This window comes from Enterococcus sp. DIV0546 (assembly GCF_051712785.1).
In the GTDB taxonomy this organism is placed as follows: Bacteria; Bacillota; Bacilli; order Lactobacillales; family Enterococcaceae; genus Enterococcus; species Enterococcus faecalis.
Genome location: NZ_JBIOPO010000001.1, coordinates 1,990,930 through 2,048,600, shown reverse-complemented (window position 1 = coordinate 2,048,600; position 57,671 = coordinate 1,990,930). Strand labels below are relative to the sequence as shown.

Here is a 57,671-nt window from a genome sequence, read left to right as displayed (position 1 = left end):
GCATCCTAATTATCTTTCATTACGAGCTACAAAAGAAATTTATTTTTATTACAAGTTAGGAACGGATTATACAGTAACGCCAACGTCAGATGGTTCAGTTATTAAGTTCACTACGCCAATAACCAACGAAATCCAAATTCCAATAGGTTTTAATTACGTGCCAGATAGTTTGCCAAAAGATAAAAGTATCCCAGTCGATACGATACCGATAACAATGAGTGCTGAAGGTTTAACTCCAGTTGATACGACAGTAACTACTAATAGTAAGCGTGGTTCTGAACGAACACTTCAAAGTAGTAAAAATCAATTCCTTGTCAATGCACGAAATGATTCTTTTGACTCACTAAGCGTCCGTACAAAAATTCCAGCTGGCGCCGATGTTCTTTTTGACATTTATGATGTTTCAAACGATCAGGTAGATTCAATTTATCCACAATACTGGGATCGTGGCTATTATTTTGATAAACCAATGTCACCAGACAGTCCTGGATACCCAACGATTACTTTTGACGAAAATACCAATAGTTACACGTTTGATTTTGGAAAAACCAACAAACGTTACATTATTGAGTATAAAAACGCCAATGGCTGGATCGACGTGCCAACTCTTTATATAACAGGGACAGCGAAAGAACCACAATCGAATAATAATGAAGGGTCTGCTTCGGTTTCTGTTCAAAATGAAGCGTTAGACATTTTGAGTGCAACACAAGCGGCGAATCCAACATTAAAAAATGTAACAAAAACAACAGTAACAACAAAAAATATTGATAATAAAACACATCGTGTGAAAAATCCAACGATTGAATTAACACCAAAAGGCACAACCAATGCTCAAATCGATTTGAATTCTATTACCGTGAAAGGCGTGCCAGAAGATGCTTATTCATTAGAGAAGACTACAAACGGTGCGAAAATTATTTTTAAAGACTATACATTGACAGAAAACATTACGATTGAATACAATACTGTCTCTGCAAACGCTGGCCAAATCTATACAGAAACAACAATCGACTCTGAAACATTGAATCAGATGTCTGCTAGCAAGAAAAAAGTCGCCACTGCGCCAATCACATTGAAATTCTCAGAAGGCGATGCAGAAGGTATTGTTTATTTAGCAACTGCCACATTCTATACGCATAACATAGAGGATGAAAACCAAGCAATTGCGAAGGTTTCTTTTGAACTAATTGATAATGTCACGCATACAGCAACCGAATTTACAACAGATGAAAAAGGTCAATACTCCTTTGATGCTATCATGACAGGTGATTATACTTTGCGAGTAACGAATGTACCGCAGGAATATTCCGTGGATGAAGAGTATTTGACAGGAAAAGCCATTAAGCTGGTCAAAGGAGACAATCAACTAAAAATTCCATTAACGAAAACAATTGATCACAGTCGTTTACAAGTCAAAGATACAACGATTTATGTCGGTGATTCATGGAAACCAGAAGAGAACTTTGTTTCAGCGACAGATAAAACAGGTCAAGACGTTCCCTTCGAAAAAATCACTGTTTCAGGTCAAGTTGATAACACCAAAGCAGGCGTTTATCCAATCGTATACAGTTACGAAGGTAAAGAAGAAACAGCCCATGTGACCGTCAAACCCGACCAATCTAAGTTAAAGGTCAAAGATTCAACGATTTATGTCGGCGATAAATGGAAACCTGAAGATAATTTCGTTTCAGCAACAGAAAAAACAGGTCAAGATGTCCCGTTTGAAAAAATTGACGTTCAGGGAACAGTGAATGTTGATAAAATAGGCGATTATGAAATTGTCTATAAAAATGGCACAAAAGAAGCGAAAGCAATCGTTCATGTCCGTGATGATAGTCGTTTACAAGTCAAAGATTCAACGATTTATGTCGGCGATTCATGGAAACCAGAAGAGAACTTTGTTTCAGCGACAGATAAAACAGGTCAAGATGTCCCATTCGAAAAAATCACTGTTTCAGGTCAAGTTGATACTAGCAAAGCAGGCGTTTATCCAATCGTATACAGTTACGAAGGTAAAGAAGAAACAGCTAATGTGACTGTCAAACCCGACCAATCTAAGTTAGAGGTCAGAGATACAACGATTTATGTCGGCGATAAATGGAAACCAGAAGATAATTTCGTTTCAGCGACAGATCGTGACGGTCATGCTATATCCTTTGATAAAGTTCAAGTGAAAGGGAAAGTTGATACAAAGAAAACAGGAGAGTACCAGATTTCCTATACCACTGAGCCAGTTAATGAAACCAAACCAGCTGTGCAGTCACGACTTTTCTCAATGTTTTCAAACGAGACACCTCGTCAATTGACGACAGTAGCAACTGTTCATGTGATTGATCGTAATCCTACACCACTACCAGATAAAAATGAGCACAACCAGACTAGTTCCTCAACGAATCAAACCACGATAAAACGTAGTCAGTATGTCACACACATTGTGAAACCTGACAAGCAAGGACGTTATCCAAAAACGGGAGAACAAACTAATGGTCTATATCGTGTGCTAGGACTTGTTGTGTTACTTATTGTGATTATTAGTGGTATAGTCATCAAGAAGAAACGAAAATAATTAAATGAGCGTGGGGCAAAAGTTTAAAGTGACTTTTGTTCCACGCTTAAAAGATGAATAAGTGCATGAATGAGGGTAGCTGTTTCCTTGGAAAATAGGAAGTTTTACAAGTTACTTAGTTTAAGAACACCTATTAGCAGGTTTTTCTGTTAAGATAGTTGTTTTTATGAAATAGTTTGGAGGAATAATAAACGAGATGAACCAGCGAACTATTTATTATGGTAGTATCGGCACAGCCTTATTTCTTTCTTCAGGAATGTTAATTGCTTCAGTGAATAGCTATGCAAACGAAGTGACAACACCAGGCAAATACACCGTGACTTATGAAGTGGATGGCAAAATTGAAACAGCAACCATTACGGTCAAAGAAAATCAAACGGAACTTAAATTAAAAGACACGTTTTTAGGAGTTAATCAAGCATGGTCACCCTTAGACAATGTCGTTTTTCTAAAAGATAAAGAGGGTCGCCCTTTAAATTTAGAAAATGTAATTATAGAAAATAATGTAAATACTCAAAAAGTAGGCCTTTATTTTGTAACCTTCCGTTACGAGTCATACCTTTCTATTGCGAAGGTGTATGTCAACCCTACTAATTTTGCTGCAGAGGGGAATATGCTTGCAGAGCTTCCTTATAGTCAAGCAATGATTGGCCCAGAAAGACCAATTATTGCCTCGAGACAGGACAAGGAGCAACAAACAAAACAGGAGAAAAAGAAAAATAAAATTGAACAGGAACGAGTAAATAAAAAGGTGCTGTTAAATGATGAGTTGTTGAAAAAAATAGATACGATAGCCCCAGTGGAAATTACTGGAGGAGCGGCAAGTGGGTCCTCTCAATTTGGCACCACTTTAAGCTTCCTGTCAGGCTCACTTTTGTATGGAACAAGGAGAGTTTAAATGGAATTCTTGTTATTAGATGATCGGGAAAATTTAAAATTAGCGATTATTAGAAAGTTAGAGCAACAATATTCATTTTCTGAACGAAAAGATCGTTTATGTAAGCAATTAGCTATTTCTCCTTATTTGCTAGAACGGAACATAACAGAAATCAATGCAGATTTGCAACGCTTTGGTCTGATTAATGAGATGGAAATCAGTGAAAAAAATAATGAAATTTTGTTATCTCAAAGCCTTCGTATTTCTTCAAGTATTATTGAAGAATATTATTTAAAAGACTCTTTAGAATTTAATCTATTAAAAACGATTTTCTTTCATCAGTTTACCTCAATCAAAAAATATGGTGAAAAGCACGGGATGAGTCGAACGGTTGTATACAAAATTGTTGACCATATCCGGAAAGAATTAGGTCAATACGGTATTAAGTTATCCAAAAATTTACAACTTAGCGGCAATGAAATGGCGATTAGACAATATTTTACTATGCTCTATTACCGAATTTACAAAGATTCTGAAGAATTATATAATCAAACAGATCTTCGCGCAGTGAACCAATTATTGGCTCAATTGAAAGGCTCTTATGAAAATATCACTAATTTTCATTTATTTAAACATTATGTATTGGTGGCGTTAGAACGAACGCAAAGAAAAGCTAATTATTTTTTATCCCAAGAAGAAAATCCATTCGTTTTTGACGAAGAAAGTTCGATTTATCAAGAAATTCAATGTTGGATCAACGAAGTGATGAAGGCGACTCATGCAGAGAAAAACGCAGAAATTCAAGGAATTATCGGTAATTTATCGGTCTATCAAAGTGAACTTATTTCGGAACATTTGTTGAGTTCTCACAATGAGGCAATTACGGCTACGAAAACATTATTCTTTTCTTATATGCCGTTTACAATTTCGGACGAAGAATTTTATCAAGAAATTGTTCCGATTATTTATCAACATCGTTTTATTACACCGTTCATCGATATCACCTTACGAATTATGGATTTAGAATTTTTTCAGGAACGCTACCCAATTGTTTTTAATAGCTGTCGTCAGTTTTTATTTGCGTTGGATTGCTCGGCGTTTGAGTTTAGTAAGCTTTCTTTATTTTTTGATTTGCTATTAGTGTTATCCCGTCTTTATGACCAAAGGAATGAAAAAAGCACGATCAATCTTTATGTGAATTTTACGCAAGGAGAAAAATATACTCAGTTTATCAAAGAACAAATCAAAATATTCGAATCTTTCAGCATTCACTTTCATTCAGCGATTCGACCAGATACTGATTTAGTAGTTTCGGATTATTTACCAAAAACGTTATTTTCAGTAAAATGTTTAATTTGGCTAGCGCCCCCGCGAGCTAGTGACTGGCAAAATTTTGGCAACGAAATTGTCCGAATTAATAAAGAGCTACAACAAACGAAACAAAGAAAAAGCGAATAAAAACAGTCGCAACGTGTTTTAGTTGCGACCGTTTTTTGGTACTAAATGTTTATAGTAAACTTTCTCATTATCACTGATGTGAAAAATTTTAAATAAAAGCCAAATAGGATTGAAGAAAAAGAAAAAATTGCTAGTGAAGGACCAATTCTCTAAAGTTTTTCTCAAATATAGTAGAATTCCTTTCTTTTCTTCTGTGAGAAAGATATAATAAAAAACGTATGAACAAAGGAAAAGGGATGACGAATGAATAGAAAAGAGAAAACAAATTTAGATAGTCGAATTGATTACGGCGTGATATTACCAGTTTTTCTTTTATCACTAATTGGTATGCTATCGCTTTACGTAGCGCTTTACAATGATCCAAGCAAACCTAAAATTGGTAGCTTGTTAATGAAACAAGGACTGTGGTATTTAGTCGGAGGATTAAGTATTGTCATTATTATGCATTTTAGCTCAAAATTACTCTGGCGGTTAACGCCCGTTTTTTATGCACTTGGATTAGTATTAATGGGATTACTACTGAAATTCTATGATCCCGTGCTAGCAGAGCAAACAGGTTCTAAAAACTGGATTCGCTTTGGTGGCACCACATTCCAACCATCGGAATTGATGAAGATTGCGTTTATTTTGATGTTGGCCTATATAGTGACCATGCATAATGTTAAATATGTGGACCGAACACTCAAAAGCGACTTTTGGCTAATCGCTAAAATGCTATTAGTCGCGATTCCGGTAATTGTTTTAGTACTTTTACAAAAAGACTTCGGGACGATGTTAGTTTTCTTAGCCATTTTTGGGGGAGTTTTCTTAATGTCTGGCATTACTTGGAAAATTATTGTGCCCGCCTTTATCATAGCTGCTCTAGTCGGAGCTGGAACCATCTACTTGGTAACAACAGAAACAGGAAGAGACTTATTGTCTAAAATTGGCATTAAAGCTTATCAATTTGATCGGATTGATTTATGGCTAAATCCTTTCCATACAGATCCAGATCGCTCATTCCAACCAGCGCTAGCATTAACAGCAATTGGTTCTGGGGGCCTTTTCGGAAAAGGCTTTAACGTGAGTGATGTGTATGTCCCTGTTCGTGAGTCAGATATGATTTTTACAGTTGTTGGTGAAAACTTTGGCTTTATTGGTGGCTGTTTCATTATTTTGTTGTATTTTATTTTAATCTACCGCATGATTCGCGTTTGTTTTGATACAAATAATGAATTCTATGCCTACATTGCCACAGGAATTATCATGATGATTTTGTTCCATGTTTTTGAAAACATTGGAGCGAATATTGGTTTACTACCATTAACTGGGATTCCATTACCGTTTATTAGTCAAGGTGGTTCTTCCATTTTAGGTAACATGATTGGGGTGGGCTTAATTATGTCCATGCGTTACCAACAAGAAACGGTTCGTACCAGAAGTGGTCGTTAAAGAAAGAAGAAAGAAGGGGTAGAAATGTACACACTTTATGAATATCCTAAATGCTCAACTTGTAAAAAAGCGAAAGCGTGGTTAGACCAACAAGGCGTTAAATACCAAGCAATTGATATTAAAACAACACCGCCTAGTAGTGAACAACTATCAAAATGGATGAAAGAAACCGGCTTGCCTGTTCGTCGTTTTTTTAACACAAGTGGGGTTTTATATAGAGAACAAGGCTTAAAAGATCTTGTTGACAGTTTTTCTATTGAAGAAGCAAGTCAGCGCTTAGCTGCGGATGGCATGTTGATTAAGCGTCCAATTCTCTTAAAAGACAATACATTTCTAACGAATGGTTTTAAAGAAGCAGATTACGAAGGAGTGCTTGGAAAATGAGTGAAATGAAACAAATTGATCAATTATGGATCTTACCAACAGAAGCAGGTTATAAAATTGGTTTAACCGCCGAAGCCCAAGAGGATTTAGGAAAGATTACTTTTGCAACGTTTCCAAAAGTCGGACAAACATTAGCTAAAGGTGACTCTTTAATTGAATTAGAAGCAGAAAAAGCAGTCAGTGAATTCAGTAGTCCATTATCTGGTAAGGTAGTTGCGATTAATGAAGCGGCTGATCAAGAGCCAAGTGCATTAGATGAAGAAAATGCCTGGATTGCTGTTTTAGCAGATGTTGAACCAACAGAATTTGAAAATCTTTAGTCTTACGTTGACAAGGCCAATGTTTATTGCTATAATTTTCTCAATCTAATCAAAAGAAAGCTTTGAAAAGAAGAGTACATGTTAAGGACGTTTGAAGAGAGCCCTGTTTGCTGAGAATGGGTAACAGATTTAAGATGGAAGATGGTCTTTGAGCAGAGTAAGTGAGCGAAGCAGTGAACTTACTACGGGGCGCCCGTTACAGCCAACGGTATGCGAAGAATCAAGTACCGTATGAGGTTATTATTGAGAAATAATAGCGAATTAAGGTGGTATCACGAAATGACAAACTTTCGTCCTTTTTGCTGTAATAGCAAAAGGATGGAAGTTTTTTTGTTTTTATTAAGCAAATTCGTTTCATAAAAAGTGAGAAACCTTCAAAATAAGAAAGTAGAATAGAAAGAAGAGGAGAACAAAATGGCATTAATTGAATTACGTCATGTAAAAAAAGAGTTTTCCGGTAAAGCGGGTAAAGTCACAGCTTTAAAAGATATTGATTTAACGGTTGAATCAGGTGATATTTATGGCATTATTGGCTATTCAGGTGCAGGAAAAAGTACGTTGGTTCGCCTATTGAATGGGCTTGAAACACCTACAGAAGGTGAAGTAGAAATTCAAGGACAAGATATTGCATTGCTGCCAAATAAAGAACTACGAAACTTCCGTAAAAAAATTGGGATGATCTTTCAACATTTTAATTTATTATGGTCACGGACGGTCCTAGAAAATATCATGCTCCCATTGGAAATTGCTGGTGTTCCAAAACAAAATCGGAAAAGCCGCGCAGAAGAGTTAATTAAGTTGGTTGGTTTAGAAGGACGGGAAAATGCCTACCCAAGTCAACTCTCTGGTGGGCAAAAGCAACGAGTGGGGATTGCCCGTGCCTTAGCTAACAATCCTGATATTTTGCTTTGTGATGAAGCAACGAGTGCTTTGGATCCGCAGACAACCGATGAAGTGCTAGAATTACTACTAAAAATCAACCAAGAATTAAATTTAACGGTTGTATTAATTACCCATGAAATGCACGTGATTCGTAAAATCTGTAATCGCGTAGCCGTGATGGAATATGGTGAAATTGTTGAAGAAGGTAAAGTAATCGATATTTTCAAAAAGCCTCAAACAGAAATTGCGAAACGCTTTATCCAACAAGAAGCGGATAAAAACATTGAAGAAACGGAACTGGTTGTTGAAGAAATGTTGGAACAATATCCGAATGGAAAAATTGTTCGCCTACTTTTCCACGGCGAACAAGCGAAATTGCCAATTATCTCGCATATTGTCCAAGAATATCAAGTAGAAGTCAGTATTATTCAAGGGAACATTCAGCAAACAAAGCAGGGTGCAGTGGGTTCTCTTTATATTCAATTATTAGGCGAAGAGCAAAATATTCTAGCAGCCATTGAAGGATTACGTAAACTTCGTGTAGAAACAGAGGTGATTGGAAATGAATAATCGTGGCTTAGCAAGTTTCTTTGATTTTTCGCAAATTGATATAAGTAAACTACAAGAAAAAACGATTGAAACACTCTATATGACAGGGATTTCAATCATAGTGGTCGCCATTTTAGGGCTGATTTTAGGACTACTACTTTTTGAAACGTCAGGCAGAAAAGGGATTTTGAGCCGATTACTGTATTGGCTAGTGGCCATTTTTGTAAATATTTTCCGTTCGATTCCGTTTATTATCTTAATCGTTCTGTTAATTCCTTTTACAAAAATTATTTTAGGGAGTATGTCTGGTGTCAAAGGCTCCTTACCAGCATTGATTATTTCCGCAGCACCTTTTTATGCTCGCATGGTCGAAATTGCTTTTCGTGAAGTCGATAAAGGCGTGATTGAAGCAGCCAAAGCAATGGGGGCCAATCGTTTCCAAATAATTTGGAAAGTTCTATTACCAGAAAGTCTGCCAGCGCTTGTTTCTGGCTTAACCGTTACAACCATTTCTTTAGTGGGCTATACTGCAATGGCAGCTGCTATTGGAGCGGGCGGTTTAGGAAGTTTGGCGTATCAAGATGGCTTCCAACGTGGTCAAAATACAGTTACCTTAGTAGCAACGATTTGTATCTTAATTATTGTCTTTGCGATTCAATGGCTTGGGGATACAGTCGCTAAAAAAATAGATAAACGATAAATGGAGGGAATAAGATGAAAAAACGTACATTATGGTCAGTAATTACTGTAGCAGTAGTTGTCTTAGTTTTAGGGGCTTGCGGCAATAAAAAGAGTGATGACTCGGTCTTGAAAGTTGGAGCTTCACCGGTTCCGCATGCAGAGATTTTAGAACATGTAAAACCTTTATTAGAAAAAGAAGGCGTAAAACTAGAAGTGACGACTTATACAGATTACGTGCTACCTAACAAGGCGTTGGAAAGTGGCGATATCGATGCCAACTATTTCCAACATGTGCCGTTCTTTAATGAAGCGGTTAAAGAAAATGATTATGACTTTGCGAATGCAGGTGCGATTCATTTAGAACCAGTTGGGCTTTACTCGAAAAAATACAAATCGTTACAAGAAATTCCTGATGGTTCAACGATTTACGTTAGCTCTTCCGTTTCAGATTGGCCACGCGTATTAACTATCTTAGAAGATGCTGGTTTAATCACGCTGAAAGAAGGGGTAGACCGGACAACTGCTACTTTCGATGATATTGATAAAAATACTAAAAAGTTGAAATTCAATCATGAAAGTGATCCAGCAATTATGACCACTCTTTATGACAATGAAGAAGGGGCTGCGGTTTTAATTAACTCAAACTTTGCCGTGGATCAAGGATTAAATCCGAAAAAAGATGCGATTGCCTTAGAAAAAGAAAGTTCACCTTATGCCAATATTATTGCGGTTCGTAAAGAAGACGAAAACAATGAAAATGTAAAAAAATTAGTCAAAGTGTTACGTAGCAAAGAAGTCCAAGATTGGATTACGAAAAAATGGAACGGTGCCATTGTTCCAGTCAATGAATAAAAAGAAAATGACAATAGAATAAAAACTTGAGGTCGGGACAGGCGTGTTAAGCTTCAAGAAATAAGAAGAAAGTTCTGAAAGATGCTTTTTGTCTCTCAAGGACGTTCAGCTTATTTCCGAAGAAGCTGCTCCTGTCCCGTTGTTTATTTAAAATTTTAGGGCTAGACAGATACATCATGTTGATTTACCTGCCAAGTCTAAGTTTTTTTCTTTTAAAAAAGGACCATAAATGATAAAGTTACAAGGAATTTCTTAATTATCAGGAAAATTCAGGGACTATGCATAGGCATTTGCATTAGTTATTGTTATAATAATTAAGATAGATTTTTTGGAATGGAGGGAAAAAGATGTTACGTTTTTTTCCGCAAAAAAATAAATATGTAGAAGAAGCAAGCCAGTACGCCTTTGATAAAGAAGGCCAAATTCCGCAGCACATTGCCATTATTATGGACGGAAATGGACGGTGGGCACAGAATAGAAGACTGCCGAGAATTGCTGGACATAAAGAAGGCATGGATACGGTTAAAAAAATAACGAAGCATGCTAGTCATTTAGGCGTTAAAGTTTTAACACTTTATGCATTTTCAACGGAAAATTGGAAGAGACCAACAGATGAAGTCAATTTCTTAATGCAATTGCCTGTTGATTTTTTTGATACATTCGTGCCTGAATTAATTAAGGAAAATGTTAAAGTCAATGTAATGGGCTACCAAGAGTTTCTACCAAGCCATACGCAAGATGCTGTTAAGCGGGCCATTGAGCAAACCAAGGACAATACGGGCATGGTTTTGAACTTTGCTTTAAATTATGGGGCGCGTGCGGAGCTACTAACTGCCATGAAACAGATTGCTGCAGAGGTTTCAGAAAAAACATATACGGCAGATGAGATTACAGAAGAAACGATCGCAGATCACTTAATGACTGGCTTTTTACCCACGGAACTTCGTGATCCAGAATTGTTGATTCGAACAAGTGGGGAAGAGAGAATTAGTAATTTCTTGCTATGGCAAATTGCTTATAGCGAGTTGTTTTTTACAAAAGCATTATGGCCTGATTTTTCAGGGGACACTTTAGAAACCGCGATTGCTTCTTTCCAAAATCGTAATCGTCGTTTTGGAGGTCTAAAAGAAACTACAGAAACAGAAGGGAGCGATCCGCAGTGAGACAACGTGTCATCACAGCTATCGTCGCATTAATCATCTTTATTCCAATTATCTGGTATGGTGGTTTTGCAATTGAGATTGCCGCTGTTGCTTTGGCAGTAGTCGGCGTGTACGAGTTATTCCGTATGAAAGGATTAACGTTATTAAGTTTTGAAGGTGTTTTATCAGCATTAGGGGCCGTTTTTTTAGTTATCCCGACAATTAAATGGTTAAACTTTTTGCCGGAAATGCAAACAAATTTCATTTTATTTTATGTCACTGTAATGTTGTTGTTAGGTGCTTCGGTGATTTCTAAAAATACATATACGATTGAAGAAGCTGGCTTTCCAGTTATTGTCAGTTTATATGTAGGGATGGGGTTCCAGAACTTTATTAGTGCCCGTTCCGCAGGTTTTGAAGTCTTGTTATTTGCTTTATTCATTGTCTGGGCAACGGATATTGGTGCATATCTATTTGGACGCCGATTTGGTCGTCATAAATTGATGCCAGATGTTTCACCCAACAAGACAATAGAAGGTGCATTTGGTGGTATTTTATCAGCCGTGGTTGTAGCAGCGTTGTTTTTAGTTTTCACAGCTAATAAAGGGCTATTTCCTTATCCAATGCCGGTGATGCTCGTATTGACGGTTCTATTTTCTATAGTAGGGCAATTCGGTGATTTGGTTGAATCTTCTATCAAACGTCATTATGGCGTGAAAGACTCTGGTAACATCTTGCCAGGACATGGTGGTATTTTAGATCGTTTTGATAGTTTATTATTTGTTTTCCCAATTATGCACTTATGTGGATTATTTTAAATTGATTAACAAAATTTAAAAAAGTATCGTCAAATAAGCAAAAATCCAGAAGAGAGACTCTTCTGGATTTTTGCTGTTTATTGAGATAATGCGTGAAACACTGACAGGGTATGTTTGAGATAAGTTTAATTTTAAACATACGGTGGTTTTACTCTTTAATTGACAATAGCCTTCTCTTTAAAGAGAAGGCTATCTAACGAATCAATATTATTATTTTAAAGTTGGATCAGACTATTTCTAGTATTCAAGTATTTTTCATTTAAGCGATGTATTCCCTACCTCTAATACATCCTTGTATCTCTCTAGACACGCCAGTTTTGAATAAAATCATCAAAACAATTGAATGGTTCGTTTAAAAATATTTTTCGTGTTCTAATTATTATAACATAAAACTCGTCAACTGACCACTAGCTGACGAGTTCATAATTTTTCCAGATAAATAGACAGCCGTTTTCCGCCGACTGTCTAAGATTAAGATAGATTTGTAAAGAAGTGAATAAATGCTTCCTACTATCTCTTTATAACATGAGGAAAAGAAAACTGCAAAAGATAGCTGTGTTTTTTGAAAAAAAGATCAGCTGGTTTCCGCCAGCTGATCATCCGTTGAAAAGAGATATAAAGAAGTGAATAAAGCTTGCTTTACCTCTATTTTATACCATGTTTTGATTCAAATAACTATTCAGTATTAGTTATACTTAAATAATAAATATGTATACGGATATATTGTTTTGAGGTATAGTCATAGAGAAAAGAGGGAACGTTTATGAAAAAATTTTGTTTAAGTTATAGCTCTGGTAAAGATTGTTTATTGGCGATGAATCGATTGGTACAAGCAGGAAATCAGCCAGTTGCGTTAGTGACAACATTAAGTGATGAAATTAATCGTTCTTGGTTTCACGGCATACCAATCTCCGTCTTAGAAGCAGCAGCCGAAGCGTTAGATTTACCACTTGTTATATCACATAACAATGAAACAAATTACACAGAAAAAGTGGTTGAGGCACTGCAGGAAACCAAAAAATTAGGTGCAGAAACGGTTTGTTTTGGCGATATAGATATTGAACAAAATGGTGCTTGGGATCGCCAAGTTGCATTAAGTGCTGGGCTTGAGCCACAATTACCTCTTTGGCAGGAGAATCGCGAAGCACTTGTGAAAGAATTCTTGGCAAAAGGGTACACAGCAATTATCAAAACGGTCAGCAAAGAGGCAGGTATTCCAATAAAATTTTTAGGAGAACCGTTAGATGAAACATTTATCACGTACCTTAAAGAGCATCAATTAGATATTTGCGGAGAAAACGGGGAGTACCATACGTTGGTAATTGACGGCCCGCTATTTAAAAAGAGGCTCAATTATTATGCTTCAGGAATTTATGAAAGTCCTTATGCTTATTCCTTGATTATTGATGCTTAAATGAAAGTAAAAGGACACAAGCTGCCACTTTTTCTAGGGATATGCTATAATTAACTTAAGAAAAGTAGAGAAAGTGAGTGGTTAATTATGGAAGAAACTGTCTTTTTTAATTTAGGAAATGCCCTTGCTTCAAAAAGAGATCAAAAAGAATTAATTAAAGAAGCCCAAATTGCGAAAGATACTCGAAAGATTCCAGGAAAACTGATTATCGTTGAAGATGAAGAAAATGGTACCCATATTTTATTTGAATTAGCTGATCAAACAGAACCGTCTGCTGAAACAAAAGAATTCAAAGTGAAAAAAGTAATCGATTAATATAAAAGCAACGAATTTTTCTAAATTTGTAGTGCGCCCCCAAAGTTAGACCAAAAAATCTAACTTTGGAGGCGTATTTAAATTGGCAAAATACGATTATGCATTCAAGAAAAAAGTAGTAGAAGCTTATCAAAATGGCGCAGGAGGTTATCGAACACTTGCGAATCAATTTGATATTGCTTCACTTTCGACTGTTCGTAAATGGGTTAAAACAGTCGAAAAATTTGGATTTAACGCACTTCATCGAAGAGTAAATTACCAACATTACTCTTCCAAATTCAAGCGGGATGTCATACACTATTATTTAACGAGTGGTGACTCTTATCTGACTGTCGCATTGAAATATGGTCTGCCAAACGATACCTTAGTCCTGGCTTGGCACCAGAAATTTCTAGAAACAGGCATAGAAGGGCTTTCACCAAAACAGAAAGGAAGACCTTCTATGTCAAAGAAAAAGAAACCCGTTCAGGTGAAAAAAACACGAACACGTGAACAAGAATTAGAACATGAAAATGAACTATTGCGAGCGGAACTAGCCTTCATAAAAAAGCTCCGCGCTTTAGGAATGAATATCCCGGAACGACTCAAGAACGAGATGCCCGAATCATCCACGAACTCCGAAAAAAATTCCGATTAACAATCTTACTGGAAGCAACCAAATTTCCTAAAGCGACGTATATGTATTGGCAAAAGCGATTTGAGCGAAAAAATCCCAATCAAAAATTAGAAGCCCTGATTAAGAAAATTTTTGACGAAAACAAAGGAAACTATGGCTATCGCCGTATTCAATTAGCTTTAAAAGAACAAGGATTGAACGTAAACCAGAAAAAAATTCGTCGTCTTATGCGTAAACTTGGCCTAAAAGGGACAAAATTTATTCGTAAATCAAGAAAATATAATTCCTACAAAGGAACCGTTGGCTATGGCGAAAAAAACCGTCTACATCGTCGTTTCTACACTTCAGTACCCCATCAAAAGCTAACAACAGATACCTCTGAATTTAAGTATTATGAACGTGATCAAAGTGGAAAGATTCAAATAAAAAAACTCTATTTGGATCCTTTTCTTGATTTATTTAATGGTGAAATCTTGTCTTACCGTATTTCTAAACAGCCGAATGCCAAAGCAATTCTTGAGGCACAAAAAGAAGCCATTGATAAAACGCAAGATTGTCCATATCGGCGCACTTTTCATTCTGACCAAGGTTGGGGGTACCAAATGAAGCAGTACAAAAAGCAATTAACCAGTCACCAGATCTTTCAAAGTATGTCTCGAAAAGGCAATTGTTTTGATAATTCTCCTATGGAGAATTTCTTTGGTTTACTAAAACAAGAAACCTACCATGGCATTATTTATTCTAGTTTCGAAGAACTAGAACAAGCAATTGAGGAATGGATTGATTATTATAATCATCAACGAATAAAGACAAAACTAGGGTGCAGTCCCGTTCAATTCCGTAAACGGTTCGTCGCATAAAAATACCGACCAGATTTCTCCAGTCGGTATTCGGTCTAACTTTCGGGTCTCACTACAATTCGTTGCTTTTTTATATTTTTTTACACAAATGATACAAAAAGAATATCAAAATCAAATAAATGATTAGTATACTTGAAGAAACAAATAGGAAGCAAAGCAAACGTTTTGAGGTGTTCTTTCATGGAAAATCGAGGAATTTTATTTGATAAAGATGGTACGTGTATTCGTTTTGACACTCTTTGGCAAGCAGGTTTGAAAGCTTGTTTTGAAACACTAAGTATGTTAGCCCCTCATCATTCAGCAGAAATAAAAAAGATATTAGCTATTCAGGAGCAACGTTTTTTGCAAAAACATTTACTTGATGAAGTCCTTTATCAGGAACTGTATCAGGAATTGGCGCAATTTGAGGAATTAGTCGAACAGGGAATCAGCAGTCGATGGCTGGAGCAATTTTTTTATGATTATTTACGAAAAAATCTGAAAAAGATTGAACCAATTGGCGATTTAAAACAGTTATTTCTTGAGCTGAAACGGAAGAACTATAAAATTGGATTAGCAACTTCAGATACTTTGCCAGCGACTATGTTGATTATGGAATATCTTGGTTTAACAGAAATGTTTGATTTTATTGCGACAGGAGATCGTTACTTACCGAAACCAGATGCGGACATGCTCCAAGCCTTTTGTCAGTCATGTCAATTGAAGCCGACAGAAGTAATTATGGTGGGGGATTCGCTCGTGGATGTTTTCATGGGAACTTGTCATGGCAAAGCAGGAATTGGTGTTTTAACAGGCAACTGCCAGTCAACTGATTTTGAAAAGTTTGAAGTAGCTTATTTTCGTGATATCCATGAAATACCTTATCAAGAATTATGGGAAAATACCAAGAAGAAAAAAATCCTGAAAAGATGACGAGTCTTTTCAGGATTTTTTTTATTAATCTAATTGAAGCAATTGCCGTTTCTTTTGTTGAAATTCTTCTTCTGTTAGAATTCCTTCATCAACTAACAGTTTTAAATTTCTTAACTCAGCCATTACGTCTTCAATAGCGCTAGATGAGTTTTTTTGTGAATCAAATAGCTTTGCTTCAATCGGTTGGTTTTTATCACTCTTTATAGGAGTTGGTATTTCTTTTTCTTTTATTCGACGAACAATAGTGTCTAATGATGAAAGGGCTCGTTCGGCGTTGAAACGGGCTCTATCGATCGCTAATTGACGATCAAATTCAGTAGTTTGCTCACTAAGTGTCTTTAAAAAGGAAATAGTGATGGTTGGACGTTGCAAATCATCTAGATTAATCAAAATATAGACACTACTAACGCGATCATAAGGTACGTTTTCTTCTGTGAAATGGGTATTTTTTTTCTCTAAAATTTTGTAATCAGCGATAATGCTTACGGGCAAAATTTTTGATGAACCAACCAGTCGGAATTTTTTTTCAGGTTCATCGAATTCAATCGAGCCAGCAATAGTTGTTGTAGGGTTGAACAGCCGGTTGTCTTCTTGGACATTTCTTAAATCCGTCAATGTCCAAGTTTGGGTATATCCTTGTCCCTGGACACCGAGTTGACCTGCACATTTCTTACAGATTTGGTAATTATCTGAAGTTAAATATTTTCCTTTATTATCCTGACAAAGAGCACATAGATTTCCATAAACTTCAGCATTTTTTTCATTTGCTTTTGCGATTTCAGACTGCTTGTTTATTAACTCTTGTATTTGTTGTAAATCAGCTAAACTTTTTTTATCAACGGACCAAGTGGATACTTTAAGTTTTTTTAAACAGCTTTTTCCTACGCGATAAAAATCACTCGTAAAGTACTTACCAGTTTCCTCTTCGCAAAGATAACATAAATTTCCCTTTGCTTGCATTGCTTGATCTTTTTTTATAATCTCTTCTTGACGTTTTATAATACTTTCCATTGTTCGATCTTTAATTTCTTTCGGTTTTAATTCTAAATGTTCTGCACAATGTTTACAGATACTGTGATTATCAAAGGTGATGATTTTACCAGGATTAAGATCACACAATTCGCACATACTTTTCATGGGATGACTCCTTTTTGTTAAGATAAATTAATTTTACCATTCAGAAAACATAGTAACAAGAATCCACGGTAAATAAAAAGCCCAAATTGGGCTTTAATGGAAGGGGATGTCATTCAAAATTTAGTTTAAATTTTGAATAGCGTATTCTGCTTCTTCAGGAGTAAATTTTTCACCATATTCAGATGTTAATTGATCACGAATTGCATCTGGTGACATATCCATATTTTCTTGATAATCTTTCGCTTTTTTCAAAGCATTGGCATTCCAATCGGCTTCTAAATGATCGATTGCGTATTGTCCAGCTTCAGGAGTGAATTTCTCACCATATTCAGATGTCAGCTGATCATAAATACCTGCTTTTGACATAGACATAATTTTTGCATATGATTGCGCTTTTTTTAATGCTGATTTGTATTCTCTTGGTACATCAGGAGCCGCTTCTTCAGAAGGTTTTGTTTCTGGTGTTTCTGCTTTCTTTTTATCTGCTTCGGATGCTGCTTCAGACATTTTTTCTTTTACTTTAGAGACGAAAGAATTTTCTTTACTTTGTGATGTTTTGATTTCTTTCGTAGAGGTTGAAGTTTTCACTTCTTTACTACTTGAAGAGGAGCTATTTTTAGTCGATTGACTCGTTTCTTTTGTAGGTGAAGAAGTAGCTTTTTTCTCTTCTTTTCCCATGCCACTGCCCCCAATGGCTAAAACTACAACTACAACAACCCAGAACCAAACTTTTTTATAAAACGGTTTTTTTATAGATGAATTACCAGATATGTTTTTTTTCATTCACTAACTCTCTCTTTCTTGTTATTTTTTGTAGCGCTTACTAAAAAGACAATCCCCAAAATGATAGTAAGTCTATTCATGAAAATAAGTATACCGCCATGTGTAAAAATAACACACCACAGTATACTTATTTTATCATTATTCCATAAAAATAACACCATTATTTTTATGAAATAATTAAAAAAGATAAAAAATCTAAAAACTTCGACCGCCGCCACCGAATGTACCGCCGCCAGTTGAGTGGGTGGTGCTACCACCACCACCGCCCATTCCGCCACTGCCGCCATTGTTTTTAGGAATACGACGCGTAGTGATGAAAGAGTTGGTTAACTGATCTGTGCGGGAGGTTAAGTTTAAAGTTGTTTTTTCCCTAAAGGGATATTGATAACTTGAAAATTTTAATTGATATTTAGAAATATTAATGCCTAAGAAGACCAAACTGAGTATCAGAGCAGCAGCAAAAGCAATTACCATTTCCAACGGGGTAATGGCTTTATAACGGGTGATTTTCCCTGTTTCGCTGTCCACACGATAGTGACCCCCAGGAACCCCTTTATTAACAAATGCTTGAGTTTCCTGAACAAAGGTTTGAGCAGCCGCAAAATAATTTCCTTGACTCATCCCATCCATTACTTTATCTAAGGTATCATCAATTCGTGCATCTGTCATATAATCAATCATGTTTCCAGAAGTAGAGATGTAGATTTTCCGTAAGTCCATATCAATGAGAAAAAGAATCGCATTTTGGTCCTTGCCAACTTTATTTAAAAGATAATGATCTGCATATTCTTGTTCATCGCCATAGGTATTATTATTTGTGGTCACAATAAAGACAGAGGCTTTTGTTTTTTCTTCTAAAGGTTGTATCTCTTGCTTTAGTTGGTTGATTTGATCAGGTGTCAGTAATTGTGCACCATCATCAATTGAATTTTCAGCCGCCGAAACGGGTAGGGCAAGGCCAAAGGTAAGAAGTATTAGGAAAAAAATAGGTAAAAGTCGTTTTTTCATAGGAAATAACCTCCTAATAAAAAGAGTGCTAAGAGTCCAGCGAAAATGCCTAACGTTGCTAGACCTAAACGAGTGTAACTAATTGGAAGTACACCGCTTACTTTACCTGTTTGTCCATTCATGGCATAATAATAAACTTTTTTTGATTGTTCCTGACTGCGATAGGTGACTAACCAAATTGGCAAAAGCATATAGTGATTATTTTCTTGGTTTAGAGAAATATCCGTGCGAACATTTGTCAACGTAGTATAACCAGAAGCAGAGTCCCGTAACAATGATTCCGAATAATCTTGTAATTCTTGTTGGACGTGTTTTTTGATTGCTTCATATTCAATATCGCGTTTTTCTGCTTGAAAACCTGCTAGGTATTGGCTTTTGAAAGGCACCGCTTGATCAATTAAAAATGGTTGAACGCCTTCCACCATTTTTTGTTGGACGTTTTTTGACAAGGCATTTTTAACTAATTCTTTAAACGATAATTTTCCTGAACGTCCCACATTGAAACGTTTTGTTTCGGTGTATTCAATATCACCTACGCGCCAAATGCGAATACTTGTGCCAGTAGCTTGCAGTTGTCCGTCGACTTCTGCATCAACGACCCAATAGGGGAAGTAAACCCCAGTTAATTTATCGATTTGATTTTTGCTGAAAAAATCTCGAGGAATGAACCATTTTTTCTTGGTCCAAGCGAGAAATTTTTCAATCGCTTCGTCTTTTTCAATTGTAAAGGGTAAGACGTTTTCTGGTAAAAATTCGCCACTTAATCGACCAGCCAAGACAACTGGATTATGGCAATAATAACAGTATGTGGCTGCCGTTGTTGCATCGGTGACAATTTGAGCGCCACAGCTTGGACAATTAAAAATTTCCATTGTGCCTGCATTTGCAGTTGTCTCATTCTCAGTAGTCTCTGTTTGTTGCGTAGCGGAGGATTCTTCTTCTGCTGTGAAAGTCAAATTTTCCTCGGCAGTCGTTGTTGAGGGATTCTCTAAATGCGCCTCATGTTGCTGTTGCTCATAACGAGTCACTTCTTCTTCCGTGTAAATATTTAAACAATATTCACAATGAAATTTTTGATCTTTGGGATTAAATAAGAGCGGGCCGCCACAGTTGGGGCATTTATGGGTAAATGTTGTTTCCATTGCAACCGTCCTTTCTAATAGAGTGAGTAAATAACAGGAATCTGATTCAAAGAAAAAGGGTAGACTTGTGCCTGACCCTTTTCTTTAATTGTTCACTACTTGCTTATAAAGGAACCCCTTGGAATGGTTTACCACAATGTGGACAGAACTTAGGAATACCATTACTTAAGTCAACAATTTCGCTACATTCACTACATTTCATTTCTAATTTTGGTTTTTCGTTTGTTGGTTTTGGTGTACCACAGTTTGAACAAAACTTCCCAGTGTTTTCAGTCCCACATTGTGGGCAAGTCCAAGTGTCTGTAGCCCCTTGTGCATTTTGCTGGTTTTGTTTTTCTTGCATTTGTTGTTGGTTTGTTTGAGATGCTTGCGCAAAGTAGTTGCCATTCGCATTCATGCCCATACCAACGCCCATAAAGCCGCTCATTGCGCCACCTTCATTTTTACCAGCAGCCTCCATACCACGAGCCAAGGAACCTTGAACATAGCCTTCGCGAACACCTGGATCGCTGAGCATAGCACCTTCATTTCGCATGTTGATTAATTTTGTTGAATCATCTGTATAAGAAATGCTCGCAACTGCTACAGAAGCAATTTCCATGCCGCGATTGGTGCGCCAATCCTCGTCAAGCGCAGTTTGCATATATTTGCTTAATTCGACACTTTTTGAGGGAACATAAGAAATACGTTGCCCATCAGCAGACATTTGATTGATTGCTGCTTGCAATGCTGTAATGAACTCTGCCAAATATTGTTCATTAATATCATTAATATCTACTTGCGTTTGGTTTTTAGGAATCGCATTAGTATAAAATAGCAAAGGATCTGTAATTTTAATTGAGTAATTTCCGTGTGCACGTAAGAAAAGTTCGGCATTATAAAAATTATCAAAATAGTTTAATGGCGCAGGTGTTCCAAATTTAATGCCCTTAATTTCTTGCAAATTAATATAAAAAACTTGTTGTTTTTGTGGAGTTACGCCACCAAATTTGAAACGACTGAAGGTCTCTGCAATCGCATCTTTTAAAGAACCGTTAAACATTGAAGGCGCAGAATCATTTTTGACTGTATAATAGCCTTCTTCAGCAGTGTAATCGATGATTTTGCCACCATCGACAAGAAGCATCATCATGTTGGGATAGACATGTACAACAGATCCATCTGTTAAAACATCGTCCGTTCCTTTACGATTAGAACCACGTTTATCATCTTTACGTACAAAAACACCTTTTGTCATGACGGTTGTGTCCCCCATATTATCAGGTTCAATAACCTCTAGCCATTGATCGGCCAAGCCACCGCCAACTGAACTTGTTGCTGCTTTAATAAGTCCCATGTTCATTCCTCCTAATAAAAAACTAATTGTTACAGCTAGTATACCACACAATGAATGCAGAGAAATCCAACGAAAGCCTGATGAAATGGAAAAAATTGATCAAACTTTATTAAGAAATTAAAAAAAGTATAGGTGAAACACAAGCATTTTAAAAAAAGTTACGTATAATAGAAGAAAAGACATATTATATAGTTAGGGGATTATTGAATGGAACGAAGCAATCGTAATAAAAAATCTTCAAAAAAACCACTTATTCTTGGTGTTTCTGCCTTGGTTCTAATCGCTGCTGCCGGTGGCGGGTATTATGCTTATAGTCAATGGCAAGCCAAACAAGAATTAGCCGAAGCGAAGAAAACAGCTACTACATTTTTAAACGTATTGTCAAAACAGGAATTTGATAAGTTACCGTCCGTTGTTCAAGAAGCTAGCTTAAAGAAAAATGGCTATGATACTAAATCTGTTGTTGAAAAATACCAAGCAATTTATTCAGGGATTCAAGCAGAAGGAGTCAAAGCTAGTGATGTTCAAGTCAAAAAGGCGAAAGACAATCAATACACATTTACCTATAAATTATCGATGAGCACTCCTTTAGGCGAAATGAAAGATTTGTCTTATCAATCAAGTATCGCCAAGAAAGGCGATACCTACCAAATCGCTTGGAAGCCGTCTTTAATTTTTCCAGATATGTCAGGAAATGATAAAATTTCGATTCAAGTAGATAATGCCAAACGTGGAGAAATTGTCGATCGTAATGGTAGTGGGCTAGCAATTAACAAAGTGTTTGACGAAGTGGGCGTAGTGCCTGGCAAACTTGGTTCTGGCGCAGAAAAAACAGCCAATATCAAAGCTTTTAGTGATAAGTTCGGCGTTTCTGTTGATGAAATCAATCAAAAGTTAAGCCAAGGATGGGTCCAAGCAGACTCCTTTGTACCAATCACAGTTGCTTCTGAACCAGTGACAGAATTACCAACAGGGGCTGCGACAAAAGACACAGAGTCACGTTATTATCCGCTGGGGGAAGCAGCTGCGCAATTAATCGGGTATACGGGCACCATTACTGCAGAAGATATTGAAAAAAATCCAGAGTTAAGTAGTACGGGCGTAATTGGTAAAACTGGCTTAGAACGAGCGTTTGATAAAGAATTAAGAGGGCAAGATGGTGGCTCACTAGTTATTTTAGATGACAAAGAGAATGTCAAAAAAGCTTTACAAACCAAAGAGAAAAAAGATGGTCAAACGATTAAATTAACGATTGACAGTGGCGTACAACAACAAGCCTTCGCTATATTTGACAAACGCCCTGGTAGTGCGGTCATTACCGATCCTCAAAAAGGCGATTTATTAGCAACGGTTAGTTCACCTTCGTATGATCCTAATAAAATGGCCAATGGCATTTCTCAAAAAGAATATGATGCTTACAATAACAACAAAGATTTACCATTCACAGCACGTTTTGCGACAGGCTATGCACCAGGCTCTACCTTTAAAACAATTACCGGTGCCATTGGTTTAGATGCAGGGACATTGAAGCCAGATGAAGAGCTAGAAATTAATGGTTTGAAATGGCAAAAAGATAAATCTTGGGGCGGCTATTTTGCGACACGTGTAAAAGAAGCAAGTCCAGTCAATCTGCGTACCGCTTTAGTTAATTCAGATAATATTTATTTTGCCCAACAAACATTACGGATGGGAGAAGACAAATTTAGAGCGGGTCTTAATAAATTCATTTTCGGTGAGGAACTAGATTTACCAATTGCCATGACGCCTGCTCAAATTTCAAATGAAGATAAATTTAATTCTGAAATTCTTTTAGCAGATACGGGCTACGGTCAAGGCCAATTGTTAATTTCGCCAATCCAGCAAGCTACCATGTATAGTGTTTTCCAAAATAATGGAACATTAGTCTATCCAAAATTAGTTTTAGACAAAGAAACAAAGAAAAAAGACAATGTAATCAGCGCCAACGCAGCGAATACAATTGCCACAGATCTTTTAGGTAGTGTGGAAGATCCTTCAGGTTATGTTTATAATATGTACAATCCGAACTTCTCATTGGCTGCTAAAACAGGAACAGCTGAAATAAAAGATAAACAAGATACAGATGGCAAAGAAAACAGTTTCCTTCTAACGTTAGATCGTAGTAACAATAAATTCTTAACAATGATTATGGTTGAAAATTCAGGAGAAAATGGTTCTGCAACAGATATCAGTAAACCATTAATTGATTACTTAGAAGCAACCATTAAATAAAAAGAGAAAATGAACGAAACGAGGTTTCTGTAAAAAGAAACCTCGTTTTCCCTTTTTAGAAAAAGGAAAGTGTGCTACAATGAAGCGACTAAATTGTAGAAGGAAAGGGATTCGTGTGCGAATTTTAGCAATAGATACATCTAACCAAACATTGAGTATTGCTGTGTGTGAAAATCAAAAAATTCTGGGAAGTTATACAGCAACGGTTAAAAGAAATCATAGCTTAACATTAATGCCAGCAATTGACTATTTGATGAGTCAATTGAACTTGGCGCCAACGGCAATTGATCGTTTTGTCGTAGCAGAAGGACCTGGATCATACACTGGCTTACGTTTAGGCGTGACGACTGCCAAAACATTGGCCTATACTTTAAAGAAAGAGCTAGTAGGTATTTCCAGTCTACAAACGTTAGCTGCCAATTGTGTTGGACAAACTGGTTTAATTGTGCCTCTTTTTGATGCGCGTCGTAAAAACGTCTATGCTGGTGCTTATCGGTTTGTCAATGGCGTGTGGCAAAATGAGTTACCGGACCAACATATTTCCCTGCGGGAGTTATTAGAACAACTAAAAAATGAACCAAATCTTTTTTTTGTTGGTGAAGATGTTGAAAAATTCACTGAAGAAATAGCTCAAATCATTCCTCATGGAGAAATTTGTGATGTTCCACAATGGCAAATTCCTAATGCCGCAGTTTTGGCTGCGTTAGGTAGTGTGGCTGAACCTGTTGAAAATGTTCATGGGTTCTTACCTGCGTATTTGAAAAAAGTAGAAGCGGAAGAAAATTGGTTGAAGACACACACGCCTAATGGAGAAAGCTATGTGGAAAAACTTTAATTTTGTGACAAAATACTTTACAAAAAGACGGCAACGGTATATAACTAAAACCATTGCAATGAACCAGCAAGAATTTCAATTGCGTGAAATCACCTACCAAGATATTAAGGATTTACTAGCAATTGAACGTGAAGTTTACGCTGGAGAACTTCCTTGGACGATGTCTGCTTTCATGGCAGAACTTGGCTCAAAAGCGCCGCATCTCTATTTGTTAGCGGCAATTAACGGAAAAACAGTTGGCTTTATTGGTTGTCGGATTCAAGGAACGGATGCACACATTACGAATGTCGCTGTCCATACAGCATACCAAGGCTTAGGTTTAGGTCGTTCTTTAATAGAAGAAACGCGAATTTTTGCCAAGAAAAATCGTTGTGAAACCTTATCGCTAGAAGTACGAATGAGTAATGTTAAAGCCCAACGTTTGTATCGAAAAATTGGCTTTGCCTCACAAACGGTGAAAAAAGGCTATTATGACGAAAATAATGAAGACGCACTAGAAATGATAATTGATTTAAAAGAAGAGTGAAGAAAAAATGTTAGTAACAAAAAAAGAAATATCTGTAGCAAATATTGGTGAAGAATTATGGCGTTTCAGTAATTCTTCTTATACAACTGGCTCCCCTTGGACAGAAACACAATTCGCGGAAGATTTTGCTCAGGAAAATAGCGAATATCTTTTTTTAGTTGAAAATGGCCAGTGGTTAGGCTATATTGCCTATCATTTTATTTTAGATGAAGCAGAAATTAGTCACGTTGTTGTGAATGGTCAGAGACAACACCAAGGAATTGGTTGTCAATTAATGAAAGCTTTTAAAGAATATGTTAAAAGTCGTGACATTACACAAATTTTCTTAGAGGTCAGAGAATCGAATACATTAGCTCAAAAACTTTATGAGAAAACAGGATTTCGGAAAGTAGCTGTTCGAAAAAATTATTATAAAGAACCGCAAGAAAATGCCTTTGTAATGTGTGCGAAATTAAGGAAGGAAGCCCAATGACAATTTTTACAAAAGAACGTAAATTATTATTAGCTGTGGAAAGTAGCTGTGATGAAACAAGTGTGGCTGTCATTGAAGATGGCGACAAAATTCTTTCCAATATCGTAGCTTCGCAAATTAAGAGCCATCAACGTTTTGGTGGAGTCGTTCCGGAAGTTGCGAGTCGTCATCATGTTGAACAAGTGACGATCTGTATTGAAGAAGCATTAACAGAAGCAAAAGTCACACCAGAAGAGCTTAGTGGTGTTGCTGTGACCTATGGGCCTGGGTTAGTCGGTGCTTTATTAATAGGACTTTCTGCAGCAAAAGCATTTGCTTGGGCGCACCAATTACCACTTATTCCGGTCAATCATATGGCTGGACACATTTATGCTGCCCGTTTTGTGGCACCGCTCGAATTTCCATTGATGGCCTTACTCGTTAGTGGAGGACATACGGAATTGGTCTACATGAAAGAAGATGGCTCTTTCGAAATTGTTGGTGAAACACGCGATGATGCAGCTGGTGAAGCGTATGATAAAGTCGGACGGGTGTTAGGGTTGCCTTATCCTAGTGGCAAAGAGATTGATGCTTTGGCCCATGAAGGCACAGATACCTATCAATTTCCACGGGCGATGCTAAAAGAGGATAACTATGACTTTAGCTTTAGTGGTTTGAAAAGTGCGTTTATTAACACGGTTCATAATGCAGAGCAACGTGGTGAAGCACTGTCTACAAAGGATTTAGCCGCAAGTTTTCAGGCGAGTGTGGTAGAAGTATTAGTGACTAAAACCATTCGTGCTTGTCAAGAATATCCTGTTAAGCAATTGCTAATCGCTGGGGGCGTTGCTGCGAATCAAGGATTACGAGAAGCAATGAGACATGCAATCAGTGAACAATTACCAGAAGTGACATTACTTATTCCGCCATTAAAACTTTGTGGGGATAACGCGGCGATGATTGGCGCTGCCGCCTTTATCGAAGCTGAAAAGAATCACTTTGCTTCGTATAACTTAAATGCAGAACCTGGCGTTAGTTTTATGACAATTAGTGAAGAAGGCTAGCCAGCTAGACAAAAATTTGCTATAATGAAGCCAGTTTAACAATGACATTCGATGATAAAGAGAGTACTTATTTCAACGTCAGCTTAGCGATCTTGGGAAGGTGGGAGCCAAGAGTGATCGGAATGAGGAAGCGCACTTTTAGAATTCTGCTGAAAGCAGACGGCAATCACCGTTATCGATGAAGCAGGTCTATCCAAGTAGTATAGACAATTAGAGTGGTACCGCGGGTAAATTCTCGTCTCTGACAAAACAAATCATTTTGTTTTGTCAGAGACGTTTTTGTTTTTTATACTTACAAATTAATCAGGAGGGTTCTTATGAACAACAAAGAAATCGTAGCAAAAGCGTTACATGATGTTTTAAATGAAGAATTAACGATGGATCAAATCGAACAATTATTGGAAAATCCTAAATCTGTTGATCATGGAGATGTTGCTTTTCCAGCCTTTTCATTAGCTAAGATTTATCGTAAAGCACCACAACAAATTGCAGCAGAATTAGCAGAAAAAATTGATGGCACAAATTTTGAAAAAATTGAAGTGGTGGGACCTTATTTAAACTTCTTCATGAATAAAGAAGCAGTCAGTCAAGCTGTTATTGGCGAAGTAGTCAAAGAAAAAAACAACTACGGAAACAGTACCTTTGGTAATAATGGCAATGTTCCTATTGATATGTCTTCACCAAACATTGCTAAACCAATTTCTATGGGGCACTTACGTTCTACGGTAATCGGGAATTCAATTGCCTTTATTTTAGAAAAAATTGGGTATCAGCCAATTCGGATTAACCACTTAGGTGACTGGGGTACACAGTTTGGTAAGTTAATTGTAGCTTATAAAAAATGGGGTTCTGAAGAAGCAGTCCGCCAACAACCAATTAATGAATTATTGCGCTTATATGTGCAATTTCATGAAGAAGCAGAAGAAAAACCAGAATTAGAAGACGAAGCACGTGCCTGGTTTAAAAAATTAGAAGAAGGAGACCAAGAAGCTAATGAATTATGGAAATGGTTCCGTAGCGAGTCTCTAAAAGAATTTGATAAAATCTATTCCATGTTAGAAGTTGAATTTGATTCATACAATGGCGAAGCCTTTTATAATGATAAAATGGATGAAATTGTTACTTTATTAGAAGAAAAACATTTATTAACAGAAAATCAAGGTGCAGAAATTGTTGATTTGACAGAATATAATTTAAATCCAGCACTTATTCGTAAATCAGATGGTGCGACGTTATATATCACACGAGATTTAGCTGCTGCGCTTTACCGTAAACGGACGTATGATTTTGCCAAATCACTTTATGTAGTTGGTAACGAACAAAGCAATCACTTCAAACAATTAAAAGCAGTCTTGAAAGAACTAGGGTTTGACTGGTCAGATGATATGGAACACATTCCGTTTGGTTTAATTACTCAAGGCGGTAAAAAATTATCCACACGTAAAGGGAAAATTGTTTTATTAGAAGAAGTATTGAACGAAGCCGTTACTTTAGCAGGAAATCAAATTAACGAGAAAAACCCAGACTTAGCAAATCGTGAAGAAGTGGCGAAACAAGTAGGTGTAGGTGCAGTCATTTTCCATGACCTTAAAAATGATCGTCTAAATAATTTCGATTTTGTATTAGATGAAGTTGTTCGTTTTGAAGGCGAAACTGGCCCATATGTTCAATATACGCATGCTCGTGCGATGAGTATTTTACGTAAAGCAAACTTTACACCAGACGCTACACAACGTTATGCACTAAATGACAAGGATAGCTGGGAAGTCGTGAAGTTGTTACAAAAATTCCCTGAAACTGTGATGCAAGCTGCTGAAAAATATGAACCATCTGTTATTGCGAAACATAGCATTCATTTAGCACAAGCGTTCAATAAATATTATGCCCATGTTCGGATTTTGGATGAAGATGCTCAAAAAGAGGCACGCTTAGCGTTAGTTTATGCAGTAGCTACTGTTTTAAAAGAAGATTTACGTTTACTAGGATTACATGCACCAGAAGAAATGTAGAAGTTTTTGTGAAAATTTTACTGCGTTGAACGCTAAACTTATTAAGCAAATATTAAAGTTAAGTTACAGATTGAGAAATTCATAGTAATTAAATAGCTGGGGTGCTATACTCGAGTCAAGTTATAAAAGGATTAGAAAAGGTGGCACCCAATTATATGACAGAAAAATGGCGTGAAGACGAAGAATATCTTTCTTATGTAGAAGATTTATTAGCAACCGAAGAAGTCCAAAAATTAGCAGAATACACACAACATATGCATTCAACTCGTTTAGAACATTCAATTAGTGTTTCCTATCATAGCTATAAATTAGCAAAGCGTTGGAACGGCAATGCTCGCGCAACAGCTCGTGCTGGTTTATTACATGATTTGTTTTACTATGATTGGCGCACAACAAAGTTTGACGAAGGCTCTCATGCCTATGTTCATCCACGAATTGCAGCCAAAAATGCTGAAAAAATTACAGAGTTGTCTGATTTAGAGAGAGACATTATTATTAAACATATGTGGGGCGCAACTATTGCACCACCAAAATACAAAGAAAGTTACATTGTAACCTTTGTTGACAAATATTGTGCTGTGAAAGAAGCAGCGTTGCCGATGACGACAGCCATGAAAACTAAATGGCGTCAGTATTTTGGCCAACAGTCAATCTAATAAAAAGCTTATCCAGAAGGATAAGCTTTTTTTGTTTAACGTTGACTAAAAAGTCTAACATTCATCTATTTAAAATAAATATTAAAAGTAATTTTGTTCTGTTAATTTCTTTTGAGCATATCGATAGACTGCTTCTTGATTTTCAGTTGTCAATTGTTTGTAAACATTCATAATATTGGTCGGGACAACAAATGGCGTTTCTTCCGTTTCAGGAATACCTAAGATTTCAAGAGGTGATACATCTAAAACTTTAGATAAGGCGACAATTTTATCCCTCCCCATATTTTCAATCATTCCAGTTTCCCATTTCCTGACGGTACTTTTTCCAACACCAACAAAATTTCCAACTTGTTCTAATGTAAGATTTTTCTCCATCCGTTTTTGCTTTAAAAAATTCTCTTTCAAAAAAACCACCTCCGTAAAAACATTCTAGCACAAAAAGTGTCGCAAAAGAAACATGTTTTACTCTATACATAGAGTGATAAATAACTATTGAATCGGCATATATTGACGGTTTTTTCACAAAATGATATACTTCCAGTGTCTAATAAGACACTAAAAGGGGTGAAAAGGGGGAGTAAAATGGAATCAAATTTAATTCATTCAAAATTGAAATTAAAAGGGAAAAATGTTGAATGGTTAGCAAGTGAAATGACCGCTGCAGGTCAACCAATCTCAGCTTCAACAATTTATAAGAAATTAAAAGGAGAGGTTGTATTTAAAGCTTCAGATATTAAATTGATTTCTAAGTTGTTAGATCTGGAAAGCGAAGAAATCATGGTTATTTTTTTTAATGAGATAGTGTCTAAAAAGACACGTGGAGATTGTTACAGGTAATGAGTTATTCTTCTATTGCACTTTCCAGAGTTGCGTGGTATTATTTTTAATAGTTTAATAGCAACATGGTGATGGTGTTCACCACGAACTATTTATTGGACGAATAAATTAATGACGCCTACCAAACGGGAGAAGTGTACCCTTTGGTAGGCTTTTTCTGTACGCTAGGATTGGCGATAAGAAAATTGTAAAGGAGCATGTAAAGTGAAAAAAGAAACAAAGCAACTACTATCAATCAGCGGTTATATGGCAAAATGGTTGCTCATTACCGCAATTATTGGTTTATTTATGGGGGCGTTATCCGCCTTTTTCTTAAAGAGTCTTACCTATGTAACAGATGTTCGTTTAGCAAATCCTTGGTTACTCTTTATCCTCCCCATTAGCGGTGTCGTTTTTACGTATTTCTATACGCGTTTTGGGAAAAATGCTAGCCGAGGAAATAACTTAGTGATTGAACAAGGCAATGGCGGGGAAGAAGATATTCCCTTGCGCTTAATTCCTTTAACATTGTTTGGCACGATTACTACGCACTTATTTGGTGGTTCTGTTGGTCGTGAAGGGACGGCGGTGCAAATGGGGGGCGCAATCGCAAATGCTGTAGGAAAAGTCTTTAAACTGTCCGCTTTGGAACGACAAGTAATTATTATCAGTGGAATTAGTGCAGGTTTTAGTTCTGTTTTTGGCACACCATTAGCGGGAACGGTTTTCGGATTAGAAGTTTTGGCGATTGGAAAAGTTCGTGCAGAGGCACTTTTCCCAAGTTTTTTTGCAGGCTTATTTGCTAATTTTGTGACTGAAAGTTTTGGTGTAACACATACGCATTATCCGATGGGCAAAATTCCGACTTGGTCGGTTGATCTATTCGTAAAATTATTTTTGGCATCGATTTGTTTTGGTTTGGCAGGTTGGGTTTTTAGTCGTTCCATTGTCTTTTTAAAAAAGACCTATGCAAATTGGTTTGCTAATGTCTACCTTCGTGCGTTTCTTGGGGCGTCCATTGTCGTTCTGTTTGTGCTCGTCTTAAACAACCAACGTTATTTAGGCTTGAGTTTACCTTTACTAGAAGATGCTTTTGCAGGCAATGCGCAGCCTTTTGATTTTGTTGGGAAATTATTCTTTACGGTGTTATCCTTGGGTGCCGGATTCCAAGGAGGAGAAGTGACGCCATTGTTTGAAATTGGGGCTACGTTAGGTAGTTCTTTGGCCCCTTTGTTACATTTGTCAATTCCTTTTTTAGCAGGGTTAGGATTTATTGGTGTTTTTTCTGGCGCCACGAATACGCCGATTGCTTGTTTCATTATGGGCATTGAACTATTTGGTAGTGAAGCGGCGGTCTATTTTTTCATGGTTTGCTTAATCAGTTTTATGTGTTCTGGAAATAGTGGTATTTATGCTTCACAACAAAGTTTGTATCGCAAAGGAACAGCAGAATATCCTCTCTTTAACGCATTAAAAAATCGACGTAAATAAGATGTTTTTTTATGAAAATATGCTAAACTAGAGAAGATGAGGTGAAGACATGAAAGACTATCAATATCCATTAGATTTAGATTGGACGACAGAAGAAATGGTGATTGTCACTAATATGTGGACAGCAGTTGAGCAAGCCAACGAAACAGGCTTGCCTGTTGACAAATTTTTAACAACCTATCAACAATTTAAAACGGTCGTTAAAAGTATCGGCGAAGAAAAACGCTTAGGTCGTGAATTTGAAAATGCTTCAGGATATTCGTTATATCGTACGCTTCAACAAGCTAAAAAACAGGGAAGCGGTAAATTAAAGCTGGGGGATGATTAGGTGACTGAAAGGCAAAAATTTATTCAAACAATTCAAAGTTGGCTTTTTGAAGCAGCCGATGTGATTCGAATGAACTTGGAATCAGAGTTAACCGTTCAACAGAAAAATGGCCGCACCGATTTAGTGACAAATATGGATGAACAAACCCAAGAATTTTTAATGAATAAAATTCAAACAAATTTTCCCGAAGATCAAATTTTAGGGGAAGAAAAAGGCTACAATACTTTAAAAAGTTTTGCTGGTCGCGTGTGGATCATCGATCCGATTGATGGCACAATGAATTTCGTGATGGAAAGAGAAAATTTTTGTATTATGTTAGCTGTTTATGAAGACGGCATTGGTAAATTAGGTTTTATCTATGATGTGATGCGAGAAGAACTTTATTGGGGCGGCAAAGGGCTTGGCGTTTATCGGAATAATCAATTATTAAAAGCACCTACTATGAAAGCCTTGGCAGATGGATTATGGGGCATGAATGCTTACATGCATGGAAAAAATATTCATCACGCAACGGAAATCGGACAAGCAAGCATGGGCGTGCGTATTAGCGGTTGTGCAGGTTTGGAAATTATTGCTATGTTAAAAGGCAACCATCATGGCTATTTATCTAATCTAAGTCCTTGGGATTATGCAGCCGGCTTAGTACTTTTGGAAGAATTTGGGTTTAAATACTCTGGTATTACAGGAAAACCATTAACTTTTGCGGGTCGTGAATACTTTATTGCAGCAACTCCTGAAACCTATGATGAAGTATTTACCCGATATTTAAATGAATCGGAATAATCAAAGAAGAGCGTTGCTGAAAGGTAAGGCTCTTCCTCTTTTAAAAGAGAAAAATTTGTAAAAAAATGTCCTTGTTTTCAGAAAAAGCCGAATAATTTCTAAAACTTTCATTATTTTTGCAGGCGAAAGCCTTTTTTTAATGAAAAAAGTTTGCTATAATAAGCAGTCGGCTTTTATGGACTTAAGTAACATAAGCGTATATAGATAAGGAGCAATTAAATTGAAATACAGAGATGATATTCGTAACGTGGCAATTATCGCCCACGTTGACCATGGTAAAACAACCTTAGTAGATGAACTTTTAAAACAATCTGACACTTTAGATGGACACACACAATTACAAGAACGTGCAATGGATTCCAATGCACTTGAAAGTGAACGTGGAATTACTATCTTAGCAAAAAATACAGCCGTAGATTATAACGGTACACGTATCAACATTCTAGATACACCAGGACACGCGGACTTCGGTGGTGAAGTAGAACGTATCATGAAAATGGTAGACGGTGTTGTTTTAGTTGTCGATGCGTATGAAGGAACAATGCCTCAAACACGTTTCGTATTGAAAAAAGCATTAGAACAAAAAGTAACACCAATCGTGGTTGTTAACAAAATTGACAAACCTTCTGCTCGTCCTGAACACGTAGTAGATGAAGTTTTAGAGTTATTCATCGAATTAGGTGCAGACGACGATCAATTAGATTTCCCAGTTGTTTATGCTTCTGCTTTAAACGGAACTTCAAGTGAATCAGATGATCCAGCAGATCAAGAGCCAACAATGGCCCCAATTTTTGATAAAATTATTGAACATGTGCCAGCTCCAGTTGATAATTCAGACGAGCCACTTCAATTCCAAGTCTCATTACTAGACTACAACGATTACGTTGGACGTATTGGGATTGGCCGTGTGTTCCGTGGCACAATGAAAGTCGGCGACCAAGTTGCGTTGATGAAATTAGATGGCAGCGTGAAAAATTTCCGTGTAACGAAAATTTTAGGTTTCTTTGGCTTACAACGTGTGGAAATTGATGAAGCAAAAGCGGGCGATTTAATTGCGGTTTCCGGAATGGAAGACATTTTCGTTGGGGAAACAGTTGTAGATGTTCACAATCAAGAAGCATTACCAATTCTACACATTGATGAGCCAACCTTACAAATGACTTTCTTAGTTAACAATTCTCCATTTGCGGGACGTGAAGGAAAATACATCACCGCTCGTAAAATCGAAGAACGTTTAATGGCTGAATTACAAACAGACGTATCTTTACGTGTTGATCCAATTGGCCCAGATTCTTGGACTGTATCAGGCCGTGGCGAATTGCATTTATCAATTTTAATTGAAAACATGCGTCGTGAAGGCTATGAATTACAAGTTTCTCGTCCAGAAGTTATTGAACGTGAAATTGATGGGGTTAAATGTGAACCATTTGAACGTGTTCAAATTGACACACCTGAAGAATACATGGGTAGCGTGATTGAATCACTAAGTTTACGTAAAGGCGAAATGCAAGATATGATTAATGCCGGTAACGGACAAATGCGTTTAATCTTCTTAGCACCAGCTCGTGGCTTAATTGGTTATTCAACAGAATTCTTATCAATGACTCGTGGTTATGGTATTATGAACCACACCTTCGATCAATACTTACCAATGATTCAAGGAACGATTGGCGGCCGTCATCAAGGTGCACTAGTTTCAATCGATACTGGTAAAGCAACGACTTACTCAATCATGAGTATTGAAGAACGTGGTACAGTTTTCGTTGAACCAACGACAGAAGTTTACGAAGGAATGATTGTTGGGGAAAACAACCGCGACAACGATTTAACTGTGAACATCACAAAAGCTAAACAAATGACTAACGTTCGTTCGGCAACGAAAGACCAAACATCAGTCATCAAAAAACCGAAAAAATTAACGTTAGAAGAATCATTAGAATTCTTGAATGAAGATGAATACTGTGAAGTAACACCAGAAAGCATCCGTTTAAGAAAACAAATTCTTAACAAAAACGAACGCGAAAAAGCAAGCAAGAAAAAGAAAAAAGCTGAATAATTTTTCGACAAATAAACATTTAAACCAACTATGCTCGTTTTACTACGAAAATAGTTGGTTTTTTTGATGGCAAAAACGAATTAATGCGTATTTTAAGATAAGGTTATTTTTTTATGTGTGGATAACTACTCGTTATCCACAACAAGCAAATGCCGCTATTTTTGAAAGCTTTTGATAGCAAGCTTTCACAATTTTTCATTCTTTTTGATGTTTCACGTTAACTGGTGTTTCACGATTGTGTCTTGTTTTAACACACCTTGTTCCTGTTAGATTAGCGTGTTAAAATGACTTGTAGAACAAAGATTGGAGCGCAATAAATGAGTGCATTACAAGAATTATTAAAAGATACATTTGGCTATGATGATTTTCGGCCAGGACAAGAAACGATTATTCGTCATGTATTGCGACAAGAAAATGTCTTAGGCATTATGCCAACAGGTGGAGGCAAATCGATTTGTTATCAGTTGCCAGCCTTACTTCTGGATAATTTAACATTGGTGATTTCACCATTAATTTCTTTAATGAAAGATCAAGTAGACGCCCTGAATTTAATGGGGATTCCAGCTACATATATCAATAGTACCATTTCCTATCAAGAGATGAATCATCGTATTCAATTAGCGGTTAACAAAGAAGTCAAGCTATTGTATGTTGCGCCAGAGCGATTAGAATCTTATGATTTTCAACAGATGCTGACACATGTACCGATTGATTTATTGGCAGTAGATGAGGCACACTGTATTTCACAATGGGGGCATGATTTTCGTCCAAGCTATTTGCGTTTAGCAGAGATTATCGATCAATTTCAACAGCAACCAACTGTGATTGCACTAACAGCAACAGCAACGCCACAAGTAGCGGAGGATATTGTCAAGCAATTAAGAATTCCATCAGAAAATGAAATCAAAACAGGATTCGCTCGAGAAAATTTATCTTTTCAAGTCGTGAAAGATCAAAATAGAGACGTTTTTCTTTTGGAATATTTAAAGATGAATACTGGGCAATCAGGTATTATCTATGCAAGCACGCGGAAGGAAGTTGAACGAATTTATCATTTATTAGAGAATAAAAAAATTGCGGCTGGGATGTATCATGGGGGCATGAGTGAACAGCTACGTAGTGAAAATCAAGAAGCGTTCTTGTATGATCAAGTGCAAGTGATGGTAGCAACAAATGCCTTTGGTATGGGGATTAATAAGAGTAATGTTCGTTTTGTCATTCACGCACAAGTACCAGGGAATATTGAATCTTATTACCAAGAAGCCGGCCGAGCTGGTCGTGACGGTCTGCCTAGTGATGCTGTGCTAATGTTTGCTCCACAAGACTTGCAAATTCAACAATACTTTATTGAACAATCTGAAATGACCATTGATTATAAGCAGAAAGAGTACTTGAAATTACGGGAAATGTCACAATATGCGAATGCACAAATGTGTTTACAAAAATATATTTTACGCTATTTTGGTGAAGAAGGGACGGACTGCGGTCGCTGCTCGAATTGTCTGGATAATCGAGAATTAGTCGATATTACGGTCGATGCCCAAAAAGTCTTGTCTTGTGTAAAACGTATGGGAGAACGTTTCGGTAAGGGCTTAGTTGGTAAAGTCTTGACTGGCTCAAACGATCAAAAAATTGATCAATGGCATTTTGATCGTTTGCCAACATACGGACTAATGAAAGGCCGCACCCAAAAAGAAGTCACACAGCTGATTGATTATTTGACAGCAGAACGTTATTTAATTCCTTCTGATGGGCAATTTCCGTTGTTATCAGTCTCGACAGAAGGTGTTCAGGTGCTTTTAGGGGAACGGAAAGTCTTCCGAAAAGAAGACCAAAAAGTACGAAAAGTAGCAGTGGATGATGCCTTGTTTGAACGATTGCGCGAATTACGTATGGACATGGCTCAAGAGGCAGGTGTGCCGCCATATGTAGTCTTTTCCGATAGTACACTTAAAGAAATGTGTGAAAAATTACCGCAAACAACGATTCAATTATTGCAAATAAAAGGGGTCGGCCAAAATAAATTAGATAAATATGGCACCGCCTTTTTAGAAGTAATTAAAGAATATCAAGAGACAAAAAAATGATATAGTTTGTTATTTTATTTAAAATTAAAAGCAGAAAATAAGGAAAAAGTCTTTTAATGTATTTGTTGTTGTATTGATAAAATAAGCTTGTTATATAAAGAGATTTCTTACTTAATATATCGCTTGGTTTTAGAAAATTTCTTAAAGGAAATTTTCTGAAATCATCATGTATCTAACTGAGAATTATGTTATAATTATTTAATTAAGATAGGGAGGTTCTGTACAAATGGACGAAGGAATTTCAAAGAAATTTGCCATTCAATTATTAGAAGACGATGCAGAACGCATTAAAATGCTTATTCGTAATCAAAAAAACAGTTTGTGCATTTCTCAATGTAAAGCATTTGAAGAAGTGGTGGATACACAAATGTATGGTTTTTCAAGACAAGTGACCTATGCGACCCGTTTGGGGATTTTAACTAATGATGAAGGACATCGCTTACTAAGTGATTTAGAACGCGAATTGAATCAATTATATACAGATGTTTATGAAGAAACACAAGAAAAAAACGAGATTGGCAAGGAGGGCTAAGCTTTGCCAAACAAAGTAAAGAAACGGCATTTGCTAGACTATAGTATTTTTATTCCATATTTAATTTTAAGTATCGTGGGATTGATTATGGTATATAGTTCCACATCCGCATTACAAGTAATGAAAGGTTTTTCACCTACGTCATTCGTTATTAACCAGGTTGCCTTTTGGGTAGTAGGGTTAGTTGCAATGTTTTTTATTTATAAGATGAAAACATCCGTTTTCCAGAATCGAAGTTTTATCATGTTTGCCATTGCAGTAATTACGGTTATGGTTTTAGCCGTTCGGATTCCTGGTATCGGGAAAGAAATTAACGGCGCACGTGGTTGGATTGAGATTGGTGGATTTTCGATGCAACCAGCTGAGTATTTAAAAATTATGGTTGTCTGGTATCTGTCTTATATTTTAGCACGGCGACAAAAGACAATTAATGGAGGCATGGATCAATTTAAACAAGCTGCCGGGCGCCCGTTGATGCTCGTTTTTGTATTAATTGCTCTAGTTGCAATCCAGCCTGACTTCGGGAATGCGGCCATTCTAACATTAATTACCATCGTGATGGTTTTAGCAAGTGGGATTAATTATATGTATACCTACTTGGTCGGTGGCTTGGGCATTTTAGGTAGTATCACGGCTATTCAGTTATTAATTATGTCGAAAGGAAAAATTTTCCCAGCACGTTATCAATATATTTATAATCGTTTTGCTGTTTTTAAAAATCCATTTTTAGATGAACGGAACTTAGGCCATCAGTTAGCTAATTCTTATTATGCAATCAGTAATGGCGGCTGGTTTGGCAAAGGTCTAGGGAATAGTGTTCAGAAAAAAGGCTTTTTACCAGAAGCACATACGGACTTTATCTTTGCGATTACTTTAGAAGAGTTAGGCATTATCGGCGGTCTAGCGATTTTAGGATTGTTGATGTTTATGATTGCGCGAATTATTTTAGTCGGTGTACGCTCGAAGAAACCTTTTAATTCACTAATGTGTATTGGAATTGGTACAATGTTATTAATTCAAGTCTTTATTAATGTTGGTGGGATTACTGGGATTATTCCATTAACAGGAATTACTTTCCCGTTCTTGAGTCAAGGTGGGAATAGTTTGCTGATTATTTCGATTGCTGTGGCCTTTGTCCTGAATATCAGTGCAGATGAAACACGTCAGAAATTAGAAAATGAGTACTATTTATCTTTAGAACAGAACCAATAAATTTGAAGGAAATTGATGGTAGGAGTGACGTTATGAAAAAGGTATTAGTTGCCAATCGTGGCGAAATTGCGATTCGAATTTTTAGAGCTTGTACAGAATTAGATATCCGTACAGTAGCGATTTATGCTGCAGAAGATGAGTATTCTGTTCATCGTTTCAAAGCAGATGAAGCGTATTTAGTTGGTAAGGGGAAAAAACCAATTGAAGCCTATTTAGACATTGAAAATATTATCCAAATTGCCAAAAAATCGGGAGCAGATGCCATTCATCCTGGTTATGGCTTTTTATCAGAGAACTTACGCTTCGCCGAACGTTGTGAAGAAGAAGGAATCATTTTTGTCGGACCTAAAACACATCATTTAGATATTTTTGGCGATAAAATTAAAGCGAAAGAAGCAGCTGTAGCTGCGGGGATTGCTTCGATTCCAGGCTCAGACGGGCCAGTAGCAACGGTGGAAGAGGTCGTAGCTTTTGGTGAAACGCATGGCTTTCCTATCATGATTAAAGCTGCTTTAGGTGGCGGCGGTCGCGGGATGCGCGTTGCCCACGATGCCAAAGAAGCACGAGAAGGTTACGAGAGAGCCAAAAGTGAAGCGAAAGCAGCCTTTGGTTCTGACGAGGTTTATGTTGAAAAGTATATTTCTAATCCTAAACATATCGAAGTACAAATTTTAGGCGATCATCATGGGAATGTCTTGCATTTATTTGAACGTGATTGTTCCGTTCAACGGCGCCACCAAAAAGTGGTAGAAGTCGCACCATGTGTATCAATGAATGAAGAACAACGAGCAGCCATTTGTTCGGCTGCTGTACAGTTAATGGCGCATGTCGGCTACGTGAATGCGGGAACGGTTGAGTTTTTAGTAGAAGGGGATCAGTTTTATTTTATTGAAGTGAATCCTCGTGTTCAGGTAGAACATACTATCACAGAAATGATTACAGATATTGATATTGTGATCTCTCAATTACAAATTGCACAAGGGCTTGATTTGCATAAAGATATGCATTTGCCAAAACAAAACGAATTGACATTAAAAGGCGCGGCTATTCAATGTCGGATTACGACTGAAGATCCCCTGAACCGATTTATGCCAGATACAGGGAAAATTGATACGTATCGTTCACCAGGTGGTTTTGGTGTGCGTTTAGATGTAGGAAATGCTTATTCTGGCTACGCTGTGACGCCTTACTTTGATTCTTTATTGGTTAAAGTCTGTACGCATGGTTTCTCTTTTGAACAGGCAATCAGTAAAATGCAACGCTGCTTAAAAGAATTTCGGATTCGTGGCGTGAAAACAAATATTCCGTTTTTACAAAATGTTGTGAGCTATCCAGCGTTTCAATCTGGCGAAGCCAAAACAACCTTTATTGATAATACACCTGAATTATTTGAATTTCCTCGTATGCGCGATCGTGGCAATAAAACGATGAAATACATTGGAGAAGTAACGGTCAATGGGTTCCCTGGCATTGAACGAACGGAGAAAAAATATTTTGAAGCCCCGCGCGTGCCGACAGATATTGAAGTTCCAGAAAAAGTGATCACAGCTAAAAATATTCTAGACGCTCAAGGAGCAACCGCCGTCATCGATTGGGTTAAGAATCAAGAAAGTGTGTTAATGACAGATACCACGTTCCGTGATGCGCACCAAAGTTTATTAGCTACTCGTGTGAGAACACAAGATTTTAAAGCAATTGCTGGTCTAACTGATGCAGCCCTGCCTGAGCTGTTTTCTAGTGAAATGTGGGGTGGCGCTACGTTCGATGTTGCCTATCGCTTCTTAACCGAAGACCCATGGCAACGTTTAAGAAAAATTCGTCAGTTGATGCCAAACACACTTTTACAAATGCTGTTCAGAGGTTCTAATGCGGTAGGCTATCAAAATTACCCTGATAATGTTATTGAAGAATTCATTAAAGAATCTGCTCGCCAAGGAGTCGATGTTTTCCGAATTTTTGATAGCTTAAACTGGATTCCTCAAATGGAAAAAAGTATTCAAGTCGTTCGGGATACCGGAAAAATTGCGGAAGCAGCAATTTGTTATACTGGGGACATCAATGATCCAGCCCGAGCAAAATATAATGTTCAATATTACCTTGATATGGCTAAAGAATTAGAAAATTTAGGTGCACAAATCATTGCGATTAAAGATATGGCTGGCTTATTGAAACCACAAGCTGCTTATCGTTTAATTAGTGAATTAAAGGCAGCCACGGATTTACCAATTCATCTCCATACCCACGATACTAGCGGCAATGGGATCATCACTTATTCAGCAGCTACTAAAGCAGGCGTTGATATTGTTGATGTCGCAATGAGTGCGATGAGTGGCGCAACTAGCCAGCCAAGTATGAACAGTCTATATTATGCTTTAGTCAATGGTGAACGGACGCCAACTATTAACATTGATAATGCACAGAAAATCAATCATTATTGGGAAGATGTGCGCATGTATTATCAACCATTTGAAAATGGGTTAAATGCCCCGCAAACAGAAGTCTATATGCATGAAATGCCTGGTGGGCAATACTCTAATCTACAGCAGCAAGCAAAAGCGGTAGGCTTAGGGCACCGTTGGGATGAAATCAAAAAAATGTATCACACAGTGAATTTGATGTTTGGTGATATTGTAAAAGTGACGCCATCTTCAAAAGTCGTGGGAGACATGGCACTCTTCATGGTTCAAAATCATCTGACAGAACAAGATGTTTATGCGCGTGGTGAAGAACTAAGTTTTCCTGAATCCGTTGTGACTTTTTTCCAAGGTGATTTAGGTCAACCAGTTGGTGGGTTCCCGAAAGAGCTCCAACGAATTATTCTAAAAGGTCGACCAGCCTTCACAGAGCGGCCAGGTGACTTAGCAGCACCTGTTGATTTTGCGAAAGTACAAGAAGAATTAGCCGAAAAAATTGGGTATCAACCTAAATTGGAAGAAGTTTTAAGTTATTTAATGTATCCACAAGTATTTTTAGAGTATCGTCAAAAATACGAAACCTTTGGAGATATAACCTTATTAGATACGCCAACATTCTTTAATGGTATTCGTCAAGGAGAGACATTGGAAGTTCAAATTGAACGAGGAAAAACGTTAATTATTCGTTTAGATGAAATTGGCGAACCTGATATTGACGGAAACCGTGTCTTGTTCTTCAATTTGAATGGGCAACGTCGTGAGGTTTTAGTTAAAGATGCCTCCATTAAGTCTGCTGTTCAAGTAAAACAAAAGGCGGAACCAACTAATAAAGAACAAATCGGCGCAACGATGTCTGGTTCTGTTCTACAAGTATTGGTCAAACGTGGCGATAAAGTAGAAAAAGGTCAGCCGTTGCTGATTACAGAAGCCATGAAAATGGAAACGACTATCGAAGCACGTTTTGCGGGCACGGTTGATCACATTTATGTTGAAGAAGGCGAAGCAATCAGCTCAGGTGATTTGTTATTAGAAGTGAAAGAAAAATAAGATGAGAGGGGAAAAAATGAAGCGATTTTGGGCCTTTACTGCTGTTTTTTTAACAGTTCTACTCATCGGATATTTAGAGCCAGTTTTTTTCCCTGCTGAAAAACCAACCGAAACAGCTCAAAGTGGGCGCTTATCCAGCGCTCACACCGCTGTTCCTCATGAAGAATTGCCAGCTTCTGGCTACGCAGCATACATAGGGAAAGATGTGGAAACCTTTATCCGCCAGTTTGGCAATCCTAAAGAAAAAATTAAAACAGGTCGTACGTATGAATTATGGACGTTCGGTTTGACGATGAATGATTACTTAGAAGTCAACGTTCGAGAAAATAAAGTCATCGCAATTAAGGCCTTTAACAATGACAAAATGATAGAACCGTTTAAAATAGATATGAAGCTTGCTGACTTGTCTGATTTAATGACGATTTATTCGAATTTTGCATTTAATTTTCATCATGAAGCTTACGATGTCGAGCTGATGGAAGAAGATATGAACTATCGACCACTGGTTGCTTTTGATAATGGCAGTTTTGCAGTGTTATTTTTTAATCAGCGGACAGGCGGTTTAATGGCAGTTAATTATGTCAATAAAGAAACGTTGCTCACGGAAATGCCGTATCAATTAAATGAAGGTTCTCCTTTGCCAGTTGATATAACGCAGTCAATGACCTTCGATCCTGTTCAAAGTAACCAAGCGATTTATGTCATGAATCTGGTTAAACAGCAAGAAAATCAAGCTGCTTTTTCAGTCTCTACACAAAGTCAAAAAGATGCCCAAACATTGTATCAAACGCTGGCTAACCATACACCAACAATTTTGTCGGCAAATCGACAAGCAGAATTGTTACAAACGAGAGAGGAACATACAGCCATTCATCCCTTTCATTTGACTAAGGACGAATTTTCTTTATTAGTTAAAACGAGCAAACTTTCGTTGAGAGAACCAGCAGGTATTTTCCAAGAACCTGTTTATGATAGTACCTTTACTATTTTGTCATGGTTTTCGGACCCGCAATATGATAGCTATTTTGCTGAGTCAGAAACGACAGAATTGGGCGTTGCCTTTTCCAATGAAGGTGTGTTAGTCTTATTAGAGAAACGACCAGAAAATAGGCAAATCACGGAGAGTAGTGAAAAGTTATGATTGTGACAGAACATTTATTTGCAATTGAAGATCAAACAGAATGCTTAATTTCAGCACTTTTAGAAAGTGATGCTGTTCAAAACTATAAAGAAACAAAAAAAGCTATGTATGCTTCGGCGGAAGTTGCTCAGTTACAAAAAGCATTTTTAGAAGCTAAGTCAGCTTTTGAGCGAGTAGAGGCTTATGGAATTCATGCACCCGATTTTCGGGAGAAACAACGAGCCCTACGTAAAGCGAAGCGGGCGCTTGATTTAAATGAAATCGTTGCAAATTATCGTTTTGCTGAGACAAACGTTCAAACGTTGCTAGATACAATTGGTTTAAAGATTGCGCAACTAATTTCTGAAGATATTAAAGTAGATGCTGGAAATCCTTTCTTTGAACGAGGAAAGAAACATTCAGGTTGTGGAGGAAGCTGCCATGCAAGCTAAAGAAGAAAAAGAATTTACGCTTCAAGAGCGTCGTTGCCTAATTGTTTGGGTATACACATTAAAACCGTTAAAACAGTTACGCCGATATGGACTGATTCACTATGTTTCACGAAAAATGAAATATGTGGTGATTTACATGAATGAAGAAAATATTGAAAGTAACATGGAAAAAATTAATCAGTTACATTTTGTTCGAAGTGTCGATAAATCGTATCGACCAGATGTCGAAATGAATTTTGCTGAAAAAATTGGTACCAAAGCGGCTTATCAAGAACAAGAAGACGACGGCTATGTAGTAGAGGAATTATCTACAGAGATTCGCTTAGCAGAGAATGTCTAATGCAAAAGAGTGAGAAATGTTATGAGAAATTTCAAACATTTTTCACTCTTTTTGTTATAATGAATTATAAAAGAATGATTGATAAAGGAGTCGAAACAATGCGTGTTATTTCTGGAGAATATGGTGGCCGGCGCCTGAAAGCGTTAGATGGCGACAATACTAGGCCCACAACAGATAAAGTAAAAGAATCTATTTTTAATATGATTGGTCCATATTTCGAAGGTGGAATGGCGCTGGATTTATATTCAGGAAGTGGCGGGTTAGCGATTGAAGCCGTTTCTCGTGGAATGGACAAAAGTATTTGTATTGAAAAGAATTTTGCTGCACTAAAAGTAATTAAAGAAAATATTGCGATTACAAAAGAACCAGAAAAATTTGAAGTTAGAAAAATGGATGCTAATCGTGCCTTAGAACAGTTTTATGAAGAGAAGCTACAATTTGATTTGGTCTTATTGGATCCGCCCTATGCCAAACAAGAAATTGTTTCACAATTAGAAAAGATGTTAGAACGGCAGTTATTAACAAACGAAGCCGTTATCGTTTGTGAAACAGATAAAACTGTCAAATTACCGGAAACGATTGGTACACTAGAAAAAACAAGAGAAACCGTTTACGGAATCACTCAAGTAACGATTTATCGTCAGGAGGCGTAAGATGCGTAAAATTGCTCTATTTCCCGGAAGTTTTGATCCGATGACAAATGGTCATTTAAATTTGATTGAACGCAGTGCGAAGTTATTTGACGAAGTCATTATTGGCGTTTTTATAAATACAAGTAAGCAAACATTATTTACGCCAGAAGAGAAAAAATATTTAATTGAAGAAGCAACTAAAGAAATGCCAAATGTGCGTGTTATTATGCAAGAAACCCAGTTAACTGTGGAAAGTGCAAAATCATTAGGGGCTAATTTTTTGATTCGTGGCATTAGAAACGTCAAAGACTACGAGTACGAGAAAGACATTGCTAAAATGAATCAACATCTGGCGCCAGAAATTGAAACGGTTTTTCTATTAGCAGAAGAACCATATGCACATGTAAGCTCCAGTTTACTAAAAGAAGTTTTACGTTTTGGGGGCGATGTGTCTGACTATCTTCCTTCCAATATTTATCATGCGTTAAAACAAAAGAAGAATGACTGGAGCTAAAATAATGAATAAAAAAACAGAAAAATTTTCGTTTAAATCACTCATTCCAATGGTATTGGCATTGCTGCTAATTGGTTTGTTTATCGTCCCAATTCCTTATTATATTGAAGGACCAGGAACGACAGAAAATTTAAAAGAGTTTGTAACTGTTGATGGGAAAAAAGATACGCAGTCAGGTGCTTTTTATTTAACAACGGTGGGCATTCGTTCGGCCACTATTTTTTCTGCCATAAAAGCAAACTTTTCGGATTTTCAAGAAGTCATGTCAAAAAAAGAATTAATGGGAGATAGTAGTAATAGCGAATATAATCGAATTCAACAATACTATATGGATTCCTCAAAAAACGCCGCAATTGAGCAAGCCTTAAAATTAGCGAAGGTTCCATATGAGATGAAATTTAAAGGCGTCTATGTGTTAGCGATGGAAGACAACTCAAGTTTTAAAGGAAAAATTGAAGTTGGCGATACCGTGACAGGCGTGGATGGCAAATCTTTTAAAAGCAGTGAAGAATTAATGAATTACATTAAAGCACAAAAAGTGAATCAAAAAGTCACTGTTCAATTTATTCAAGATGGCAAAGCAAAAGAAGCGACCGGCAAATTAATTGAATTGCCAACAGATAAAAAAGCGGGGATTGGTATTGGCTTGACCGATCATACAGAAATTGATTCTTCTATCCCAGTATCTATTGAAGCGGGTGATATTGGTGGGCCATCGGCTGGGTTAATGTTTACTTTGCAGACCTATGAACAATTAAGTCATAAAGATTTACGTAAAGGTCATGAAATTGCCGGAACAGGTACGATGAACAGTCAAGGAATCGTTGGTAGAATCGGAGGCATTGACAAAAAAGTTGTAACTGCCAGTGAGAACGGCGCAGAAATTTTCTTTGCACCTGATGATGAAATAACTTCAGAAATGAAAAAAGTTGAGCCAAAAATCAAATCGAATTATCAAGAAGCACAAGAAGCTGCGAAAAAAATTGGGACAAAAATGAAAATTGTCCCAGTAAAAACGGTTAAAGATGCCTTGAACTATCTAGAAAAATTAAAATAAAAGTGTGCCTGGGCCAAAAATTACTAGTGATTTTTGGTCCAGGCGCATTTTTTTGTTAAAAAATGCGTAATTATATTTTGAAGGGAGGACAAACGATGGATTGGTTGAAACAGTTACCCAAAAAGTGGCTATTGCTAGGTAGTGGTGCGTCTATAGTTATTTTGATAACTCTATTAGTGGGCATTTATTTGATGGTTAATAAGGAGCCACAAGTAGACACCACAATGTGGGAGGAGACAAGTTTGACCACTACGGCAGAGGTCGCCACAGATGCTACAAAAGAAAGGGCAGAAACAATGATCTATGTTGATATTAAAGGCGCAGTGAAAGTACCAGGAATCTATCAACTAAAAAATCAGCAGCGAATTTGGGATGCTTTAGCTTTAGCTGGAGGCGTGAGCGAGGAAGCTGATACTGCCCAGGTCAATTACGCTCAAAAAGTAAAAGATCAAATGATTATTTACGTGCCCAAAAAAGGAGAAGCAGTGGCACAGTCATTAGAAACGCTGCAGGAATCGGCGCCTGCTCAGCAAAATCAGGAGGAAAAAATCAACCTTAATACGGCAACAGAAGCAGAGCTACAAACGATTTCAGGAATCGGTGCGAAAAAAGCACAAGAGATTATTCGCTTTCGTGACGAACAAGGACCGTTTAAAACCGTCAAGGAACTGAAAAATGTTCCAGGTATTGGAGAGAAAACAGTAGAACGTTTAAAAGACATGTTGACAGTGACTGGCTAACTTTTAACAGAAAATTCCTGAGAATTCTTGACTATGGGATGCGGATAACATACTATTTGTAATAAGATTAAATGATTTGGCAAATCGAACACAGGAGTCATTAAAAATAAAGGAGGTTTATTATGGAACGAATTCCATGGGACCAATATTTTATGGGACAAAGCGTCTTATTATCATTAAGAAGTACTTGCACACGGTTAACTGTCGGAGCAACCATTGTTCGCGACAAACGAATTATTGCAGGAGGTTACAATGGTTCAGTCAGTGGCGGAACGCATTGTATTGATGAAGGATGCTATGTTGTTGATAATCATTGCGTTCGGACAATCCACGCAGAAATGAATGCAATTTTACAATGTGCGAAGTTTGGCGTCCCTACAGAAGGGGCAGAAATTTATGTGACACATTTCCCTTGCCTGCAATGTACAAAGATGATTTTACAAGCAGGGATTAAAAAGATTTATTATTTAAAGGATTACCGTAATGATGCGTACGCCCTAAATTTAATTGAACAAGTAGGAGCCACGGTTGAAAAAGTGACTTTAGTACCAAAATATTTTGCCGAATTACAATGGGGAGAAGAATTTGCCACACTTGAGGACAATCCTTCCTCATCTGAGGAATAATTGGTTATTCATAGCTCTGCTGACTAGTTGTGGGCTGTGGTGTTTTTTCGCACCTAGTCTATTAGGAGCTCTTCTTTTTTCTATCACTGTTATCCGTATTGTCTGTACAAAAAGTTTTCCTGTTATATTGGGAGGTTTTTTGTGCAGTTTTTTAATAGTAGGGGGCATATTGATTTTCCAGTGGTTAAAGCCAGTCTCTTTGTTGCCTAAAGAAGTCCGCTTGTCAGGACAGCTAACGATATTACCAGATGAAATACAAGTCGATGGTGATCAAGTAAAATTTCCTGCCAATTGGATCGTAAAAGGCAAAAGGCAGAAAGTGATGGCATTTTATCAATTAAAAAGTGTGAAAGAAAAGCAGCAATGGCAACAACTAACCACGACCATTCAGGCAACCGCTGTAGGTATTTTAGACTCGCCCCAAGGTCAAACCAACAAAAATGGCTTCAATTATCAACTATTTTTAAAGAATCAAGGAATCGAAGCTATTTTATTCATTGAGGAGATAGGACAACAGCGTTCCTTTTTTTCTTGGCGGTTTAAAGAAATCATTAGCGGCTGGCGGAAGTGGGCGATGGTACATATTCAGAAAAATTTTGGTGAGACTAGTGCAATGTATATGAATGCGTTGCTCTTAGGTTTTCGTAATGAAGAATTTGCTGAAATAAGCGATAAATTTTCAGCATTAGGCATTTTGCATCTTTTTAGTTTGTCAGGGATGCATGTTTCTTTTTTCCTTCGTTTATTTCGCTTGCTAATGCTAAGAATTGCTCGCCGAACGCAAGAAAGTTATTTTTTGTGGCAATGCGGTTTTTCACTGATATATGCTGGTTTAACAGGATTCTCAGTCAGTGTCATGCGGGCGCTTTTACAAACAAACCTCAATACGTTCAATCGACGGTTTAATTGGCAGGTTCCGGCCCTCGATTGTTGGAGTTTAACTCTCTTAGTGCACTTGATTGTTCAGCCAACCCTCTTTTTTTCAGTCGGCGGTCAATTTAGTTACTTACTTTCCTTTGTTCTGCTGTTTTTAGAGCAAACATTGGTTGGTTATTCTTCGCCTTTCATTAAAAATTGTTTAGGCTCTTTCCTATTGGCTGTGGCTTCCTTACCTATTTTAGTCCAATCATTTTATGAATGGCCCTTGTTAGGAAGTTTCTTAACATTTCTCTTGTTACCAATTTTTGAACGGTTCTTGTTACCGCTTTTGACGTTGAGCTTTTTTCTAGTGATTATTATGCCAGCACGCTATTTAGCAGCCTTGCTCGAACCGCTATTTTTAACAATGAATGGCTTATTTGAGTGGGTGCTAGTTCACTTAAATCCGAAGCTGACCATCGGCTATTTAAATACTTGGATACAAATTAGTTTGCTATTACTAATCGGACTTTCAATGATTTATTTAGCAGACAAGTCTAAAAAAATTTTTTTCTCAATCGGACTACTAATTGTTTTGATAAATAGTAAATACCTTTCGCCAATTGGCATTGTTGCAATGATCGATGTAGGCCAAGGGGATAGTTTGTTTATCCAAGCGCCTTTTCACAGAAAAAATACACTGATCGATACAGGTGGTCGGTTGTCTTTTGACAAAGAAGCTTGGCGGCAACGGAAAAATAGTCGATCAGGAGCGGAATATTCAGTGATTCCTTTTCTCAAAAGTCAAGGAGTCAAACGTTTAGATGAAGTGATCATCACACACGCACATGAAGACCATTTTGGCGATTTATTAGCCATTGCGCAGAAGGTTCCAATTTCTGTTCTTTATTTTCCTAAAGGAGCAGCTGAAGCCAATTTTTCGTTTCGCCAAGTCTTGAAACAACTCCAAAAAAGCGGGACAGACTGTCGGCCAATTTTAGCGCCCAAGCGAATTAATGGGCCCGTTTCTTTTCAAATTTTATCACCAAATAAGAGCAGTATTGGGGGCAATAATGACTCGATAGTGTTTTCCACACAATTAGGCGGACGGCATTTTTTATTTACTGGTGACTTGGAAGCCGAAGGAGAAGAACAAGTGTTGGCTCGCTATCCCCAGTTGAAAATCGACATCTTGAAAGTCGGTCATCATGGTAGTAAAACGTCGTCTACTAAAAGATTTATCAAACAGCTTAATCCGCGAGAAGCATTGATTTCAGCTGGACTGAATAATCGTTTTAAACATCCTCATCAGGAGACATTAGCGACGCTGGAGGAGCAAAAAATAAATTATTATCGGACCGATCTTCAAGGAATGATTTATTATCAATGGTTACCTTGGCAAGGGCTTTCTAAAGCCAAATTTGTTAAAGAACAAGACTAGTATTTCCAGAAGTAACATGATAGGATAAACAAGAGAAACGAGAAAAGGAGCGAGCCAATGGAGTTACAAAAAGCTTTGAAAGAAGTGCGAGAGCAAAAAATCGCTCCAGTGTATTTATTAATAGGAACAGAACTTTATTTAACTGAATTATTTAAAACAACATTGATGAAAGAATTGTTGACGGAAGAGGATGATCAATTTAACTTTTTCTCATTTGATATGGAGGAAACACCTTTAAGTGCAGCGATTGCTGAAGCGGAAACAATTCCGTTTTTTGGTGATTATCGCCTTGTCTTTGTGGAAAATCCTTACTTTTTAACTGCCGAAAGAAAAACAAACGGTGTGGAACATGATGTCAATCTTTTATTGAATTATTTGGAAAGTCCATCACCAACAACTGTTCTTGTTTTTATGGCCTCATATGAAAAATTAGATGAACGCAAAAAAGTTACCAAAGCATTGAAAAAAAATGCCACAGTGGTTGACGTCAATCCAATGGATGAAAAGGCTATTCGTCAGTACATTTCTCAAACGATTGAGAGTGAAGGGTACACTATTCGCTCCGATGCTTTTGATTTATTACTTCAATTGACAGACTTGAACTTATCAAAAATTATGGGAGAATTACAGAAGCTGTATTTATATGCCCTTGAAACGAAGACAATTACACGAGGTGCGGTTCAAGAATTAGTCCCTAAGTCTTTGGAACATAATGTTTTTGACTTAACCAACGAAGTACTTTCTGGAAACAGTGAAAAAGCTGTTCAATTGTATGAAGATTTACTTTTACAAGGAGAAGAAACCATTAAGTTAAATGCAATCTTATTGAATCAGATTCGCCTTTTTCTACAAACAAAAATTTTGGCTAAGATGGGCTATCAACAAGCGAATATTGCTGATACATTAAAGGTTCATCCTTATCGAGTCAAGTTAGCGTTACAACAAGTCCGACGATTTGAATTGTCTCGATTAGAAAGACTTTATGATGAATTAGTTGAAAATGATTACCGCATGAAAACGGGCCAAATGGATAAAGAATTACTATTCCAATTATTTATTTTAAAATTGACTGCGCAAGCAAAATAAGAAAGTACCAGAGACAATCGTCATACAACGATTGTCTCTGGTACTTTCTTATTATTTAGCTCCTAATAGTTCTTCTTTTCCGTGAACAAGCTGTGTCAACATGGCACAGAAAGGTGTTGCTACGTTGTATTTTTGTCCTTTGCGCCAAACAGCACCATTAATGTAATCAATTTCTGTGAGACGATGATTTTTAATTAAATCTTGATACATAGACGGATAGTGCAAGCCAATACCGTTTGGATCATAAGTTTGAGCAATATGTGTATAGACTTCTGCTTGATCTAAATGAATGGCTTCTTTTTCTGCGACTGCTGCAAATTCACTGATTAATGTTTTAACAAGGGATTCACTAACAGGTAGTGCACCAAATTCGGCAATGTTACAATCAAGGATTGTACACAAACCGTTTAGCGTGCCATTGACACAGGCTTTCCGCCAAATAGAGTAGCGAACATTGCTACTATAGCTTGGATTTAAACCAGCTTTTTGGAAGACATCAACGACTTCTAAAGCAAATTCTTTACCAGAAGGATCAATATTTTCTAATTCAATTTCGCCATCACCTAAAAGTTTAACACGTCCCGGTCCTTCTAAACCAGCTGTCCACATGGTAATGCCAACCAAGATGTTTTCTTTTGGTACATATTTTTCTAGTACATCTTCATGACCTAAGCCATTTAATAAACATAGTACATATGTTTTTTCGGTAATCATTGGTTGAATCGCTTTAAACATTGCATCTAATTGTTGTGCTTTGGTTAAAGCGATAATTAAATCTACTTGTTCATTTTGATGGTCAATTTCTTCTGGTGAGAAGATTGGTAGGTTCGCGACAACTTCTTCTCCGTTAAAATCAGCGATTAAACCATTTTTACGAATGGCTTCAATGTGTGCGGGCCATTGATCGATTAAAGTTACATCATTTCCGCCTTGATGCAACATAATTCCTAAACGGCTGCCCATAGCGCCGGCACCAGCAATTGCAATTTTCATGTGTATCCATCTCCTTAAAAGTTCTTTAACCGTTATTATTATACAGCAACTTTCCTAAAAATGAATAAATGGGACTTGCAAATTTGTTATTTTTTAAATGTTTCCTAAAAAGTAAGGATTGCATCAAATGGTAAAGTAAGCTAAAGTAAAGCGTGGAAAAGTTTATAAATGAAAGTAGAGGAATCGTTAATGACGAAAGAAAAATTTTGTCGAGAATCACGAGTGATTCAAACACATCGTGTATTTCCCTTTGATTTAAATCCCTTTGGTGCACTATTTGGTGGGAAATTAATGTCTTTAATTGATGACGCCGCATCCATTTCCGTTTCACGGCATTGTCGGAGAGGGGCAGTTACAGCATCTTTAGATAACTTGAATTTTTTAAAACCTTTAAAAGAAAATCACTCAGTGTGTGTTGAAACGTTTGTTTCTGGCGTGCATCATAAATCGATGGAAGTATTTGTTAAAGTTGTAGGAGAAGATTTAACAACTGGAGAGCGTTATTTAGCGGCGACTTGTTTTACAACTTTTGTAGCCATTCCGTCTCATATGAATCCTGAAAGTGACTTCCAATTAGCGGCAGTCGTCCCAGAAACTGCAGAAGAAAAGTTGATTTGTTCCAATTATGAAACGAGACGACAACAACGTTTAGCTTTGCGAGAAGAGACTAAATTATTTAGTCAACATCTCACAACGGATTTACCGTGGATTGATTCACCTTTATAAAAAAATGTCCGAGTCTTTGTGAAAACAGACTTGGACATTTTTTGATGAAAAAAGAAGCTAACATGAATGCTAACTTCTATCTCACATTATTTAGCTAATTTGCTTAAACGAATTTTATCGCGGTTAGCTTTGTTTTTATGGATTAAACCTTTAGTTGCAGCCATATCAACAGCTTTAACAGCTTCGTTGTATAAAGCATCGACGTTATCAGCTCCAGCAGCTACAGCTTCTTCAAATTTCTTGATTGCTGTACGCATTGCGTTTGTTTGAGATGAATTTTTCGCATTCGCGTTAGCACTTGTACGTACGCGTTTGATTGCAGATTCGATATTTGGCATTTGTTTCACCTCCGATGATTTAGGTTTTACACTGGTCAGCCAATGTAATTCAACAGTAATCATTATACCTAATCCATTGTTCCATTGCAATAAAAGACGACAAGTTTTTTTCCTTAACAGACAATTTCAAGAAAAAAATAAGAAAATTTGCCAGAGCCTTAAGAAAAAAGCATACATTTTTTTTAAAACATGCTATGATAAAATAGATAAATGAAAAATGGTGGTGTCTTTGTGAGTATTGCATTATTGGTAACGATTACTTTGGTAATGGGTGTAATTTTTGTTAACGGTTGGACGGATGCGCCGAACGCAATTGCAACCGCTGTCTCGACTCGGGTGTTAAAACCGAATGTCGCAATTTGGATGGCTGTTGTGATGAACTTTTTAGGTGCATTAGTCATGACCTTTTTTAATGCCCAAGTAGCTGAAACGATTAGCAACATTGTTAGTTTTGACGCAAATGGAAACGCTTCACAGGTGGCTTTGGCTGCTTCGCTTTTTTCAATTGTGGTTTGGGCAGTTGCTGCGTGGTATTTTGGTATTCCCACAAGTGAAAGCCATGCGTTAATTGCCGGCTTGACTGGTTCGGCAATGGCATTAGGTGGTTTGGGTGCAGTCAATGGCTCGGAATGGATCAAAGTGCTTGTTGGTCTAGTTGTTTCTACCGTTATGGGCTTTGGCGGCGGTTATTTAATTGCCAAACTTGTTGTGAAAGCTTTCTCGGCTGTGCCTAGAAGAAAAGCCAACAAATTTTTTACAGTTGGACAAGCCTTTGGTGCAGGAGCTAATGCTTTTTTACATGGTGCGCAAGATGGGCAAAAATTTATGGGCGTGTTCATGTTAGTGCTTTTTTATAATAATTTAGTCGAAAAAACAGGTGGCGGTTTTGTGATTCCGTTATGGGTTATGGTTCTGTGTTCCATTACAATGGGCATTGGAACTTCTGTGGGCGGCATGAGAATCATTAAATCAGTCGGGATGGATATGGTAAAACTTGAACGCTATCAAGGCTTCACTGCGGATTTAAGCACGGCTATTTGTTTATTTTTAGCATCGGCTTTTGGGATTCCAGTTTCAACTACTCATACAAAAACAACAGCGATTATGGGAGTAGGTGCTTCTAAGCGAATCTCAAGTGTTGACTGGCGTATCGTGAAAGAAATGCTGATAGCATGGATTTTAACTTTCCCAGGATGTGGGCTGATCGCTTATGTGATGTCAAAATTATTTATTGCAATTTTTTAAGGAGAGAAAAACATGGCACGTAAAAAACAATTTGATTATTTTGGAGAATTAAACCAGTTAGCAACAAATGCTTATGAAGCGGCAAAGGTTTTGCAAGAAATTGTAGACAATTATTCATTAGAAAACTTAGTAAAAAAATCAGAAGCGATTCATCAATTGGAAAAAGAGAATGATGAAATTGTTCGCAAAATTTTAAATGAACTCTATATTTCCTTTATTACGCCGATTGATCGAGAAGATATTGTCGATATTACGGATCACTTAGATAACATTATCGATAGCATTAATAGTTTGTCTTATTTACTTGATCATTTAGTTGTCGAAGAAATGATTGCGCCCGCGCTAGAATTAACTGCTTATATTGTTAAAGCGACAGAAGGCGTTAAATCAGCAACGAAGGAATTTGCAAAATTTAAGAATTCTAAAACGTTAGTTTCATTGATTGATGAAGTGAATACGATTGAATCTCAAGGAGATAAATTATACAGTAGCGCCATGAAAGATTTGATGACTAACGAAAAAGATTTATTAAAAGTTATCAAGTGGAAAGATGTTTATGATCAGCTTGAGCGCACGATTAATGATTGTGAATCAGCTGTTAATATTATTGTCGGAATTGTCATCAAAAATACGTAAAGAAAAGAGGGGGAGCTGTTGGTTAAAGTAATTGTTGATGCTGATGATTTTGGGATGTCAGAAGCGATTAATCATGGCATTATCAAAAGTTATGTCGATGGTTTAACGACGTCGACACTTTTGATGCCCAATTTACCAACAGCAGAACACGCCGTTGCGTTAGCAAAAAATTATCCAGGATTATTTGTAGGTCAGCATACGAATTTTTTATTAGGGAAACCTTGTGCGGACCCATGTATGATTCCTTCACTGGTAGATGAACAAGGCAATTTTCATCGCTCTTCTTATTATCGTCAACAAAAACAAGTAACCTTCGTATATGAAGAAGTACGACTTGAAACGATTGCGCAATTGACGCGCTTTAAGGAACTAACTGGACATTATCCTGAACATTTTGATTGCCATTCGATTGGTGATGAAGTGGTTGATCAAGTATTTTTAGAATTAGCAGAAGAGTACGGACTTCATACAACCCTGAAATATAGTGGGGAAAAAGAATATCCACCGCAACAAGGTTATTTTCAGGTGACACATTTGTTAGAGTCTGGCGCGTTATCTTATATTCACGAAGGCGTATCAGTGGAGAATTTTTTAAAAGATGACTTTGGTTTATTACGGATGCCGGAATCGGCAATTGCTGAGATGCATTTTGATGTTGGGTATTTGGATCAATTTGTTTTAGACAATTCTTCATATACCACTTTACGCTGCAAAGAATTAGCAACGATTTGTGATCCTCGTGTTCGTCAGTGGTTTGAAGAACAGGGGATTGAGCGAATAACGTTTGGCGATTTAAAAAAATAAAACCGTTGCTTTCAATAGTGAAAGCAACGGTTTTATTTTTATGAGAATAACCAGTAGCCAATTAAAATCGCACCTAAAATTACACGATACCAACCGAAAACTGTAAAATCGTTTTTCTTCAAGTAATTCAATAAGAATTTAATCGCAATGATGGAAACAACGAAGGCAACAATAGAGCCAGTTAATAAAATAATGATTTCTTCTGATCCAAACGTATTTCCTTTAGCCAAGAATTTAAAGATTTTTAAAAAACTTGCTCCAAACATTACTGGAATTCCTAAGAAAAATGAAAACTCTGTTGCAACAAAACGTGAGGCCCCAATTAAGATTGCCCCTAAAATGGTCGCTCCTGAACGTGAAGTTCCTGGAATTAATGCCAGTACTTGGAAAGCACCAACGATTAAAGCGGCTTTATAAGTGAAGTCTTTTAGATTAGTACACTTCGGTGCAACATTTTTATTTCGTTTTTCAATGATAATAAAAGCAATCCCATAAACAATTAACATAATCGATACTGTTAAAAAGTTATAAAAATGTGCATCTAAATAATCATCAAATTTTAGACCAATAACTGCCGCTGGTAAACAAGCGACTAAGACTTTAGACCAAAGAATCCAAGTATCTTTTTTCTCTTCGCCATTTTTCTTTGGTGAGAAAGGATTCAATTTGTGGAAGTATAAAATAACAACCGCCATAATCGCTCCCAATTGGATAACGACGTTGAACATTTCCATAAAATCTTTACTTAGATCGAGTTTAATAAACTCATCCACTAAAATTAAATGTCCGGTACTACTAATTGGAAGCCACTCGGTAATTCCTTCGATAATACCAAGAATAATTGCTTTCCATAGGTTAGCAAAAAGCATGTCACCATTCCTTTCTGAAATAAATGCAAAACACATCAAGTATAAGTATACCCGCTGACAAAGTAAATGCCAATGCAAATTCTTATTTTAAAATAAATTTTAGAATTATACAAAGGTGCCACTTGTAATTCATGAAACTTTTTTCTATACTAGTGATACTTTAAAAAATGGGGGAAGAGAAATGTTTGGATTTTTGAAGAAAAAGAATGAAGTTATCGAAAATAATACAATGTATGCCGTTGCCAATGGAACCGTTATCCCAATTAGTGAAGTGAATGATCCTGTTTTTTCACAAAAAATGATGGGAGATGGCTACGCAGTAGTTCCAGAAAATGGTGAAATTTATGCACCTATTGAAGGAGAAGTTTTAAGCGTTTTCCAAACAAAACATGCCATTGGTTTAAAAATGACAAACGGTCTTGAAATTTTATTACACATGGGTATCGATACGGTAGAGTTAAACGGGGCACCGTTCACTATTAAAGTGAAAGAAGGCGACCAAGTGACTGCAGATACGGTGGTCGCAATTGCTGATTTAGAAGCAATTAAAGCAGCTGGTAAAGGAACTGAAATGGTTGTCATTATTACCAACATGGATAAAGTAGCACAATTTTCGTTAGAGAAAACTGGCGTGGTTACAGCTGGTACACCAGTTGGCTCTGCCACAGCCAATTAATGCATTAGACGAGGTCGGGACAGAACCGTTTAGCTCCGAGAAATAAGAAGAAATTTCTGAAAATTGATCTTTGATTTTTGGAGAATTTCGGCTTATTTCCGAAGGAGTTGGTTCTATTCCCGCCGTTTATCAGTTTTTGTTCCACGCTCGTTTTTTTTTGAACAAAAATAAAATTTTATTTTGGAATTAAAAAATATTTAGAAAAATAGTTGAAATTTTATTTCAAACAAGTTATAATGAAAGCGTATTAGAGAGGAGCTAAAAAGATGTATGGTATTTCAGTTTTTCTTGGTGAAGAGATTACAAACGATACAATTATTTATATCAAAAAGATGAAAGCGCTTGGATTTGATGGTATTTTCACTTCTTTACACATTCCAGAAGATGATACTTCCCTTTACCGCCAACGCTTGACTGATTTAGGGGCAATTGCTAAGGCAGAAAAAATGAAAATTATGGTAGATATTTCAGGTGA

Annotated in this window: 56 protein-coding genes, 1 riboswitch and 2 other annotated features (2 of these 59 only partly in view); of the genes, 47 read left to right on the top strand and 9 right to left on the bottom strand. The window is 37.0% G+C overall.

Annotated elements, in window-relative coordinates; translation table 11 throughout:
• The 15 genes from IGJ24_RS09920 to IGJ24_RS09850 form a co-directional block, all read left to right on the top strand.
• Nucleotides 1-2,569 carry the 3' portion of a bacterial Ig-like domain-containing protein gene (locus IGJ24_RS09920; protein WP_289865641.1) on the top strand. 1,733 nt of this gene lie to the left of the window's left edge, so 2,569 of the gene's 4,302 nt are visible here — the last part of the coding sequence; its start codon lies beyond the left edge, outside the window; it ends in the stop codon at nucleotides 2,567-2,569.
• Nucleotides 2,570-2,765: 196 nt separating this feature from the next.
• Complete coding sequence (locus tag IGJ24_RS09915) at nucleotides 2,766-3,467, top strand: bacterial Ig-like domain-containing protein (protein WP_289865642.1); 702 nt, start codon at nucleotides 2,766-2,768, stop codon at nucleotides 3,465-3,467.
• The gene (locus IGJ24_RS09910) at nucleotides 3,468-4,904 is read left to right on the top strand and encodes a helix-turn-helix domain-containing protein (protein WP_002380625.1); all 1,437 of its coding nucleotides are present in this window, start codon (nucleotides 3,468-3,470) and stop codon (nucleotides 4,902-4,904) included. It begins immediately after the preceding gene.
• 243 nt (nucleotides 4,905-5,147) lie between these two features.
• Complete coding sequence (locus IGJ24_RS09905) at nucleotides 5,148-6,335, top strand: FtsW/RodA/SpoVE family cell cycle protein (RefSeq protein WP_002367107.1); 1,188 nt, start codon at nucleotides 5,148-5,150, stop codon at nucleotides 6,333-6,335.
• A 24-nt stretch (nucleotides 6,336-6,359) separates the two neighbouring features.
• Nucleotides 6,360-6,719 carry an arsenate reductase family protein gene (locus IGJ24_RS09900; RefSeq protein ID WP_289865643.1) on the top strand — a complete coding sequence of 120 codons (360 nt, stop codon included), beginning with the start codon at nucleotides 6,360-6,362 and terminating at the stop codon, nucleotides 6,717-6,719.
• Nucleotides 6,720-6,724: 5 nt separating this feature from the next.
• Nucleotides 6,725-7,039: a glycine cleavage system protein H gene (locus IGJ24_RS09895; RefSeq protein WP_011109554.1), complete on the top strand. Its 315-nt coding sequence runs from the start codon at nucleotides 6,725-6,727 to the stop codon at nucleotides 7,037-7,039.
• A gap of 53 nt (nucleotides 7,040-7,092) precedes the next feature.
• Nucleotides 7,093-7,340, top strand: a binding site (T-box leader).
• A gap of 113 nt (nucleotides 7,341-7,453) precedes the next feature.
• Nucleotides 7,454-8,491 carry a methionine ABC transporter ATP-binding protein gene (locus tag IGJ24_RS09890; RefSeq protein ID WP_002364465.1) on the top strand — a complete coding sequence of 346 codons (1,038 nt, stop codon included), beginning with the start codon at nucleotides 7,454-7,456 and terminating at the stop codon, nucleotides 8,489-8,491.
• Nucleotides 8,484-9,170: a methionine ABC transporter permease gene (locus IGJ24_RS09885; RefSeq protein ID WP_002356640.1), complete on the top strand. Its 687-nt coding sequence runs from the start codon at nucleotides 8,484-8,486 to the stop codon at nucleotides 9,168-9,170. Before IGJ24_RS09890 ends, IGJ24_RS09885 begins: the two co-directional genes overlap by 8 nt.
• A gap of 14 nt (nucleotides 9,171-9,184) precedes the next feature.
• A complete protein-coding gene (locus IGJ24_RS09880; RefSeq protein ID WP_131750163.1) occupies nucleotides 9,185-10,003 on the top strand; it encodes a MetQ/NlpA family ABC transporter substrate-binding protein in 819 nt (272 codons plus the stop codon).
• Between the two features lie 347 nt (nucleotides 10,004-10,350).
• On the top strand, nucleotides 10,351-11,166 hold the full coding sequence (locus tag IGJ24_RS09875; RefSeq protein ID WP_002356646.1) for an isoprenyl transferase: 816 nt from the start codon (nucleotides 10,351-10,353) through the stop codon (nucleotides 11,164-11,166).
• Entirely contained in the window at nucleotides 11,163-11,963 is an 801-nt protein-coding gene (locus IGJ24_RS09870; protein ID WP_289865644.1) for a phosphatidate cytidylyltransferase, read from the top strand. The genes IGJ24_RS09875 and IGJ24_RS09870 overlap by 4 nt, the downstream gene beginning before the upstream one ends.
• A gap of 763 nt (nucleotides 11,964-12,726) precedes the next feature.
• Complete coding sequence (locus tag IGJ24_RS09865; RefSeq protein ID WP_010825430.1) at nucleotides 12,727-13,377, top strand: diphthine--ammonia ligase; 651 nt, start codon at nucleotides 12,727-12,729, stop codon at nucleotides 13,375-13,377.
• Between the two features lie 87 nt (nucleotides 13,378-13,464).
• The gene (locus IGJ24_RS09860) at nucleotides 13,465-13,692 is read left to right on the top strand and encodes a hypothetical protein (protein WP_002362220.1); all 228 of its coding nucleotides are present in this window, start codon (nucleotides 13,465-13,467) and stop codon (nucleotides 13,690-13,692) included.
• An 82-nt stretch (nucleotides 13,693-13,774) separates the two neighbouring features.
• Nucleotides 13,775-15,168, top strand: a protein-coding gene (locus IGJ24_RS09855) for an IS3 family transposase (RefSeq protein ID WP_104837045.1) whose coding sequence is annotated in 2 segments (ribosomal slippage) — nucleotides 13,775-14,315 and nucleotides 14,315-15,168 — 1,395 coding nt in all. Because the reading frame shifts where the segments join, the coding sequence is not laid out codon by codon here.
• Between the two features lie 180 nt (nucleotides 15,169-15,348).
• Complete coding sequence (locus IGJ24_RS09850) at nucleotides 15,349-16,080, top strand: HAD family hydrolase (protein WP_002411088.1); 732 nt, start codon at nucleotides 15,349-15,351, stop codon at nucleotides 16,078-16,080.
• 24 nt (nucleotides 16,081-16,104) lie between these two features.
• On the opposite strand, the gene IGJ24_RS09845 is transcribed toward IGJ24_RS09850, so the two are convergent.
• The 5 genes from IGJ24_RS09845 to IGJ24_RS09825 form a co-directional block, all read right to left on the bottom strand.
• Nucleotides 16,105-17,217 carry an SHOCT domain-containing protein gene (locus IGJ24_RS09845; RefSeq protein ID WP_129193714.1) on the bottom strand — a complete coding sequence of 371 codons (1,113 nt, stop codon included), beginning with the start codon at nucleotides 17,215-17,217 and terminating at the stop codon, nucleotides 16,105-16,107.
• Nucleotides 17,218-17,337: 120 nt separating this feature from the next.
• Nucleotides 17,338-18,000, bottom strand: a complete 663-nt coding sequence (locus IGJ24_RS09840) for an Ltp family lipoprotein (protein ID WP_002382705.1) — start codon at nucleotides 17,998-18,000, stop codon at nucleotides 17,338-17,340.
• 195 nt (nucleotides 18,001-18,195) lie between these two features.
• Nucleotides 18,196-19,008: a TPM domain-containing protein gene (locus IGJ24_RS09835; protein WP_129193713.1), complete on the bottom strand. Its 813-nt coding sequence runs from the start codon at nucleotides 19,006-19,008 to the stop codon at nucleotides 18,196-18,198.
• Nucleotides 19,005-20,150, bottom strand: a complete 1,146-nt coding sequence (locus IGJ24_RS09830; RefSeq protein ID WP_262120780.1) for a TFIIB-type zinc ribbon-containing protein — start codon at nucleotides 20,148-20,150, stop codon at nucleotides 19,005-19,007. The genes IGJ24_RS09835 and IGJ24_RS09830 overlap by 4 nt, the downstream gene beginning before the upstream one ends.
• A gap of 103 nt (nucleotides 20,151-20,253) precedes the next feature.
• On the bottom strand, nucleotides 20,254-21,486 hold the full coding sequence (locus IGJ24_RS09825) for an SPFH domain-containing protein (protein WP_129193711.1): 1,233 nt from the start codon (nucleotides 21,484-21,486) through the stop codon (nucleotides 20,254-20,256).
• A 207-nt stretch (nucleotides 21,487-21,693) separates the two neighbouring features.
• Here IGJ24_RS09825 and pbp4 point away from each other — a divergent pair, with 207 nt between their 5' ends.
• The 7 genes from pbp4 (at nucleotide 21,694) to IGJ24_RS09790 (ending at nucleotide 29,277) form a co-directional block, all read left to right on the top strand.
• Nucleotides 21,694-23,736: a penicillin-binding protein PBP4(5) gene (pbp4, locus tag IGJ24_RS09820; RefSeq protein WP_002356658.1), complete on the top strand. Its 2,043-nt coding sequence runs from the start codon at nucleotides 21,694-21,696 to the stop codon at nucleotides 23,734-23,736.
• Between the two features lie 115 nt (nucleotides 23,737-23,851).
• The gene (gene tsaB / locus IGJ24_RS09815; protein ID WP_002356660.1) at nucleotides 23,852-24,571 is read left to right on the top strand and encodes a tRNA (adenosine(37)-N6)-threonylcarbamoyltransferase complex dimerization subunit type 1 TsaB; all 720 of its coding nucleotides are present in this window, start codon (nucleotides 23,852-23,854) and stop codon (nucleotides 24,569-24,571) included.
• A complete protein-coding gene (rimI, locus tag IGJ24_RS09810; RefSeq protein WP_002384199.1) occupies nucleotides 24,543-25,097 on the top strand; it encodes a ribosomal protein S18-alanine N-acetyltransferase in 555 nt (184 codons plus the stop codon). The genes tsaB and rimI (IGJ24_RS09810) overlap by 29 nt, the downstream gene beginning before the upstream one ends.
• Nucleotides 25,098-25,104: 7 nt before the next feature.
• Entirely contained in the window at nucleotides 25,105-25,569 is a 465-nt protein-coding gene (rimI, locus tag IGJ24_RS09805) for a ribosomal protein S18-alanine N-acetyltransferase (RefSeq protein WP_002384200.1), read from the top strand.
• Nucleotides 25,566-26,612 (top strand): tRNA (adenosine(37)-N6)-threonylcarbamoyltransferase complex transferase subunit TsaD, encoded by a 1,047-nt coding sequence (gene tsaD / locus IGJ24_RS09800; RefSeq protein ID WP_002388334.1) that lies wholly within the window; start codon nucleotides 25,566-25,568, stop codon nucleotides 26,610-26,612. The genes rimI (IGJ24_RS09805) and tsaD overlap by 4 nt, the downstream gene beginning before the upstream one ends.
• A 42-nt stretch (nucleotides 26,613-26,654) precedes the next feature.
• Nucleotides 26,655-26,858: a binding site (T-box leader), on the top strand.
• 71 nt (nucleotides 26,859-26,929) lie between these two features.
• Entirely contained in the window at nucleotides 26,930-28,621 is a 1,692-nt protein-coding gene (gene argS / locus IGJ24_RS09795) for an arginine--tRNA ligase (protein WP_002370456.1), read from the top strand.
• A gap of 155 nt (nucleotides 28,622-28,776) precedes the next feature.
• The gene (locus IGJ24_RS09790) at nucleotides 28,777-29,277 is read left to right on the top strand and encodes an HD domain-containing protein (RefSeq protein WP_002356666.1); all 501 of its coding nucleotides are present in this window, start codon (nucleotides 28,777-28,779) and stop codon (nucleotides 29,275-29,277) included.
• Between the two features lie 81 nt (nucleotides 29,278-29,358).
• Here IGJ24_RS09790 and IGJ24_RS09785 read toward each other — a convergent pair whose 3' ends face one another.
• Nucleotides 29,359-29,691, bottom strand: coding sequence for a helix-turn-helix domain-containing protein (locus IGJ24_RS09785; protein ID WP_002408770.1), 333 nt, complete (start codon nucleotides 29,689-29,691; stop codon nucleotides 29,359-29,361).
• 93 nt (nucleotides 29,692-29,784) lie between these two features.
• Here IGJ24_RS09785 and IGJ24_RS09780 point away from each other — a divergent pair, with 93 nt between their 5' ends.
• The 19 genes from IGJ24_RS09780 to holA all read left to right on the top strand — a co-directional run bounded on the left by IGJ24_RS09780 (nucleotide 29,785) and on the right by holA (nucleotide 50,909).
• Nucleotides 29,785-30,114 carry a hypothetical protein gene (locus tag IGJ24_RS09780; protein ID WP_164980786.1) on the top strand — a complete coding sequence of 110 codons (330 nt, stop codon included), beginning with the start codon at nucleotides 29,785-29,787 and terminating at the stop codon, nucleotides 30,112-30,114.
• A 58-nt stretch (nucleotides 30,115-30,172) separates the two neighbouring features.
• Nucleotides 30,173-30,242: riboswitch (Fluoride riboswitch) on the top strand.
• A gap of 76 nt (nucleotides 30,243-30,318) precedes the next feature.
• A complete protein-coding gene (locus tag IGJ24_RS09775) occupies nucleotides 30,319-31,584 on the top strand; it encodes a voltage-gated chloride channel family protein (RefSeq protein ID WP_129193708.1) in 1,266 nt (421 codons plus the stop codon).
• Between the two features lie 49 nt (nucleotides 31,585-31,633).
• Nucleotides 31,634-31,912: a UPF0223 family protein gene (locus IGJ24_RS09770; protein WP_002356679.1), complete on the top strand. Its 279-nt coding sequence runs from the start codon at nucleotides 31,634-31,636 to the stop codon at nucleotides 31,910-31,912.
• Complete coding sequence (locus IGJ24_RS09765) at nucleotides 31,913-32,695, top strand: inositol monophosphatase family protein (protein ID WP_289865744.1); 783 nt, start codon at nucleotides 31,913-31,915, stop codon at nucleotides 32,693-32,695.
• A 220-nt stretch (nucleotides 32,696-32,915) separates the two neighbouring features.
• A complete protein-coding gene (gene typA, locus IGJ24_RS09760) occupies nucleotides 32,916-34,751 on the top strand; it encodes a translational GTPase TypA (RefSeq protein WP_002356682.1) in 1,836 nt (611 codons plus the stop codon).
• Between the two features lie 317 nt (nucleotides 34,752-35,068).
• Nucleotides 35,069-36,838 (top strand): DNA helicase RecQ, encoded by a 1,770-nt coding sequence (recQ, locus tag IGJ24_RS09755; RefSeq protein WP_010824815.1) that lies wholly within the window; start codon nucleotides 35,069-35,071, stop codon nucleotides 36,836-36,838.
• 226 nt (nucleotides 36,839-37,064) lie between these two features.
• On the top strand, nucleotides 37,065-37,370 hold the full coding sequence (locus tag IGJ24_RS09750) for a YlaN family protein (protein WP_002356684.1): 306 nt from the start codon (nucleotides 37,065-37,067) through the stop codon (nucleotides 37,368-37,370).
• 3 nt (nucleotides 37,371-37,373) lie between these two features.
• Entirely contained in the window at nucleotides 37,374-38,582 is a 1,209-nt protein-coding gene (locus IGJ24_RS09745) for an FtsW/RodA/SpoVE family cell cycle protein (protein ID WP_002356686.1), read from the top strand.
• A gap of 32 nt (nucleotides 38,583-38,614) precedes the next feature.
• Nucleotides 38,615-42,043, top strand: a complete 3,429-nt coding sequence (locus IGJ24_RS09740) for a pyruvate carboxylase (RefSeq protein ID WP_289865745.1) — start codon at nucleotides 38,615-38,617, stop codon at nucleotides 42,041-42,043.
• A 16-nt stretch (nucleotides 42,044-42,059) separates the two neighbouring features.
• Nucleotides 42,060-43,184: a CAP-associated domain-containing protein gene (locus IGJ24_RS09735; protein WP_002362207.1), complete on the top strand. Its 1,125-nt coding sequence runs from the start codon at nucleotides 42,060-42,062 to the stop codon at nucleotides 43,182-43,184.
• Nucleotides 43,181-43,615, top strand: coding sequence for a YlbF family regulator (locus tag IGJ24_RS09730; protein ID WP_002356689.1), 435 nt, complete (start codon nucleotides 43,181-43,183; stop codon nucleotides 43,613-43,615). Before IGJ24_RS09735 ends, IGJ24_RS09730 begins: the two co-directional genes overlap by 4 nt.
• The gene (locus IGJ24_RS09725; protein WP_002359714.1) at nucleotides 43,605-43,955 is read left to right on the top strand and encodes a YlbG family protein; all 351 of its coding nucleotides are present in this window, start codon (nucleotides 43,605-43,607) and stop codon (nucleotides 43,953-43,955) included. The genes IGJ24_RS09730 and IGJ24_RS09725 overlap by 11 nt, the downstream gene beginning before the upstream one ends.
• Before the next feature lie 59 nt (nucleotides 43,956-44,014).
• On the top strand, nucleotides 44,015-44,608 hold the full coding sequence (gene rsmD, locus IGJ24_RS09720) for a 16S rRNA (guanine(966)-N(2))-methyltransferase RsmD (RefSeq protein ID WP_077932795.1): 594 nt from the start codon (nucleotides 44,015-44,017) through the stop codon (nucleotides 44,606-44,608).
• 1 nt (nucleotide 44,609) lies between these two features.
• On the top strand, nucleotides 44,610-45,101 hold the full coding sequence (coaD, locus tag IGJ24_RS09715) for a pantetheine-phosphate adenylyltransferase (RefSeq protein WP_010777843.1): 492 nt from the start codon (nucleotides 44,610-44,612) through the stop codon (nucleotides 45,099-45,101).
• Nucleotides 45,088-46,158, top strand: coding sequence for a SepM family pheromone-processing serine protease (locus IGJ24_RS09710; protein ID WP_025192837.1), 1,071 nt, complete (start codon nucleotides 45,088-45,090; stop codon nucleotides 46,156-46,158). The genes coaD and IGJ24_RS09710 overlap by 14 nt, the downstream gene beginning before the upstream one ends.
• Nucleotides 46,159-46,220: 62 nt before the next feature.
• On the top strand, nucleotides 46,221-46,898 hold the full coding sequence (locus IGJ24_RS09705; protein ID WP_025192836.1) for a helix-hairpin-helix domain-containing protein: 678 nt from the start codon (nucleotides 46,221-46,223) through the stop codon (nucleotides 46,896-46,898).
• A 122-nt stretch (nucleotides 46,899-47,020) separates the two neighbouring features.
• The gene (locus tag IGJ24_RS09700) at nucleotides 47,021-47,524 is read left to right on the top strand and encodes a ComE operon protein 2 (protein WP_129193705.1); all 504 of its coding nucleotides are present in this window, start codon (nucleotides 47,021-47,023) and stop codon (nucleotides 47,522-47,524) included.
• Nucleotides 47,525-47,558: 34 nt separating this feature from the next.
• The gene (locus tag IGJ24_RS09695; RefSeq protein WP_164980785.1) at nucleotides 47,559-49,823 is read left to right on the top strand and encodes a DNA internalization-related competence protein ComEC/Rec2; all 2,265 of its coding nucleotides are present in this window, start codon (nucleotides 47,559-47,561) and stop codon (nucleotides 49,821-49,823) included.
• 57 nt (nucleotides 49,824-49,880) lie between these two features.
• A complete protein-coding gene (gene holA / locus IGJ24_RS09690) occupies nucleotides 49,881-50,909 on the top strand; it encodes a DNA polymerase III subunit delta (RefSeq protein WP_002364451.1) in 1,029 nt (342 codons plus the stop codon).
• A 51-nt stretch (nucleotides 50,910-50,960) separates the two neighbouring features.
• On the opposite strand, the gene IGJ24_RS09685 is transcribed toward holA, so the two are convergent.
• Nucleotides 50,961-51,902: a ketopantoate reductase family protein gene (locus IGJ24_RS09685; protein WP_002397139.1), complete on the bottom strand. Its 942-nt coding sequence runs from the start codon at nucleotides 51,900-51,902 to the stop codon at nucleotides 50,961-50,963.
• A gap of 168 nt (nucleotides 51,903-52,070) precedes the next feature.
• On the opposite strand from IGJ24_RS09685, the gene IGJ24_RS09680 reads away from it, so the two are divergent.
• Nucleotides 52,071-52,628, top strand: a complete 558-nt coding sequence (locus IGJ24_RS09680; RefSeq protein WP_002382741.1) for an acyl-CoA thioesterase — start codon at nucleotides 52,071-52,073, stop codon at nucleotides 52,626-52,628.
• Between the two features lie 86 nt (nucleotides 52,629-52,714).
• Here the strand turns inward: IGJ24_RS09680 and rpsT are convergent, their stop codons facing one another.
• Complete coding sequence (rpsT, locus tag IGJ24_RS09675; RefSeq protein WP_002356703.1) at nucleotides 52,715-52,966, bottom strand: 30S ribosomal protein S20; 252 nt, start codon at nucleotides 52,964-52,966, stop codon at nucleotides 52,715-52,717.
• Nucleotides 52,967-53,176: 210 nt separating this feature from the next.
• Between rpsT and IGJ24_RS09670 the strand changes: the two genes are divergently transcribed.
• From IGJ24_RS09670 to IGJ24_RS09660, 3 genes are read left to right on the top strand one after another with little or no spacing between them, the layout of a single operon-like run.
• Nucleotides 53,177-54,211: an inorganic phosphate transporter gene (locus tag IGJ24_RS09670; protein ID WP_002356704.1), complete on the top strand. Its 1,035-nt coding sequence runs from the start codon at nucleotides 53,177-53,179 to the stop codon at nucleotides 54,209-54,211.
• A 12-nt stretch (nucleotides 54,212-54,223) separates the two neighbouring features.
• Nucleotides 54,224-54,847, top strand: a complete 624-nt coding sequence (locus IGJ24_RS09665; protein WP_002356705.1) for a DUF47 domain-containing protein — start codon at nucleotides 54,224-54,226, stop codon at nucleotides 54,845-54,847.
• Nucleotides 54,848-54,865: 18 nt separating this feature from the next.
• Complete coding sequence (locus tag IGJ24_RS09660) at nucleotides 54,866-55,651, top strand: ChbG/HpnK family deacetylase (protein WP_010820181.1); 786 nt, start codon at nucleotides 54,866-54,868, stop codon at nucleotides 55,649-55,651.
• Nucleotides 55,652-55,689: 38 nt separating this feature from the next.
• On the opposite strand, the gene IGJ24_RS09655 is transcribed toward IGJ24_RS09660, so the two are convergent.
• Nucleotides 55,690-56,520: an undecaprenyl-diphosphate phosphatase gene (locus IGJ24_RS09655; protein ID WP_002356708.1), complete on the bottom strand. Its 831-nt coding sequence runs from the start codon at nucleotides 56,518-56,520 to the stop codon at nucleotides 55,690-55,692.
• 115 nt (nucleotides 56,521-56,635) lie between these two features.
• On the opposite strand from IGJ24_RS09655, the gene IGJ24_RS09650 reads away from it, so the two are divergent.
• Both IGJ24_RS09650 and IGJ24_RS09645 read left to right on the top strand, forming a co-directional pair.
• Nucleotides 56,636-57,196 carry a PTS sugar transporter subunit IIA gene (locus IGJ24_RS09650; RefSeq protein ID WP_002397141.1) on the top strand — a complete coding sequence of 187 codons (561 nt, stop codon included), beginning with the start codon at nucleotides 56,636-56,638 and terminating at the stop codon, nucleotides 57,194-57,196.
• A 266-nt stretch (nucleotides 57,197-57,462) separates the two neighbouring features.
• Nucleotides 57,463-57,671: the beginning of a DUF871 domain-containing protein gene (locus IGJ24_RS09645; protein ID WP_002380596.1), read on the top strand. 901 nt of this gene lie beyond the right edge of the window; 209 of the gene's 1,110 nt are visible here — the first part of the coding sequence; its start codon is at nucleotides 57,463-57,465; its stop codon lies off the right edge, out of view.

Bases quoted from the DNA above. Each gene is read 5' to 3' on its own strand.
- IGJ24_RS09915 (WP_289865642.1), top strand. From the start codon at position 2,766: ATGAACCAGCGAACTATTTATTATGGTAGTATCGGCACAGCCTTATTT.
- IGJ24_RS09910 (WP_002380625.1), top strand. From the start codon at position 3,468: ATGGAATTCTTGTTATTAGATGATCGGGAAAATTTAAAATTAGCGATT.
- IGJ24_RS09905 (WP_002367107.1), top strand. From the start codon at position 5,148: ATGAATAGAAAAGAGAAAACAAATTTAGATAGTCGAATTGATTACGGC.
- IGJ24_RS09900 (WP_289865643.1), top strand. From the start codon at position 6,360: ATGTACACACTTTATGAATATCCTAAATGCTCAACTTGTAAAAAAGCG.
- IGJ24_RS09895 (WP_011109554.1), top strand. From the start codon at position 6,725: ATGAAACAAATTGATCAATTATGGATCTTACCAACAGAAGCAGGTTAT.
- IGJ24_RS09890 (WP_002364465.1), top strand. From the start codon at position 7,454: ATGGCATTAATTGAATTACGTCATGTAAAAAAAGAGTTTTCCGGTAAA.
- IGJ24_RS09885 (WP_002356640.1), top strand. From the start codon at position 8,484: ATGAATAATCGTGGCTTAGCAAGTTTCTTTGATTTTTCGCAAATTGAT.
- IGJ24_RS09880 (WP_131750163.1), top strand. From the start codon at position 9,185: ATGAAAAAACGTACATTATGGTCAGTAATTACTGTAGCAGTAGTTGTC.
- IGJ24_RS09875 (WP_002356646.1), top strand. From the start codon at position 10,351: ATGTTACGTTTTTTTCCGCAAAAAAATAAATATGTAGAAGAAGCAAGC.
- IGJ24_RS09865 (WP_010825430.1), top strand. From the start codon at position 12,727: ATGAAAAAATTTTGTTTAAGTTATAGCTCTGGTAAAGATTGTTTATTG.
- IGJ24_RS09860 (WP_002362220.1), top strand. From the start codon at position 13,465: ATGGAAGAAACTGTCTTTTTTAATTTAGGAAATGCCCTTGCTTCAAAA.
- IGJ24_RS09850 (WP_002411088.1), top strand. From the start codon at position 15,349: ATGGAAAATCGAGGAATTTTATTTGATAAAGATGGTACGTGTATTCGT.
- IGJ24_RS09845 (WP_129193714.1), bottom strand. From the start codon at position 17,217: ATGAAAAGTATGTGCGAATTGTGTGATCTTAATCCTGGTAAAATCATC.
- IGJ24_RS09840 (WP_002382705.1), bottom strand. From the start codon at position 18,000: ATGAAAAAAAACATATCTGGTAATTCATCTATAAAAAAACCGTTTTAT.
- IGJ24_RS09835 (WP_129193713.1), bottom strand. From the start codon at position 19,008: ATGAAAAAACGACTTTTACCTATTTTTTTCCTAATACTTCTTACCTTT.
- IGJ24_RS09830 (WP_262120780.1), bottom strand. From the start codon at position 20,150: ATGGAAACAACATTTACCCATAAATGCCCCAACTGTGGCGGCCCGCTC.
- IGJ24_RS09825 (WP_129193711.1), bottom strand. From the start codon at position 21,486: ATGGGACTTATTAAAGCAGCAACAAGTTCAGTTGGCGGTGGCTTGGCC.
- pbp4 (WP_002356658.1), top strand. From the start codon at position 21,694: ATGGAACGAAGCAATCGTAATAAAAAATCTTCAAAAAAACCACTTATT.
- rimI (WP_002384199.1), top strand. From the start codon at position 24,543: ATGGAGAAAGCTATGTGGAAAAACTTTAATTTTGTGACAAAATACTTT.
- rimI (WP_002384200.1), top strand. From the start codon at position 25,105: ATGTTAGTAACAAAAAAAGAAATATCTGTAGCAAATATTGGTGAAGAA.
- tsaD (WP_002388334.1), top strand. From the start codon at position 25,566: ATGACAATTTTTACAAAAGAACGTAAATTATTATTAGCTGTGGAAAGT.
- argS (WP_002370456.1), top strand. From the start codon at position 26,930: ATGAACAACAAAGAAATCGTAGCAAAAGCGTTACATGATGTTTTAAAT.
- IGJ24_RS09790 (WP_002356666.1), top strand. From the start codon at position 28,777: ATGACAGAAAAATGGCGTGAAGACGAAGAATATCTTTCTTATGTAGAA.
- IGJ24_RS09770 (WP_002356679.1), top strand. From the start codon at position 31,634: ATGAAAGACTATCAATATCCATTAGATTTAGATTGGACGACAGAAGAA.
- recQ (WP_010824815.1), top strand. From the start codon at position 35,069: ATGAGTGCATTACAAGAATTATTAAAAGATACATTTGGCTATGATGAT.
- IGJ24_RS09750 (WP_002356684.1), top strand. From the start codon at position 37,065: ATGGACGAAGGAATTTCAAAGAAATTTGCCATTCAATTATTAGAAGAC.
- IGJ24_RS09740 (WP_289865745.1), top strand. From the start codon at position 38,615: ATGAAAAAGGTATTAGTTGCCAATCGTGGCGAAATTGCGATTCGAATT.
- IGJ24_RS09735 (WP_002362207.1), top strand. From the start codon at position 42,060: ATGAAGCGATTTTGGGCCTTTACTGCTGTTTTTTTAACAGTTCTACTC.
- IGJ24_RS09730 (WP_002356689.1), top strand. From the start codon at position 43,181: ATGATTGTGACAGAACATTTATTTGCAATTGAAGATCAAACAGAATGC.
- IGJ24_RS09725 (WP_002359714.1), top strand. From the start codon at position 43,605: ATGCAAGCTAAAGAAGAAAAAGAATTTACGCTTCAAGAGCGTCGTTGC.
- rsmD (WP_077932795.1), top strand. From the start codon at position 44,015: ATGAATTATAAAAGAATGATTGATAAAGGAGTCGAAACAATGCGTGTT.
- coaD (WP_010777843.1), top strand. From the start codon at position 44,610: ATGCGTAAAATTGCTCTATTTCCCGGAAGTTTTGATCCGATGACAAAT.
- IGJ24_RS09710 (WP_025192837.1), top strand. From the start codon at position 45,088: ATGACTGGAGCTAAAATAATGAATAAAAAAACAGAAAAATTTTCGTTT.
- IGJ24_RS09705 (WP_025192836.1), top strand. From the start codon at position 46,221: ATGCGTAATTATATTTTGAAGGGAGGACAAACGATGGATTGGTTGAAA.
- IGJ24_RS09700 (WP_129193705.1), top strand. From the start codon at position 47,021: ATGGAACGAATTCCATGGGACCAATATTTTATGGGACAAAGCGTCTTA.
- holA (WP_002364451.1), top strand. From the start codon at position 49,881: ATGGAGTTACAAAAAGCTTTGAAAGAAGTGCGAGAGCAAAAAATCGCT.
- IGJ24_RS09685 (WP_002397139.1), bottom strand. From the start codon at position 51,902: ATGAAAATTGCAATTGCTGGTGCCGGCGCTATGGGCAGCCGTTTAGGA.
- IGJ24_RS09680 (WP_002382741.1), top strand. From the start codon at position 52,071: ATGAAAGTAGAGGAATCGTTAATGACGAAAGAAAAATTTTGTCGAGAA.
- rpsT (WP_002356703.1), bottom strand. From the start codon at position 52,966: ATGCCAAATATCGAATCTGCAATCAAACGCGTACGTACAAGTGCTAAC.
- IGJ24_RS09670 (WP_002356704.1), top strand. From the start codon at position 53,177: ATGAAAAATGGTGGTGTCTTTGTGAGTATTGCATTATTGGTAACGATT.
- IGJ24_RS09665 (WP_002356705.1), top strand. From the start codon at position 54,224: ATGGCACGTAAAAAACAATTTGATTATTTTGGAGAATTAAACCAGTTA.
- IGJ24_RS09655 (WP_002356708.1), bottom strand. From the start codon at position 56,520: ATGCTTTTTGCTAACCTATGGAAAGCAATTATTCTTGGTATTATCGAA.